The organism is Phormidium sp. FACHB-592, assembly GCF_014695795.1.
Lineage (GTDB): Bacteria > Cyanobacteriota > Cyanobacteriia > Leptolyngbyales > Leptolyngbyaceae > Stenomitos.
The window spans coordinates 114,428-168,306 of record NZ_JACJOZ010000023.1 but is presented as its reverse complement, the minus strand read 5'-3'; the positions used below and the strand labels follow the sequence as shown (position 1 = coordinate 168,306).

At 50.3% G+C, this 53,879-nt stretch carries 49 protein-coding genes, 2 pseudogenes and 1 riboswitch (1 of these 52 cut by a window edge); of the genes and pseudogenes, 20 read left to right on the top strand and 31 right to left on the bottom strand.

Features of this window, described 5'->3' with window-relative positions; translation table 11 throughout:
• The 4 genes and pseudogenes from H6F86_RS05310 to thrB all read left to right on the top strand — a co-directional run.
• Window positions 1–113: pseudogene (locus H6F86_RS05310) on the top strand (photosystem II protein D2); the annotation flags it as partial.
• 883 nt (window positions 114–996) lie between these two features.
• The gene (locus tag H6F86_RS05305; RefSeq protein ID WP_190447055.1) at window positions 997–2,628 is read left to right on the top strand and encodes an HD family phosphohydrolase; all 1,632 of its coding nucleotides are present in this window, start codon (window positions 997–999) and stop codon (window positions 2,626–2,628) included.
• Between the two features lie 235 nt (window positions 2,629–2,863).
• A complete protein-coding gene (locus H6F86_RS05300; protein ID WP_190447054.1) occupies window positions 2,864–3,793 on the top strand; it encodes a formylglycine-generating enzyme family protein in 930 nt (309 codons plus the stop codon).
• Window positions 3,794–3,922: 129 nt separating this feature from the next.
• Entirely contained in the window at window positions 3,923–4,849 is a 927-nt protein-coding gene (thrB, locus tag H6F86_RS05295; RefSeq protein ID WP_190447053.1) for a homoserine kinase, read from the top strand.
• Here thrB and argJ read toward each other — a convergent pair whose 3' ends face one another.
• The 3 genes from argJ to gatB form a co-directional block, all read right to left on the bottom strand.
• Window positions 4,850–6,091, bottom strand: a complete 1,242-nt coding sequence (argJ, locus tag H6F86_RS05290) for a bifunctional ornithine acetyltransferase/N-acetylglutamate synthase (RefSeq protein WP_190447052.1) — start codon at window positions 6,089–6,091, stop codon at window positions 4,850–4,852.
• A gap of 122 nt (window positions 6,092–6,213) precedes the next feature.
• A complete protein-coding gene (locus H6F86_RS05285; RefSeq protein WP_190447051.1) occupies window positions 6,214–8,727 on the bottom strand; it encodes a HEAT repeat domain-containing protein in 2,514 nt (837 codons plus the stop codon).
• A 300-nt stretch (window positions 8,728–9,027) separates the two neighbouring features.
• The gene (gatB, locus tag H6F86_RS05280; RefSeq protein WP_190447050.1) at window positions 9,028–10,518 is read right to left on the bottom strand and encodes an Asp-tRNA(Asn)/Glu-tRNA(Gln) amidotransferase subunit GatB; all 1,491 of its coding nucleotides are present in this window, start codon (window positions 10,516–10,518) and stop codon (window positions 9,028–9,030) included.
• 217 nt (window positions 10,519–10,735) lie between these two features.
• Here gatB and recQ point away from each other — a divergent pair, with 217 nt between their 5' ends.
• Both recQ and H6F86_RS05270 read left to right on the top strand, forming a co-directional pair.
• Window positions 10,736–12,985 (top strand): DNA helicase RecQ, encoded by a 2,250-nt coding sequence (gene recQ, locus H6F86_RS05275; RefSeq protein ID WP_190447049.1) that lies wholly within the window; start codon window positions 10,736–10,738, stop codon window positions 12,983–12,985.
• A gap of 708 nt (window positions 12,986–13,693) precedes the next feature.
• Window positions 13,694–15,100, top strand: coding sequence for a hypothetical protein (locus H6F86_RS05270; protein WP_190447048.1), 1,407 nt, complete (start codon window positions 13,694–13,696; stop codon window positions 15,098–15,100).
• A 41-nt stretch (window positions 15,101–15,141) separates the two neighbouring features.
• Here the strand turns inward: H6F86_RS05270 and H6F86_RS05265 are convergent, their stop codons facing one another.
• On the bottom strand, window positions 15,142–15,729 hold the full coding sequence (locus H6F86_RS05265; RefSeq protein ID WP_199305076.1) for a hypothetical protein: 588 nt from the start codon (window positions 15,727–15,729) through the stop codon (window positions 15,142–15,144).
• A gap of 546 nt (window positions 15,730–16,275) precedes the next feature.
• On the opposite strand from H6F86_RS05265, the gene H6F86_RS05260 reads away from it, so the two are divergent.
• The 5 genes from H6F86_RS05260 (at window position 16,276) to H6F86_RS05240 (ending at window position 21,098) form a co-directional block, all read left to right on the top strand.
• Window positions 16,276–17,286 (top strand): PstS family phosphate ABC transporter substrate-binding protein, encoded by a 1,011-nt coding sequence (locus tag H6F86_RS05260; RefSeq protein WP_190447047.1) that lies wholly within the window; start codon window positions 16,276–16,278, stop codon window positions 17,284–17,286.
• 122 nt (window positions 17,287–17,408) lie between these two features.
• Window positions 17,409–18,341 (top strand): phosphate ABC transporter permease subunit PstC, encoded by a 933-nt coding sequence (gene pstC, locus H6F86_RS05255; protein WP_190447046.1) that lies wholly within the window; start codon window positions 17,409–17,411, stop codon window positions 18,339–18,341.
• A 1-nt stretch (window position 18,342) separates the two neighbouring features.
• Window positions 18,343–19,311 (top strand): phosphate ABC transporter permease PstA, encoded by a 969-nt coding sequence (gene pstA / locus H6F86_RS05250; RefSeq protein ID WP_347240088.1) that lies wholly within the window; start codon window positions 18,343–18,345, stop codon window positions 19,309–19,311.
• Window positions 19,305–20,105 (top strand): phosphate ABC transporter ATP-binding protein PstB, encoded by an 801-nt coding sequence (gene pstB / locus H6F86_RS05245; RefSeq protein ID WP_190447045.1) that lies wholly within the window; start codon window positions 19,305–19,307, stop codon window positions 20,103–20,105. The genes pstA and pstB overlap by 7 nt, the downstream gene beginning before the upstream one ends.
• A 150-nt stretch (window positions 20,106–20,255) precedes the next feature.
• Window positions 20,256–21,098, top strand: coding sequence for a hypothetical protein (locus H6F86_RS05240; RefSeq protein WP_190447044.1), 843 nt, complete (start codon window positions 20,256–20,258; stop codon window positions 21,096–21,098).
• A gap of 243 nt (window positions 21,099–21,341) precedes the next feature.
• On the opposite strand, the gene H6F86_RS05235 is transcribed toward H6F86_RS05240, so the two are convergent.
• From H6F86_RS05235 to H6F86_RS05200, 9 genes are all read right to left on the bottom strand, one after another.
• The gene (locus H6F86_RS05235; protein WP_190447043.1) at window positions 21,342–22,451 is read right to left on the bottom strand and encodes a nuclease A inhibitor family protein; all 1,110 of its coding nucleotides are present in this window, start codon (window positions 22,449–22,451) and stop codon (window positions 21,342–21,344) included.
• A 281-nt stretch (window positions 22,452–22,732) separates the two neighbouring features.
• Window positions 22,733–23,152, bottom strand: a complete 420-nt coding sequence (locus H6F86_RS05230; protein WP_190447042.1) for a biopolymer transporter ExbD — start codon at window positions 23,150–23,152, stop codon at window positions 22,733–22,735.
• Window positions 23,153–23,245: 93 nt separating this feature from the next.
• Window positions 23,246–23,950, bottom strand: a complete 705-nt coding sequence (locus H6F86_RS05225; RefSeq protein WP_199305074.1) for a MotA/TolQ/ExbB proton channel family protein — start codon at window positions 23,948–23,950, stop codon at window positions 23,246–23,248.
• Window positions 23,951–24,211: 261 nt separating this feature from the next.
• The gene (locus H6F86_RS05220) at window positions 24,212–25,021 is read right to left on the bottom strand and encodes a DUF4333 domain-containing protein (RefSeq protein WP_206756007.1); all 810 of its coding nucleotides are present in this window, start codon (window positions 25,019–25,021) and stop codon (window positions 24,212–24,214) included.
• Between the two features lie 203 nt (window positions 25,022–25,224).
• Window positions 25,225–26,262 carry a hypothetical protein gene (locus H6F86_RS05215; protein WP_190447040.1) on the bottom strand — a complete coding sequence of 346 codons (1,038 nt, stop codon included), beginning with the start codon at window positions 26,260–26,262 and terminating at the stop codon, window positions 25,225–25,227.
• A gap of 112 nt (window positions 26,263–26,374) precedes the next feature.
• A complete protein-coding gene (locus H6F86_RS05210) occupies window positions 26,375–26,836 on the bottom strand; it encodes a hypothetical protein (protein ID WP_190447039.1) in 462 nt (153 codons plus the stop codon).
• 11 nt (window positions 26,837–26,847) lie between these two features.
• Window positions 26,848–27,300: a hypothetical protein gene (locus H6F86_RS05205; RefSeq protein WP_206756006.1), complete on the bottom strand. Its 453-nt coding sequence runs from the start codon at window positions 27,298–27,300 to the stop codon at window positions 26,848–26,850.
• 32 nt (window positions 27,301–27,332) lie between these two features.
• Window positions 27,333–27,455, bottom strand: coding sequence for a hypothetical protein (locus H6F86_RS32720; protein ID WP_277881641.1), 123 nt, complete (start codon window positions 27,453–27,455; stop codon window positions 27,333–27,335).
• 151 nt (window positions 27,456–27,606) lie between these two features.
• Window positions 27,607–28,530, bottom strand: a complete 924-nt coding sequence (locus H6F86_RS05200; protein ID WP_347240087.1) for a phosphodiester glycosidase family protein — start codon at window positions 28,528–28,530, stop codon at window positions 27,607–27,609.
• Between the two features lie 76 nt (window positions 28,531–28,606).
• On the opposite strand from H6F86_RS05200, the gene ybaK reads away from it, so the two are divergent.
• Entirely contained in the window at window positions 28,607–29,083 is a 477-nt protein-coding gene (ybaK, locus tag H6F86_RS05195) for a Cys-tRNA(Pro) deacylase (protein WP_190447038.1), read from the top strand.
• A gap of 295 nt (window positions 29,084–29,378) precedes the next feature.
• Window positions 29,379–29,885, top strand: coding sequence for a hypothetical protein (locus tag H6F86_RS05190; RefSeq protein WP_190447037.1), 507 nt, complete (start codon window positions 29,379–29,381; stop codon window positions 29,883–29,885).
• Between the two features lie 65 nt (window positions 29,886–29,950).
• Here H6F86_RS05190 and H6F86_RS05185 read toward each other — a convergent pair whose 3' ends face one another.
• The 3 genes from H6F86_RS05185 to H6F86_RS05175 all read right to left on the bottom strand — a co-directional run bounded on the left by H6F86_RS05185 (window position 29,951) and on the right by H6F86_RS05175 (window position 31,808).
• Window positions 29,951–30,373 (bottom strand): DoxX family protein, encoded by a 423-nt coding sequence (locus tag H6F86_RS05185; RefSeq protein WP_190447036.1) that lies wholly within the window; start codon window positions 30,371–30,373, stop codon window positions 29,951–29,953.
• 101 nt (window positions 30,374–30,474) lie between these two features.
• The gene (locus H6F86_RS05180) at window positions 30,475–30,735 is read right to left on the bottom strand and encodes a hypothetical protein (RefSeq protein WP_190447035.1); all 261 of its coding nucleotides are present in this window, start codon (window positions 30,733–30,735) and stop codon (window positions 30,475–30,477) included.
• A gap of 647 nt (window positions 30,736–31,382) precedes the next feature.
• Entirely contained in the window at window positions 31,383–31,808 is a 426-nt protein-coding gene (locus H6F86_RS05175; RefSeq protein WP_190447034.1) for a DUF4278 domain-containing protein, read from the bottom strand.
• A 26-nt stretch (window positions 31,809–31,834) separates the two neighbouring features.
• Window positions 31,835–31,955: riboswitch (Glutamine riboswitch) on the bottom strand.
• 285 nt (window positions 31,956–32,240) lie between these two features.
• Here H6F86_RS05175 and H6F86_RS05170 point away from each other — a divergent pair.
• Both H6F86_RS05170 and H6F86_RS05165 read left to right on the top strand, forming a co-directional pair.
• A complete protein-coding gene (locus tag H6F86_RS05170; RefSeq protein ID WP_190447033.1) occupies window positions 32,241–33,266 on the top strand; it encodes an alpha/beta fold hydrolase in 1,026 nt (341 codons plus the stop codon).
• 263 nt (window positions 33,267–33,529) lie between these two features.
• Window positions 33,530–33,904, top strand: a complete 375-nt coding sequence (locus tag H6F86_RS05165; protein WP_190447032.1) for a Lin0512 family protein — start codon at window positions 33,530–33,532, stop codon at window positions 33,902–33,904.
• 53 nt (window positions 33,905–33,957) lie between these two features.
• Here the strand turns inward: H6F86_RS05165 and H6F86_RS05160 are convergent, their stop codons facing one another.
• The 3 genes from H6F86_RS05160 to H6F86_RS32060 form a co-directional block, all read right to left on the bottom strand.
• Entirely contained in the window at window positions 33,958–34,383 is a 426-nt protein-coding gene (locus H6F86_RS05160; RefSeq protein ID WP_190447031.1) for a response regulator, read from the bottom strand.
• Window positions 34,384–34,618: 235 nt separating this feature from the next.
• Window positions 34,619–36,751 (bottom strand): ATP-binding protein, encoded by a 2,133-nt coding sequence (locus H6F86_RS05155; RefSeq protein WP_190447030.1) that lies wholly within the window; start codon window positions 36,749–36,751, stop codon window positions 34,619–34,621.
• A gap of 263 nt (window positions 36,752–37,014) precedes the next feature.
• The gene (locus tag H6F86_RS32060; RefSeq protein ID WP_242033363.1) at window positions 37,015–37,911 is read right to left on the bottom strand and encodes a peptidoglycan-binding domain-containing protein; all 897 of its coding nucleotides are present in this window, start codon (window positions 37,909–37,911) and stop codon (window positions 37,015–37,017) included.
• A 301-nt stretch (window positions 37,912–38,212) separates the two neighbouring features.
• Here H6F86_RS32060 and H6F86_RS05140 point away from each other — a divergent pair, with 301 nt between their 5' ends.
• Complete coding sequence (locus H6F86_RS05140) at window positions 38,213–39,241, top strand: ADP-ribosylglycohydrolase family protein (protein WP_190447029.1); 1,029 nt, start codon at window positions 38,213–38,215, stop codon at window positions 39,239–39,241.
• Window positions 39,242–39,460: 219 nt separating this feature from the next.
• The gene (locus H6F86_RS05135) at window positions 39,461–42,001 is read left to right on the top strand and encodes an HDIG domain-containing metalloprotein (RefSeq protein ID WP_190447028.1); all 2,541 of its coding nucleotides are present in this window, start codon (window positions 39,461–39,463) and stop codon (window positions 41,999–42,001) included.
• 2 nt (window positions 42,002–42,003) lie between these two features.
• Here H6F86_RS05135 and H6F86_RS05130 read toward each other — a convergent pair whose 3' ends face one another.
• The 12 genes and pseudogenes from H6F86_RS05130 to H6F86_RS05075 form a co-directional block, all read right to left on the bottom strand.
• Window positions 42,004–42,837, bottom strand: coding sequence for a carbohydrate ABC transporter permease (locus H6F86_RS05130; protein WP_190447027.1), 834 nt, complete (start codon window positions 42,835–42,837; stop codon window positions 42,004–42,006).
• Window positions 42,838–42,845: 8 nt separating this feature from the next.
• Window positions 42,846–43,649, bottom strand: coding sequence for a class I SAM-dependent methyltransferase (locus H6F86_RS05125; RefSeq protein WP_190447026.1), 804 nt, complete (start codon window positions 43,647–43,649; stop codon window positions 42,846–42,848).
• A gap of 158 nt (window positions 43,650–43,807) precedes the next feature.
• Window positions 43,808–44,272 carry an SH3 domain-containing protein gene (locus H6F86_RS05120; protein WP_190447025.1) on the bottom strand — a complete coding sequence of 155 codons (465 nt, stop codon included), beginning with the start codon at window positions 44,270–44,272 and terminating at the stop codon, window positions 43,808–43,810.
• Window positions 44,273–44,314: 42 nt separating this feature from the next.
• Window positions 44,315–45,838, bottom strand: coding sequence for an AAA family ATPase (locus tag H6F86_RS05115; protein ID WP_190447024.1), 1,524 nt, complete (start codon window positions 45,836–45,838; stop codon window positions 44,315–44,317).
• 80 nt (window positions 45,839–45,918) lie between these two features.
• Window positions 45,919–46,425 carry a YceD family protein gene (locus H6F86_RS05110; protein ID WP_190447023.1) on the bottom strand — a complete coding sequence of 169 codons (507 nt, stop codon included), beginning with the start codon at window positions 46,423–46,425 and terminating at the stop codon, window positions 45,919–45,921.
• A 119-nt stretch (window positions 46,426–46,544) separates the two neighbouring features.
• Window positions 46,545–47,036, bottom strand: a complete 492-nt coding sequence (locus H6F86_RS05105; RefSeq protein WP_347240086.1) for a R3H domain-containing nucleic acid-binding protein — start codon at window positions 47,034–47,036, stop codon at window positions 46,545–46,547.
• Between the two features lie 271 nt (window positions 47,037–47,307).
• Window positions 47,308–48,444 (bottom strand): annotated as a pseudogene (yidC, locus tag H6F86_RS05100) (membrane protein insertase YidC); the annotation flags it as partial.
• A gap of 138 nt (window positions 48,445–48,582) precedes the next feature.
• Window positions 48,583–48,981 (bottom strand): PH domain-containing protein, encoded by a 399-nt coding sequence (locus H6F86_RS05095; protein ID WP_190447021.1) that lies wholly within the window; start codon window positions 48,979–48,981, stop codon window positions 48,583–48,585.
• Window positions 48,971–49,381, bottom strand: coding sequence for a ribonuclease P protein component (gene rnpA / locus H6F86_RS05090; protein WP_190447020.1), 411 nt, complete (start codon window positions 49,379–49,381; stop codon window positions 48,971–48,973). Before rnpA ends, H6F86_RS05095 begins: the two co-directional genes overlap by 11 nt.
• Window positions 49,382–49,405: 24 nt before the next feature.
• The gene (rpmH, locus tag H6F86_RS05085; RefSeq protein ID WP_190447019.1) at window positions 49,406–49,546 is read right to left on the bottom strand and encodes a 50S ribosomal protein L34; all 141 of its coding nucleotides are present in this window, start codon (window positions 49,544–49,546) and stop codon (window positions 49,406–49,408) included.
• Window positions 49,547–49,702: 156 nt separating this feature from the next.
• Complete coding sequence (locus H6F86_RS05080; RefSeq protein ID WP_190447018.1) at window positions 49,703–50,239, bottom strand: DUF2808 domain-containing protein; 537 nt, start codon at window positions 50,237–50,239, stop codon at window positions 49,703–49,705.
• Window positions 50,240–50,774: 535 nt separating this feature from the next.
• Window positions 50,775–50,963: a hypothetical protein gene (locus H6F86_RS05075; protein WP_190447017.1), complete on the bottom strand. Its 189-nt coding sequence runs from the start codon at window positions 50,961–50,963 to the stop codon at window positions 50,775–50,777.
• 46 nt (window positions 50,964–51,009) lie between these two features.
• Here H6F86_RS05075 and H6F86_RS05070 point away from each other — a divergent pair, with 46 nt between their 5' ends.
• From H6F86_RS05070 to H6F86_RS05060, 3 genes are all read left to right on the top strand, one after another.
• On the top strand, window positions 51,010–52,170 hold the full coding sequence (locus H6F86_RS05070) for a Re/Si-specific NAD(P)(+) transhydrogenase subunit alpha (RefSeq protein ID WP_190447016.1): 1,161 nt from the start codon (window positions 51,010–51,012) through the stop codon (window positions 52,168–52,170).
• A 152-nt stretch (window positions 52,171–52,322) separates the two neighbouring features.
• Window positions 52,323–52,616: an NAD(P) transhydrogenase subunit alpha gene (locus tag H6F86_RS05065; RefSeq protein WP_190447015.1), complete on the top strand. Its 294-nt coding sequence runs from the start codon at window positions 52,323–52,325 to the stop codon at window positions 52,614–52,616.
• Window positions 52,613–53,879: the 5' portion of an NAD(P)(+) transhydrogenase (Re/Si-specific) subunit beta gene (locus H6F86_RS05060; protein WP_190447014.1), read on the top strand. The gene runs 137 nt beyond the window's last position; the window shows 1,267 of its 1,404 coding nt (coding positions 1–1,267); it begins with the start codon at window positions 52,613–52,615; its stop codon lies off the right edge, out of view. Before H6F86_RS05065 ends, H6F86_RS05060 begins: the two co-directional genes overlap by 4 nt.

The following is a 53,879-nucleotide window of genomic DNA, read 5'->3' as shown; positions in this document are numbered from 1 at the left end:
CCAAGAACATTCTGCTGAATGAGGGCATCCGTGCGTGGATGGCACCTCAAGACCAGCCTCATGAAAACTTTAGCTTCCCCGAAGAGGTACTCCCACGTGGTAACGCTCTCTAAGGTCTAGAGTTCAACTTGTTTTCAAGTTGTTTTAGTCAGGCATTAACCCTCGCGCTTGCGAGGGTTTTTTCTTGCTTGTAGGGCTTAACTACACTTCACTCTTTACTCTTCTACCCATCTAAAATTGCCAACTAAATTTGCTAACGGAGGTGCTCCCCAATCTCTGATTACGTGTGTTATCTTAAATGAAGTGGTAAGCCACTTGGAGCGAGAGTGTTCCAACCTTTTGAAATTACAACCGTTTAGGATTAAGGAGGTGATGCCCATGTCAGATAGTAGTAAATGCTTGGGTCATCAAGCTGAAGTTAGCCGGCTGAGTGCCGGGGCTGTTCTCTAACAGTCAACCTTGATGCTGAGTTATATTAAATCTCCTAGTGAGGGGTTTTAGTGAACGAGGATAAAATGGCTGACTCGGAGTTCCTTCCGGCAGTCTGGTTTCAGTTTGAAGACCCGCTACACCGCTCCCATGTAAGTTGTTCTCTAAATGGAACGCTTAGTGGGAGCGGATAGTTTTTTAAAGGGTATTTTATTAGTTGTTGCTATATTTGTTTGCAGAGTATAAGTTTAATATAGATTTGATTAAGTGGTACGGTTGTTTTCCAAAAATATTTTGGCTTGGACTATCCTAGTGAGTAAGGCGTTTAAATTAATGCGCTTTAGAGACAGTACGCCATAAAGACAAGGCTCGGCGCGGTCGCTCGGTGATGCCAACCTGGCAAGTCTAGTTGATGTCTGCTAAGTATGGGGAAGTTAAGTGTCTTATTGCTTCTTGTGTCTTTAAGCGTTGCTTTTTCGTTTGAAGCATCCTTACTTGAAAGCCAGTGACTCTGTTTACCCAATACTCAAGATGACAACCGCTTGCCCTTCCGAGGTTGGATTGGATATGACTGAGAGCCAGGATCGCTTCTTAGAATCGACTGAGCGCTCTGGCTTGATTGAACAGCTTCTAGCGATCGGCACAGCGCTCTCCAGTACTCATGACCTGAGTGCGTTACTAACACTCATTCTGACGAAGTGCCGTGAAATTACCTGTAGCGATGCAGGCAGTGTTTACCTTGTCGATCGCAGCGGTAATGAGCCATGCCTATGGTTTAAAGTGGCACAAAATTTTTCGCAGCCAGTGTCATCGTTTCGAGAGTTTGCGATGCCGATGACTCCTAAGAGTCTGGCTGGCTACGTCGCGCTGACAGGCAAAAGCTTAAATATCCCGGATGCGTATGACCTGCCGCAAGGTGTACCGTATCAGCTCGACCGCAGTTTTGACCGTAGCATTGCGTACCGGACGCGATCAGTGCTGGTCTTGCCTATGCAGAACCAGGATCGAGAGATGATCGGTGTACTCCAACTCATTAACCGTAAGGTACGACCGGAGTTGGTCATTACGCCTGAAAATGCGCTGGACATAACACAGCCCTATTTAGACTGGGAAAAGTGGGTTGTTCAATCGCTGGCGAGTCAGGCAGCCATTTGCATTGAGCGCAACCAGCTTCAAGAAAGCATCGAAAATCTCTTTGAGGGGTTTGTCAAAGCGTCGGTGCAGATTATTGAAGCACGCGACCCCTGTACGTCTGGGCACTCAGAGCGTGTGGCAGATTTGACGGTGCGGTTAAGCCAGGAAGCAAGTGCTGTGACGATCGGTCATCTTCGACCGATTTACTTTAACGATCGTCAAATACAGGAGATTCGTTACGCTGCACTGCTACACGACTTCGGTAAGGTAGGTGTGCCAGAGGCAATCCTGGGCAAGCAGAAAAAACTGTTTCCGATGCAGCTTGAGGTAGTGCGAAACCGCTTTGCGCTAGCGCAACGAACGCTGGAAGTGGAGTGCGCCCAGGCAAAGTTTAGACATTTGGTGGAGCATCCCAGTTATCAGGCTACGCACCATAGCGAAGACGCTTGCTCTCATTGCCAACAACTAAGCACACTGGATGAAAAACTGGCGCAGGCGATTGCTCAGCTCGATCGCTACTGGACGTTACTGGTGGAAACAAACGAGCCGCGTATTTTGGCTGAAGAACCACTGGATCAGTTACGTGAACTGGCGCAGTATACGTATCAGGATATTGACGGTACGCTAAAACCTTTGCTTTCTGCGGAGGAAATAGCTCAGCTTATGGTACCGCGTGGCACGTTAACGTTAGCAGAGCGCGATGCTATTCAGTCGCACGTTACCCATACCTATGAGTTTTTGAAACGGATACCGTGGACAAAACAGCTTCAGAACGTACCTGCGATCGCCTACGCGCACCATGAGAAGATGGATGGTAGCGGCTACCCATTAGGATTAAAGCAAGTAGATATTCCCATTCAATCGCAAATGATGGCGATTGCGGATATTTACGATGCGCTGACGGCGGGCGATCGCCCTTACAAACGTAGCCTTTCTGTACCAACAGCGCTCAAGATTTTGCGGCAAGAAGCCGCGCAGTCTAAATTAAATAGTGATTTGGTCGAACTGTTTGAGCAGCGCCAGATCTTTGCGGTCTTAGGTCACTCAGCGATCGAGCCGAAGTAAATGTCACAAGTGAGTGCGAATAGAAGGCGGAAGATCACTTCTACAAGTGAAGACTAGTACCACAGCCTTGCTTGTGCGCTCTAGCAGTATAGATAGCCGTAACCACGCTAGCTTAGAGCGTCTAGTTTATGCTAGGCAACGATCGATGCTTTTACCTGGCTGTATCTGGTAATGTTCTTTTGGGCACACTTGCTTAAGTGCCAATACTCAATAGATTCTAGTCATCTTACTCTTTATGACTGCTGCGTCCGTTTTTGAGTTTGACACTCTTACGGTTGATGTTTATGGACAGACTCAAGAGCAACGTCGTCTGTCGGCTCCGCATCGGATTGATGACTTGGGGCAGGGCATTATGCTGGAGCTGGTGGCAGTTCCAGGTGGCAGCTTTAGGATGGGCGCACCCAATACTGAGGAAGGTTGGCATCCTAGTCAAACGCCACAACATACTGTCACGATCGCTCCTTTCTGGATGGGTAAGTATCCCGTCACGCAGGCTCAGTGGAGTGTAGTTGCCGCATTACCAAAAGTTAATCATCCCCTGCCGCCAAAGCCATCTTGCTTTACAGGTGCAACCCGTCCAGTTGAACAAGTCTCTTGGCAAGACGCAATTGAGTTCTGCGATCGCGTCTCTGCTCAAACGGGACGCCGCTATCGACTGCCCACCGAAGCCGAGTGGGAATATGCCTGCCGCGCGTCCCCGATGCCGACAGGTGATATACCCGTCAGTGAGGACGTGCGGAGCACCACCAGCACGACTCCCTTCTGGTTTGGTGAAACCATCACAACTGAGTTAGCCAACTATTCGGGCATTGATTGGGAGTACGAGGGTAAAGTGTGCAGCAAAGGCTCGTATGGCAAAGGTACCACTGGGAGCGATCGCCGAGAAACGACCGCAGTTGGCAGTTTTGCGATCGCTAATGCCTTTGGTCTTTACGACATGCATGGGCTGGTGCGCGAATGGTGCGTTGATTGCTGGCATGATAGCTACAACGGTGCTCCTGGCGACGGTACCGCCTGGATTAAAAACAGTACTACTGACCAACGTGTGCTGCGCGGCGGTTCCTGGAATAGCGGACCCAAAGCCTGCCGCTCTGCCTTTCGCAGTAAGCTTAATCCCGACACGCATTTGTATGATGTTGGGTTTCGGGTGGTGGCAGAAGGATAAGGGATGAAGGCTAAAGGATAAATTGATTCAAAAGTTAAAATGCTTTCGACGCTTCCCTTGCTTCCCCCTCTTCCCTCACTCCTTGCCCGATCGTGGGAAAATGGAACGGTTCCGTTTTAACGCGCTTTTGTGATTTCTACCGTTACTGTTACTGTTCCAGCGACTACCGCCAATTTGGGGCCAGGGTTTGATTGTTTGGGAGCAGCGTTAACGCTTTCCAATCAGTTCAGGTTTTCGTTATTGCCGCCACAGGCGAAGCTCAGCATTACGGCGATCGGTGCTGAGGCAGAACGAGTCACGACAAACAGTAGCAATCTGGTTTATCAAGCGTTTGTCAAGGTGTATGAGCACCTCAAGCAAGTGCCGCCACCGATAGCGATTGAGATTCAGTTAGGTGTACCGCTAGCACGTGGGTTAGGTAGTTCGGCAACAGCGATCGTGGGTGGCTTGGTGGGTGCGAACGCTCTGGCAGGTGCGCCGCTCACACAGGCTGAGGTTATTGAACTGGCGATTGCTATCGAAGGGCATCCTGATAATGTGGTGCCATCACTCTTAGGTGGATGTTGTCTTGCTGCTACAGGTGTAAAGCATGGCTGGGAGATCTGCGAGATTCCCTGGCATCGAAGCATTGTACCGATCGTGGCGATTCCTGGCTTTGAACTTTCGACAAAAAAAGCGCGACAGGTGCTGCCACCTACGTACAGTCGTGCTGATGCGATTTTCAACGTAGCGCATCTGGGTTTGCTGTTGCGTGGTCTAGAGACGGGGCAGGGCGATTGGTTACAGGCTGCTCTGCAAGACCGCCTTCATCAACCCTATCGGCAGACGTTGATTCCAGGCTATGACAAGGTGGAGACGGCAGCGCTGAAGGCAGGTGCGTATGGCATGATCATTAGCGGTGCAGGTCCAACACTTTTGGCGTTAGCGCACCAGGACGCAGCACAGGCGGTGAGTGATGCGATCGCTCATGCCTGGGCTGAGCAAGACTTTGCGGTGACAGTACATTTGCTTCAGCTTGACCTGCATGGGGCGATCGCCCAAACGACGAGCGTTTAATTAAGTTGTGTATTCTGCGTTGATTTTGACGTAATCGTAGCTGAGGTCGCAGCCCCAGGCTTGACCAGACCCTGTACCATTGCCGATCCGAAGAGCGATCGTCACCGTATCCTCTTTTAGATAAGCCCCTAATGCTGCTTGGCGCATGTAGTTACTGGCAGCATCGCGATCGAACGACTGTGGTTGACCATTCTGCATCATGAGAAAGTCGCCGAGCTGGATTTGCAGGTCGTCTTGATTGAACAGCACGCCTGCACGTCCTGCTGCGCCTGCAATTCTGCCCCAGTTCGGGTCACGCCCAAAAATGGCGGCTTTAACCAGGGATGAGCCGGCGATCGTGCGGGCAATTTGGCGTGCTTCTGCATCATCATTCGTGCCGGTCACCTGCACCTCGACGAGACACGTTGCACCTTCGCCATCCCGCGCGATCGCCTTTGCCAGATAGATGCAGACCTCGGTTAGCATTGCCTCTAGCTTCTCGGCTTCGGCTCCGGCTTCAGTGATGGCAGGTGTACGCGACTGTCCATTTGCTAATGCAATCAGCGAATCGTTGGTGCTGGTATCGCCATCTACCGTAATTTGGTTAAAGCTGCGGTCTGCTGCTCGGCTCAGCATTTGTTGCCAAAGTGGTGGTGATACAGCGGCATCACAAGTGACAAACGCCAGCATCGTTGCCATATTAGGGTGAATCATCCCAGACCCTTTAGCAATGCCCCCAATGCGAACAAGGCGACCGCCGATCGTCGTTTCTAGTGCGATCGACTTTGTGACTAAATCTGTTGTTGTAATTGCCTTCGCCGCACTTTCTGCACCCGTATCTGAAATAGTGGCAACCAACTGTGGCAGAGCTGCTTTCAGTGCATCTAGCTTGATGCGTTGACCAATGACACCCGTTGAGGCAAGCAAAATTGACTCTGACGGCACCCCTAACGCCTGACTAAGGGCATTTGCACACTCCAGTGCGTCATCCCAACCGAACGCACCCGTTGCCGCATTTGCCTGCCCAGCATTGCACAAAATGGCATGGGCACCCGCTTTTGCCTGAAGCCGCTCTCGACAGTAGTCTACACATGCCGCTCGCACTTGACTGGTTGTGAAGACTCCAGCCGCGATCGCCTCTACATCAGAAACGATCAGCGCCAAGTCAGGCAACCCCGATGGTTTGAGTCCTGCTTTAATGCCTGCTGCGCGATAGCCTTTAGGAGCCGTAATGCTTCCAGGAATTTCCTGCCAGTCCGCCATGCTTGCCTCCACTGTAATCACTGCTTGACAGGCGATTATATCAGGGGCAGGGATAGTTCTGGCGTTAGTGATGAGACAGGAAGGGGCACGATCGCGGCTGCAACACAACAAGCATTAACCACTCACAGGCTCTTCTGAGCCTTGAGGGCACTGATCGCTCGCCGAATGCGCTCTAATGTTGCATCCGAGACTTTCGGTTCCTTCGGCGTTGCTAACACTTGCAACACTTGTTCCAGGCTGGCAACGGTTGCTGCCATTTCTGCTGTGGATAAGCGATCGGGATTTTTCTGAAGCCGCTCTACCATCACTGCCATCTCATAGGCAAGGCGGCGGCGATCGCTCCCATTCCACTCGGCTTTAGCATCACCTGAAGTAATCGATGATTTCTCAGTTCTGTTGGCGACGGCAACGAGCGCCGTTGTCGCTGGCTCAGTTTCTGCACCCAACTCTAAAAGTGTGAGCGCGATGTCCGTCTGGTAGTAGGGGGTAGCCTTGCTTAACAATTTACCGAGAGTTGAGCTTGCCAATGTAGTGTCACTGCCCGCTTGCCTCAAAGCCCTAGCGGCGCTGGTGCAATATCCCACAGAGTCAGCGCAAGTATTATTTTGAAATGTCATTGCCAGAAAGGGAACTGCAATGTCTTGAGCTGCCCCAATTTTGATCAGTGCAACTGCGGCAAAGAAAGAACTTTCAGAAAGAGCGTTCAAAGCTGTAACTAAAGCAGGGACAGCGGCTTTCGCGGTGGGTCCAATCTCTCCCAAGGCATACGCCGCCGCAACCGGGACGTACTCATCTCCCTCCTTCAAAGCCTCAATCAAGGCGGTAATCACTGTTTCATCATTAGGGCTGATGGCAGCCAAAGCCGGAGGCACACGTCGGCGAATCCGGTTATCGGGGTCTTGCTTTAGGATTTTTAGTAGCATCGGCACGGCTGGTTTTGCCTTTTCCCCCAGCCTTGCCAGATCATAAATCGTCTGCTCGCGTGAATCCTCTCCGTATGCACTTGAATATTTCAGGTTGATCAGCAACAACGAAACATCTCCGTCTTGCGCTCCTTTTATCTTTGCCAGTGACTGAGTAGCCACCCATTGCATCTGTTCATCTTTATCCTTTAAGACAACCGTTAATGCCGGAATTGCAGCTTTTGCCACAACGCCCATCTTGCCTAAAGTAAAAACTGCACTAAAGCGAGTCCTTGCGCTTGCATCTGCATTGGTCTCGTTGGGGGGATAGCGACGAGTGTTAACCCCAGTTATTAAGATTGGCAATACGACTTCTGGTTTCGCTCCAACGTCCCACAGGGCAGCAGCAGCCTCTACGCGCACACTTTCGTAGGGGTCTTTGAGCAACCGAGTCAGGGCGGGGATTGCCGCTTTCGCTGGCTTACCAATTCCCCTCAGGGCTATGGCAGCGTTAAAACGCACCGTTGGGTCAGGATCTTGCAAAGCTACAGTCAACTCTGGCGTTGCTACACTAGCGAGTGCCCCCAACGTACCTAAGACAATAGTGCCACCTAGCCGAGTCCGGGCATCGCGCTGGCTTAAAGTTGCAATCAACTCGGGGGGTACAGCCTTTAACGCTAAACAAAGATCAGTCAACACAGCCGCCGCTTCATTGTGGGCATATATATAGATACCATCGGCTTCTGCATCGCCTAAAGCTTTAACTAGGTCAGGAATCGCGACTTTGGCGGCTGTCCCCATAGCTTGCAACGCCTCAGCAGCATTAGCGCGAACCTGATAATCGGGGTCTTTCAAGGCAGTTAGCAGCGCCGGAATTGCAGCTTCTGCCTTTGGTCCCAACGCCTTAATCGCGTCAGCAACTTCCGCCCTAACGCTAGGATTGGGGTCTTTAAGTGCAGTGATCAAAGCCGGAATGAAGCCTTCTACCCGCTGAGCTTCTACCTGATGAGCTACGCTCCATTCTAATCGTCTCGCAACTGCTTCCCGCACTTGTGGATTGGGATCTTTGAGGGCTGCAATCAAGACAGGAATTGCACCGTTTATTTGGGCTGCTTCGTACCAGATCGATGATTCAGCCGCTTGTATCCGCACTTGTGGATTGGGATCTTTGAGGGCAGCAATGATCAGAGCAGTCGCTGCATCTTTCTGAATATCCGTTCGGTAAAGCGTCCCAGCCGCCTGAATTCGCACCTGTGGATTGGGATCTTTGAGGGCAGCAATCAAGGTGGGAATTGCATCGTTTATTGGGGTTTCTCTAGACCAGATCGACGATCCTGCCGTTTGTAACCGCACTTGTGGATTGGGATTTTTGAGGGCAGCAATGATCACAGCAGTCGCCGCATCTTTCTGAGCACCCGTTTGGTAAAGCGTCTGAGCCGCTCGAAGCCTTACCTCTGGATTAGGATCTTTGAGGGTAGCAACGATCACCGCGAGCGCCGCATCTTTCTGAATACCCCTTTGGTAAAGCGTTTCAGCCGCCTGAATTCGCACCTGTGGATGGGGATCCTTGAGGTCTGCAATGGCCTTTGCAATGATCTTTGAGTCCCAAACATTAGTCTGGTTTGAATTAGGGGTCTGGCTCATACCACGATCGCTTGGCAGTAGCAACAGCGAAAGACACACAGCAGACAGCCCAAGCACGGTGACAAATTTATGGCGGCGGCGTATTACCATTTATGACCTCAATCCAGCTATTTGGGTTGTTGCGTTCCGCTACAGGCAAGGAATCAGGATGCAGTCAAAGAGAACATCACGACTCTATCCTCTGCTCCAAACTTATGCTTGGACTTGGCTTCAAAATTCATGTCAGCTTTTTACACAAAAAAAAGGGAGAGTCGCCAAAGCGTCTCCCCCTATCATCAGGGTGCATCTACTGAACACATTATGGCACCTAAGGGGTGAGGGGTGTCACCCCCTATTTATGTTTTTTTGACGAAGAAACAGCTATTTGCTGCCTTAAACCTTGTGTCAGCTTCAGCTATTAAGCTGTTTTGCAAGGAGTTGGTTAGTAAGTTTGGGGTCGGCGCGACCACCTGTTTGCTTCATCACTTGCCCAACAAAGAAGCCCAACATCTTGGTTTTGCCGTTGCGGTACATCTCTAGCTCTTTGGGGTGAGCAGCAATGACTGCGGCGATCGCTTCCTCAATAGCGCCTGTATCCGAAATCTGAATTAACCCTTTCTGTTCGATCAAGGCTTTCGGTGAGCCACCTTGAGCCAGCAATTCTGGCAGTACATCTTTGGCAATCTTGTTGCTGATGGTGTTGCTGTCGATTAAGCCAATGAGTTCAGCTAGATCAGTAGGCTTCAGCGAAAGATCCGTGATGCTCAGGCTATTGTTGTTGTTTAGGTGGGCGCTGATGTCGCCCATGATCCAATTTGCTGCCTGTTTAGGATCGGCATTTGCTGCAACCGTTGCCTCAAAGTAGGCGGCGATCGTCTGGTCATCCGTCAAGATGCGTGCATCGTAAACCGACAAACCAAGTTCGCTTTCATAGCGCTGACGTTTTTGGTAGGGCAATTCTGGCAATTCCGATCGCCATGACTCCAGCTGCTGCGCTGGAACTTCGATCGGACCCAAATCGGGTTCAGGAAAGTAGCGGTAGTCGCTAGAGCCTTCCTTCAGCCGCATACTGATGGTGCGCTGAGCGCCTTCTTCCCAGAGCCGCGTTTCTTGCAGGATGCGTTCGCCTGCCTCGATCGCCTCAATTTGCCGTTCAATCTCAAACTCGATCGCCTTTTGGATGGCGCTAAACGAGTTCATGTTTTTGATTTCGACCTTCGTACCAAACTCCTCACGCCCAACTGGACGCACGGAGATATTCACATCGCAACGGAGCGAACCTTCCTGCATATTGCCGTCGCTCACGCCCAGATAGCGCACAATGCGCCGTATTTCCTGAGCATATTCAGCGGCTTCGCGACCCGTGCGTAGATCTGGCTCGGAGACGATTTCAATAAGGGGTACGCCAGCGCGGTTGTAGTCTACCAGCGAATACGTGGAACCAGAGAGGCGATCGCTGCCGCCATGCACTAGCTTGCCTGCGTCTTCTTCCATATGTAGACGGGTCACGCCGATGCGTTTTTTAGTAGCAGTGCCTGTTTCCTTGTCGTAGAGGGAAATTTCGACCCAGCCATGTTCGGCGATCGGCAAGTCAAATTGCGAAATCTGGTAGTTTTTGGGCAAATCAGGATAGAAGTACTGTTTGCGATCGAATTTGCTGTACGGCGCGATCTGGCAGTTTAGCGCCAAGCCTGCTTTCACTGCGTACTCCAGCACCTTTTGATTAAGGACTGGCAGCACTCCTGGTAAACCCAGGCAAATGGGGTCGATATGCGTATTGGGCGTGGCACCAAAGGCTGTAGAGCTATTAGAGAAAATTTTTGTTTGTGTGCTGAGTTGGCAGTGCGTTTCCAACCCAATCACAGCTTCATATTGAGTTTTCACCGGAGTGGCAGTAGTCATACGTCCCAGATTGCGCCGACACAACAGGCTCCATTTTAGCGGTTACAGGTAGTTGTCTCGCTATATACATCTTGTTCCAGGATTACAAGGATGTCTGAGTCTACAAAGCGCGATCGCCGTTGATGCTAAAAATCGCGGCTCATTTTCTCCACAAAGCCCTGGATAGTGGTTTAAACTGCGTGGACACCCTGGTTCCAAGTGCATCCAGCAACCCTTCATGACAGCCAGCATTCCCTACGCTACAACTCAGTTTGCCTCACTCGAACAGGCGCTCAAGCATTACTTTGGCTACGACAGCTTTCGTCCGGGGCAACGGCAGATGGTGGAATACGCCCTCCACGATCGCGATTTACTGGTCATCATGCCTACGGGCGGCGGCAAATCACTTTGCTTCCAACTGCCCGCACTGCTGAAAGAAGGCGTGATGATCGTTGTGTCGCCTCTCATTGCGCTGATGCAAGATCAGGTGCAGGCGCTGCAAAATAACGGCATTCCCGCTACGTTGCTAAACAGCAGCATCAGCCAAGCAGAGTCACAATCGCGTCAGGCTGCCATTCTTGATCGCAAAATCAAGCTGGTCTACGTGGCTCCCGAACGTCTGCTGAGTGAATCGTTTTTGGGCTTTTTGGATCAGGTGAAAGTGCGGGTGGGCATTTCGGCGTTTGCGATCGATGAGGCACACTGCGTTTCAGAGTGGGGACATGACTTTCGCCCAGAGTATCGTCAATTACGGCGGTTACGGCATCGCTATCAAAACGACGATCGCATCATTCCTATCCTGGCGCTGACGGCTACTGCCACTGAGCGCGTACGGCACGATATTTTGGGTCAGCTAGAGCTACACGAGCCGCACATTCATGTTGCCAGCTTCAACCGCCCTAACCTGTATTACGAGGTACGTCCCAAAAGCAGTGTGCGGCAGGCATATACCGACCTCTTTCAGCAAGTACAGCGCACCGAAGGTTCAGGCATTATCTACTGCCTGAGCCGGAAACGGGTGGATGAAATCACTGCCAAGCTGCAACAGGATGGCATTTCAGCCCTGCCTTATCATGCAGGCTTGAGCGATGCCGTGCGGAAAGAAAACCAGGACAAATTTATTCGGGACGACGCGCGGGTGATGGTCGCCACAGTTGCCTTTGGGATGGGCATCAACAAACCGGACGTGCGTTTTGTCATCCACTACGACTTGCCCCGTAACATTGAAGGCTACTACCAGGAGTCGGGCAGAGCCGGGCGTGATGGTGAGCCGTCTCGTTGTACTCTTTTCTACGGTGTGGGTGATATCAGAACGGTGGAGTTCCTGATTGCTCAGAAAGTCGATCCGCTGACGGGGGAGCCGTTAGAAGCTGAACAACGGATTGCAACACAGCAGCTCCGGCGGGTCATCAACTATGCCGAAGCAACGGAATGCCGCCGCACCATTCAGCTTGGCTATTTTGGCGAAGGCTTTCCTGGCAATTGCGATACCTGCGATAACTGCTGCCACCCCAAGCCAATCGAAGACTGGACGCTAGAAGCACAGATGTTCCTGTCCTGCGTGGCTCGCTTTGCCCAAAAAGGGCAGCATTTTGGTATCAATCACACGATCGACGTACTTCGCGGCTCCAAAAATGAACGGGTGCTGAAGTTGGGTCACGACAAACTGTCCACCTACGGCATTGGCAAAGATCGCAGTGTAGAAGAGTGGCGCTTGCTGGGGCGATCGCTCCTGCATCAACGCCTGGTCGATGAAACGACAGACGGCTATTCAGTACTGCAACTGAATAATCTGAGTTGGGAAGTGCTGAAAAAGCAGCGTAGTGTCATGCTCGCCGTTGACCAGGCAAAACCAGAGCGCAGCGTTACTGAAACGGCAGTCGATACCGCTGAAACAGAAGCGTTGTTCGATCGTCTTCAAAAGCTCCGCAAGCGGCTGGCAGACGCGCAATCGGTGCCGCCTTACGTAGTGTTTCCCAACTCCAGCCTGCGGTCAATGGCAAACCTCCAGCCTCAAACTCTTGCCCAATTCGCCAAAATTTCGGGTGTCGGCAGCCGCAAATTGGCGCAGTACGGTGATGACTTTATCGCTGAAGTGCGAGCGTTTCGACAAGAACGAGGGCTAGCGTTGCAGACAGACGCTGAGCCTGCGCCGTTATTGGAACCAACGCCACAGCCTGGTCTTGCCTCCACAACCCAATTGGAAACGCTCGCACTGCATCAACAAGGGCTAAAACCTGTCCTCATTGCCGAACAGCGTAACTTTCGCCTCAGCACGATTATGAGCCATTTGGCAGAATTGCTGGATATGGGCTATCCAGTCGTGTTGGACCAATTAGTACCCAGCGATCGCCAGGACAAAATTTGGCAAGCTATTAATGCCGTTGGTCCCGACTCGCTGACTGGCATTCGTGACCATTTAGGCGAGATGTACGGCTACGATGAAATTCGTTTGGTGCGATCGCACTGGCGACGCGAAACTGAATAACGCCTTTCACCCTTTACAAACTAATAGAGCTTCCCAGTGCTACAGAGGCTTGCAGTTGTTTTCTCTCTACTGTGTCCGTATTATCCCAACTCAGAGTTGTAGTGACTTAACGGCTACTTTTGTGCAAATTCTGTATTTTTGAGCATTAGCCAGTCTCTTAAGATACATTGAAAGGCTATGGGTGTATCGCTATGGTGAGTCAGTCCAGTGTGGTAGTAGCGCAATCACGTTAAGCCGCACGTAGTCTAGACGGGTGAGGCGATGAGTTCTGTAATCGCGTTATGATGGCTGCTAATTCGACGTAAAAGGAAAAATCGACCACTTAAAGAGCCTTCTACAGGCTTCTTTCTGTTTTTAGGCAGTATTTTAGGGCTGTGTTCTCTATAAGCTACTGTGTCAGCGCAGATGTGTGATCGTACGCATATGTCCTGAGTCGAGCTAAGTACTACGATTTATGCACCACTCATACAATGTGACGAGGATCAGCAGTTCGCGCAGAGATTATCACCTTTCCTGGACGCTTCCTATCACTCCATACTGTAGACAAAGACCGCATGATTACTGAGACTCTCGCTTTCTTCGTTTATCAAGCTTTAAAGCTCATTATTTTGAGAGCGAATTTGTAAAGCGACGGCTATCAAGATGCTGATTTCTTTTTGTCTGCTCTCTTGCTCCATGTATCGAAGCCATTGTTAATCCTGCATATGTATGATGATCAGGGAAGCTCTAGATGATGCTCATCAAAATGAGCCACCGATTAGATTAAAAAAGCTGAGTCGGAACATTCAGCAGGCTCAGGATGCAATTTACAGTTTTCTTCTAGAAATTGTAAAGAAGTGGCCACCTGAAGAGGTTTTGCTGGAGTTTAAACGCCTGTTTATTCATCATGTTGATTCTGTCAATAGTGATGCAATGCAGGCGCTTTACGAAGTTGTTTTCTCTAACAATGAGGAAGAGTTTAGAAACACCCTCAAGCGTTGTTGCTACATTCTAGTGAACAACTGGGATGCAAGTCGTAATTACAAACCAATCCAAGACTTAATTCGTGTCTTTACAGACCCATCTATTCACCGCAACACAGCGTCACCAACCTTAAAGCGGTTACGTCAATGGCTGGATGGGTTTGTCAAAAGTAGTGATTACGAGGAATTAAAGTTATTTGTATCGCGTTACGACGATAAAGAGCGGGGACCATGGGTTTCACGTTATACGTCGTATCTGCTTGTTCCTCAATATATTGATCTGTCTAATCCGATCGAACAACGAGAGGCAGCAAGAGCTTTGTCAAAACAGCTCAAAGATCGCTTCAAGTTTGATCTGGCGATGTACATTGCACGATCGCAGAGCAATACTTCCAGCAAGCGTACTCCTAAAAACCCGACTGTACTAGGCGAAGAAGTGCTGCGTTTGATTAAAGCGATCGTGGCAAAGCGAGGACCGTTCAGCTATGCCAATCTAGCCAATATTTTCGTTAATCAAACGCAAAATCTATCTTACAAAGAGTTCAAGCAGAGCCTTCAGCAGTACCTCATTTTCTCAGTCGAAAATCAGGAGTTTGTTGAAACCCTACGTTCACGGCTGACTGATAAACTAGACCACCTTTACGAAAGCCATAACGATGAGCTGGTGACGGATGCTTTGATATTGCGAACGTGTAACCGAGTGATTGAGTATCTGACAACCGAGAATCAATCTGACCCTTCTCAGCTTTTTGTGCTGCTACTATCGCAGGGAAATCCTATCACTCTAGTAGTAGCGCTCCTTAAAATCATTCTTATTTGTAAGCATTCGCGCACTCACTTAGAAGCGCGGATTGCTCGGCTGATCAAGTACTACCAAAACTATCCTGAGGATGAATGCGCCTGGATCGTGAACTTCCTAGAAGTGTTCAACGTGACCTTCGCAATTCATGCCGAAAATGTGCAGTACAACTTAATCAAGATGGATGTTGAGGAAGCACAGCTTGCATCGCATATTTTTGATCCAGATAAGTACCGCATCTTTTCTCAACTTAAACGTGAAGCAAAGACAGACGTTCTTACAGCACCGCCTTATGCTGCTTTAGACGGTACCGACTCTGAACAGAATGGTTTTGGGGATACTTTACTTGACTAAGTAACGTCGGCTTATCATGTCATCACCAATATTTAGGATATCTAGCTGGATCGCTTGCGAAGTTCGGCTTCCAGTTTCGAGAGGTCGTCTTTCAAAAAAACAGTGATTTTACCGACGTAGGGAAAGCCATTTGGCTGTTGAGCAATTTCGAGCCAGTAGGCGTATTGATCGCCCTCCCGGACTTCTCCCTGCAATGCAGACGTTAGCGATCCTCGGCGATTTATAGCATCGTTAGTTTGAGCTGCTGGATAGGTATAAATCCGTTTTGCCTGAGTATAGTCCTGATAAATGGTCGGACCGTAGATGACGCGCAAAGATTCTTGCAAGCGATCGCGGCTCACACCATTCTGCATATCGAAAAACGAAATTTCCTCAGTGCGAATAACGCCACCTGTCGCTCCTGGAGAGGCTCTACCAACTTGCAACGGCGATGCCCAAAACGTAAACCGTTGAGCAGGCGTATCGCTTTTGCGTACCAGAAGCCTTTCGCTACGCACGGGTCGCAGCGTCGAATTTGCCCGAATCCAAACCACTGCTTCATCCAGGGTTTGACCAGGAATCGCCTCTACCCGCCCTGCTGCACTGAAGCTGCATAGAAGGCTCAACCCTACCGTGACAAAGTACTGCATGTAGCGTCTCTGACAAGCTGAACGCACGGAAAGAAGCCTACTGTTCAACGTTTGTCCTCTGCTGCAGCTTGCGTTCCCGCTTTGATCGACCATCCCTACCCGTCTGTCATCCATTGTCCGTTGTCCATTGTCTGGAGCTAGACCATCTTGCCATTACTTTTAATCTCTGGCACCACTATATTACAAGCCAGTAATGGTTTAGGGGCAGCAGCTAGCTCCTGACGATCACTGTTAGACGGTTTGCGCGGCAACAAGCGTTCTAAAATTTGCGCCTGATGCTCTATCCATTTACTATCGCCCTCAATAAGAAGGTGATTGACCTGCTGGAAACTTGCTGAAAGAACTAAGTATTTTAAGGTGACAATACTGGATGAAAAGTGCGATTGATTTCAAAAAATTGGTTAACCAAAGATTAACCTCTTCCTGATTTATTCACTGACATTTTTAATCTGTTCATAATCTTTTATTCTAGGCTCTTAACCCTGAGATTGTATTGTATTGCTGATACTAATTTCATCTGAAATTCAGCTACATGGAGCAGTCAATATGATGACGAAGGCAGTTAAGTTCAAACCCAACCGCTTCACAGTTATGGGTGCGATCGCTCTGGTAGCCGCTACCGTTGGTCTTTCAGCACCGATCGTTCAGTCCCAAAGTCCAGCCGTAGTTAAGGTCGATGGTTCTAGCACTGTTTTTCCAATTACTGAAAAGGTTGCCGAAGCCTTTCAAAAACAAGGTGGCGCTAAAGTAACTGTCGGTATTTCTGGTACGGGTGGTGGCTTCAAAAAGTTCTGCGCTGGCGAGACTGATATCTCCAATGCTTCGCGTCCCATCTTGCAAAAAGAAGTTGATGCATGCGCGAAGACAGGGGTCAAATACATTGAGTTACCTGTTGCTTATGATGCGTTGACGGTTGTTGTTAACCCCTCTAACACCTGGGCAACTGATCTGACTACTGCCGAGTTGAAGACTATGTGGTCTCCCGATGCACAAGGCAAGGTCAAGAAATGGAATCAGGTACGCTCTAGCTTCCCGGATGCACCGTTGAAGCTCTATGGTCCAGGCGCGGATTCGGGTACATTCGACTACTTTACTGAAGCAGTAAACGGCAAGTCCAAGGCAAGCCGCTCTGACTTTACAGGTAGTGAAGATGACAACGTGCTGGTGCAGGGTGTTTCTCGCGATAAGAATGCTCTCGGTTATTTTGGCTTCGCCTACTACGAAGCAAACCGTAGCCGTCTAAAAGCTGTGAAAATCAACGGGGTTGAGCCTTCGATCGCCAATGTTGACAACGGCACCTATACCCCCCTGTCTCGTCCAATCTTCATCTACGTCAATGCGGATGCGGCTAAAAAGCCTGAAGTCAAGGCGTTTGTTGAATACTACATGAAGAACGCTCGCAACAGCGTTAGCGCTGTTAAGTATATTCCCTTCAAGCCGACTGACTACACCAGAGCCATGACGCGGTTCCAAAAGAACCAAGTCGGCAGCGTTTTCGGAGGCAAAGACCAGGTTGGCATTAAAGTAGCCGATATCCTTAGCCGCCAGCCTAAATAGGTGCATTGATGACTTCTATCCAGGGGCGTAACCACTGCTACGCCCCTAGCTTTTGACTATCCTCTACACTCATGCAGAAGCTAGCCTTATCCCGCTGGCTTCTGATTTTTACGTTAAAGCCTATGACTGATCGCTCTTTGCCACTATCTCAAACCGCCAAGCCACTGGAGAAGAAGATCACCCGTGATTTGCGGGAGCGTGCGATCGAATGCCTTCTCTTTCTCGCTGCCTTTTCGTCGGTGGCAACCACGATCGCCATTATGGTGATTTTGGTTACGGAGTCGTTAGCGCTGTTCAAGGAGGTGTCGATCGTCGAATTCTTGACCAGTCAAGAATGGGCACCGCTCTTTGATCCACCGCGCTACGGCATTTTGCCGTTGGTTACAGGTACGTTAGTGACCTCTGCGGTTGCACTCACAGTTGCCATTCCAGCGGGGACGATCGCGGCAGTGTTTTTAAGCGAATTTGCTGCGCCCAAACTACGCGAGGTTGTGAAGCCGATCCTAGAGCTGCTGGCGGGCATTCCGACTGTGGTGTATGGCTATTTTGCGCTCTTGTTTGTGACACCACTGTTGCAGATGGTGCTGCCTGACCTGCCTGGTTTTAATATGCTCAGTCCCGGTTTAGTCATGGGCATCATGATTACTCCGCTGATTAGTTCGATCAGCGAAGATGCCATGCGGGCAGTGCCAGTCGAACTGCGAGAAGGCTCCTACGCAATGGGTGCAACGCGGTTTCAAACAGCCTGGAAAGTGGTGTTTCCCACTGCGGTCTCAGGCGTTTCAGCCGCTTACATCCTGGGTATTTCGCGGGCTGTTGGTGAAACTATGATTGTGGCGATCGCGGCAGGGCTGCAACCCATCATTACCTGGAATCCACTCGAATCGGCAGCAACCATTACTGCCTACATTGTGCAGGTGAGTTTAGGTGATGTGCCCCACGGCAGCGTCGGCTACCAGACCATTTTTGCGGCGGGTTTGACGCTGGTACTCATGACCCTGGTGTTTAACATCGTGGGACACTTTTTGAGTAAGCGCTACCGGGAGACTTACTAGGATGTCAAGTCCAGAGCTACATAAAGTAGAGCGGTTGGATTCAACGTTGCCGAGTCTAGACTTGGTGGCTGTTCGTGCTGGCATTGCTCGCCGTAAAGTCTTTGATGGTTTGTTTGCGATCGTTGGCTTACTGGTTCTCTTGATCGCCCTGCTAACCTTGCTCACGCTCATCACGCAGCTAGCTGTACAGGGGTATCCGCGCCTTACCCAACAGTTCTTTTCCTCCTTTCCCAGCAGCACACCCGAAGAAGCAGGCATTCTGGCGGCATGGGTAGGAACGTGCCTCGTCATGCTGGTTACAGCGGCAGCGGCTGTGCCTGTGGGTGTAGCAGCTGGCATTTATCTGGAAGAGTACGCCCGCAAAGGCTGGTTGGCAGATCTGATTGAAATCAACGTGACGAATCTGGCAGGCGTGCCGTCGATCGTCTACGGGCTTCTAGCGCTGGGTCTGTTTAACTACTACTTTAAGCTGGGCGAAAGTGTCCTTACGGCAGGTTTAACGTTGGCATTGCTGGTCTTGCCGATCGTCATTGTTACCACCCGCGAAGCCCTACGCGCCATTCCTCGAAGCTTGCGTGAGGCAGCATACGCTCTGGGAGCCAGCAAGTGGCGGATGATCTGGGATCACATTTTGCCGTACTCGGCAGGCAGCATTATGACGGGTGTGATTATTGGCTTATCACGGGCGATCGGTGAAACGGCTCCGCTTGTGACGATCGGGGCGCTCACCTTTATCGCGTTTTTGCCCGAACCACCCCTCAAAGGCACCTTTCCCTACCTTTCGTTTGAGTGGCTCAAGGCTCCGTTCACCGTCATGCCCATTCAGATGTTTAACTGGGTGTCGCGCCCCCAGCCTGAGTTTCAGACTAATGCTGCTGCCGCAGGGGTTGTGCTCATCGCCATGACTCTGGCAATGAATGGGTTGGCAATTTATCTCCGCTATCGTTTCCGCAAAGGCATCAAATGGTAAACGACCAATCAACTCAAACAACTCATGCCATCGGGCTAAAAGCAAAAGCTGCGGTGAAAGATCTCAGTTTTTACTACGGTACGACAAAGGTACTGAAAAGCGTTAACCTGCCTGTGCCAGAGCATCAGGTAACGGCACTTATTGGACCGTCGGGCTGCGGTAAGACGACGCTACTACGCTGCTTCAATCGTCTCCACGACCTGTATCCCGGCAACCGCTACGAAGGCGAGATTTTGCTGGATGGGGCGGTGAATATCTTGGGACGAAACATTGATCCGATCGAAGTCCGTATGCGGATCAGCATGGTCTTTCAGCGTCCCAATCCCTTTCCTAAGTCGATTTACGAAAATGTTGCCTACGGGTTGCGGGTGCGGGGGGAAGCCAAACGAAGCGTTGTGGATGCCAAAGTAGAGCACGCCCTTCGCAGTGCTGCCCTCTGGGATGAAGTGAAAGATCGCCTCAACGAACTGGCATACAACCTTTCTGGCGGTCAACAGCAGCGCCTCTGCATTGCCCGTGCTCTGGCGACCGATCCCGAACTTATTTTGTTTGATGAGCCAACTTCTGCCCTAGACCCGATCGCCACCAAAAATATCGAAGATCTGATGGCATCACTCAAAGAGCAAGTCACAATTCTCATCGTTACCCACAGTATGCAGCAGGCAGCCCGCCTCTCAGACTACACCGCGTTTATGTATCTGGGCGAAATGGTGGAGTTTAACCAGACTCAGACGCTCTTTAACCAGCCACAGCACAAGCAAACAGAAGACTACGTTCAAGGACGCTTTGGCTAACGGTTACAACTGTTTAACTCGAGCCCCTCGTTTGAACGCCCCTCTCAGTGGTTAGAAGTTGTCGCTTTACCATCGATCGCCTTCAAAACCAATCAAGCTAATAGCTCTTCACACCCTCCAACCCATCACATTCTTCAAGAAGCTCCTGCCATGACGACCCTAATAGATAAGCCAACGCCCTCGGTGGCAAAAAATACACCGCCTGCACTCAAGGCACTGTTTCGACCAATGTTGGCTTTGGCGTTAGGCATCCACGGCTTGTTGTTGTTTGTGCCGCTCTCCCCTGAGAAGAAAGAATTGCCGGAGCCGACCGAAAAACCCGTCAAAATTTCCCGTCTCTCTAACCAAAAAGTAGCGGTTAAACCAACGCCAAAACCGAGAGTAGCGACATCAAAGCCCGTTGTGAAGCGTAATGTGTCGTCAACCCCAAGGCTTGTAGTTAAAGCAACACCAACACCATTGCCAGCAACGTCTTCAGCCAGTGCTGCACCAGCTTCAACCAGTGCTGCACTAGCTTCTAACTCATCGGCTACGCCTCTCGCTGTGCCCCCTGCTGCGCCGGTTGATAACACTCCTTCCAGCGATCCTGAAGCAGCAGCCTTTGCAGGACCACTGGATACTATTACGCGCTCTCGTACTGATACAGATAGCGTTGAGAGGGATCTACCTGTACGCGATACGTCCGTGCCGATCGGCTCTATTCTCTTCAAAGATCCAGCGCCCTTTTTCACTAACCCCGATCAGGATTTGGTAAAGCCAGGAGTATCAGCAGTCGAGTATCTCGGCACTCTCAATGATCTAGAGACAGCGCTAAAAGACGATATTGAGCCTGCCTATACAGGCAATGGGTTTACCTTTGAGAAGGTCGGTGACTACGGCGACGGACCCGTTTATGAGGTGAAGAAAGATGCGGTGACGCGCTACCTTAACTTTGTGCTGAACAAGAGCAAGACAGGCATTTTGGTCGTAGTCTGGAAAAAATCACCCGTTTAGAGAAATCCGCTCTTACTGCGATCTCGCCTTACAAAACCAACGATCGCTGTTAGAGCAATGGTGTAAATTGGTGGTGTCAAAGTGGCTTAGAAGGGGAGCGATCGTCCTCATTTCAGGAATGGATTTCCACCACATAACGTTTAAGCTAACCGGACGGTGGTAACTCTCGTAACCTAATAGACAATCTAGGCTCAGTTCCGGTTCAGCGCAGTGTTATGTGGCGAGCACTCAAGCAACTTAGTTCTATGTCCACACAGCAGTTGTTGAAACACCTAACCAATCACCATTTTGTGCTTGACCAACCGCATAAATATCAAAGATAGAGATGCTTCCAACAATGTGAATCCGCAAGCTCTTGAGGTGTGAACGCAACAATTGATCGATCGAGTCAAATTTCCCTTCCTCCTCAGGATATTCAAGAACATAGTGTCCTTCAGCGTCCTCATCTCCTTCCACATAATCATAAACGCCTTCTAGTCCTTCACCACCCAAAGACATTCCTTCAAATTCCCAAGTATTGAGGAAGTGTGATAAGTGGAGGAGCCGATCAATTACTGCATCTTCGGTTGCTGCAAATTCGCAAGCATAGTGATTTTCCTCGTCGAAACCGTCGTAGCATTGCCTGCCAATAAAAGTAATCCCGTCTAGAATCGGTTTCAGCTTTGCTCCGAGTTCTTGTGTTTCAGCCTGATTTAGCTTGATGCGCTGTGCTAAAAACTTTTCAAGGGTTGGGCGAGTTGGAAATTCCACATAACTTCTGATGGGACTAATTCCTATCCAGCAATCGTCGTTAACTCTAGCAACCAGAATTTTGAATGACTCAAAAACGTATTTGGATGAGCGGCGATCGTTGCTGTAGTGGTCGTTGTATTCTCCTTCATCGTATTTAACCACTCTGTAAACTTGCAGATTAGTCGCGTGAGCTTGTAATACTTCCAGCAAGGTCTGATATCGTTGCTCCATAATGGCTGTTTTTGCTTGGGCAACTTCATATTGTTCGGCTCGTTGACGTACTGAGTCTTGACGTTGCTCAATTGGCGTAGTCATCCAGATTGGTATATCAACATCAGCACCATAGTGCATTTCTTGGTGGGTTAGATACTCTGGATTCTGTTCTAAAAACTCCTCCCACCGTTCAAAGTCCTCTAAGTACTCTCTCCAACTCAAAAAATCATTTGGTTCGACCGCAACTAGGTTGACTGTAGCTTGAAGCAAGCGACTGATATTAAACTCTCCCTGCATGCCCACATCCCAAACAAAGGGCTTTAGCGCGTAATCTGCTTCTGTCCTAAACAGCAAGCCTTGAATACTGGAATCAATCAAGGCTATAAGTTGCGCTGTGTCATCTTGCATCTTAAACAATCTCCAAACACAGTCCTCATTAATCGCTTAAGCCACATAACAACTTATTAGACTGAAAATTTCTGCATAAAAGTCCAAAATAGGCAGATAGACCGACGATTTCTGGATATCGCACCAAATTGGGTAGATAGACAGAAGCAGAAACTGACTGTAAAAAAGCGTTAACTGCTTGGGCAGCATACTCTCATTGATCGCCCCTTCGTATTCACCCGATCGCACTTCAAACTAACAATGCGTTGAGCAAATTAGCGTTAGTAGTAATGATTCAGGTGTTAACTTCTGGGTGGGTCGATCGCCAGCGAGACTCGTTCACCACCGATCGCCTGCATGGTGCCTAAAACCTGTACCACTTTTTGATAAGCGAGTTGGTTATCTGCTTTAAGCACGATCGCGCCTTGGGGGTTTTTGTTTAGATACTCCACCATCTGTGTTGCCAATTGGTCTTGGGTTACTGGGCTATTACCGACTGTCATTTGACCTTGCCTAGTCAAACCCACAATCAGCGGATCGGGTAGTTTTAGTTCTTTCGCACCTTTGTCAGCCGTGGGTAGCGTCACATCAACCGATTGCTGAGTCGTTAGCGTCATTGAGATAACGATGAAGAACGTCAACACTGCCATCAGCACGTCCATCATAGGCAGCAGGTTCACTTCGAGCATCTCTGAACCCTGGCGCTGCGATTTAAATTTCATACATCAACTGCCTGAATGCGCTTTGGTCTGAACGGACTGCGGATGCTGATTGCCTTTGTTATGGTCTAAAGGGCTAGCTGCGATCGCTCGCGCTCAACGGACAGGGTAGCCTTCTTCAGGGATCGGATCCACTGGGTATGATGCTTGCCCATTGCCGTTCGGAGCGGGTGCGTACCACACCTGACGGTAAATCAGTTCCAGTTCAGTACCGACTTCCGAGAAGTAATCGACCTCACGTGCCTGAAACGACACTAGAAGGCGGAACAACGCCAGCGCAAAAATCGCAATTAACATACCGGCTGCGGTGGAGATAAGGGCTTCACCGATACCAGCCGCCGCTTTAGTGGCACTAGCCGTCGTGCCACCGCCCCCAATATTCAGGTTCCCAAATGTCTGGATCAAGCCCGTTACTGTGCCTAAAAGTCCTAAAAGAGGTGCTAGACCAACCGTTGATTCCAGCAGCTTGTTGCCTTTGTGCATTTTGACGAATTCTTTGTCACCCGCTGCCTCTAGGGCAAGGCGAAACGTTTCAGGTGTGGGGTGTCGCAGCTTCAGGGGCGCCAGAAGAAAGCGGGCGATCGGCTGGTCATTAGCCCGCTCGGCGATCGCAATAGCCTGATCCAGGTCATAATGAGCCGCCTCTAGCACATCGTGTGCAACTCGTTGTTCATGACGAGACAACCGATACCAAAACAGCCCCCGGTCCAACCCACAGGCAAGCGTGGCTACAGACAGACCCATAAGAGGGTACATGACCATTCCACCCTGCATGACTAGATCAAACAATCTATTTGACATTGCAAAAAAGTCTGATGGCTTAAAAAAGGGTAACGATAAAAATGCTAACAGATCAAAGCATCACCGTTAGAGTACCTGAGTCCTGCGATCACCTGATTAAGAACAGGTCTAAAAAATGATTAAGGTTCGGTAAAAAAATTAAAGCTGTGTACTTCAGCTGAGCCACAAACAAAGCAATTACTTTGAATAATTTTATCTGTACTTTTGCAGATTACATCTAACTCTAAATAGACCCTCTCTCAGCGGCAGAATACTACGGTTTTACTCTACTACAACCTCGCTATCACTAGGTCGCTTAGGGTTGGGAACATTGTTGAGAACGACAGGTGCTTGACGTTTTATCGGTGCTGACCCTGCTGGTGCAGCAGCATCAGCCATGACACTGGCAACCTTAGCGACTTGCGTCGTTGGCAAGACTTCCTGCCAGTTGATCGTACCCTCGGCATCCATTGTTACCACAATCCTTTCTGGTGTTGCGCTTTTGGTGGCTCCGGCTTTAGGCTTTGACGCAGCGGCAGCTTTTGCGATCGTGCCCTTTGTTAACTTTGTAGCAAGCGGTTTTGCAGTTGATTGCACCTTGCAATCAAAGGTTTCACCGGGTCGAACGGCACGGTAAGAGTCACCACATTCAACCCGGAGCGCCGTTCTGATTTCGCTGGTTAGGGTTTCTTGCAGCAGCGTCTCCAGTTTGGCAACATTGACCAGACCGCGCACGCTAGGAATATCCCATTGCACTGTGCCCTGGCTATCTTTCTGCTGCACATTGATGGCAAAGGTGCCGCCTGTGTCAAGTGTGCCTAAGCAGGTGAATGCTTGGTTAGCAGCCGGTTGCACGTCGTTGGGGCAACTCACCGTCTTCAGCGAAACGCCGCCCTGCTGGATGACGCTATCGCGAATATTATTCTCAATCTGGAGGTGATCGAGTGGTTTGGTGCAGCCAACAAGACCGAGCACACAAGCACTGAGGAGAACGAATACGTTGAGCACACGAACGTTTGATAACGGCGGTGCTGCCAGCATTGCCCTAGAGTGGCACTGGTCTGCTTTCGTAGGCATGGTCGGTCTAGACATTTACCAGGTGAGCCTCTACAACTGGACGTAACTACCTTCAGCAGGGCGTTAACCCTCCCGTCAATAACGTAGCGATCGCAGGTAAAGGACGTGTTAAGAGTTACATAATGCTACATCGGTTCCAGTACTCCAAGCTATTTGAGGCGTGTGATTGTCCCTTGCTTCGCCACCAATGCACTTTAAAGAAACTAACAGCAACGCAACTATTGCGGTTCTGCTGCCACTGTCGTCGCTGCCAATTCATCGTTGGTAGAAGGCTGCGGTTTTGCTAAGTTTTGAAAGATGATCTGGTCTGCGATCGCCTCTTGCGGTGGTTTGTTTGCCACTTTAATTTGTGGTTCTTCTTCTTTACGACGCGCCACCGTTTGCTGTTGATAAACATCGAGCGCCCGTGCGATCGCAGTGAGCCGCCGATTTTGGTCATGGCTAATGTTGTCTTCTGTATTGCCTAGCCCAGGCGCTTCCCAGCGGTTGCGTCGCGGGTTCCAGTAGGACTGTGTACGTGCCCACAACACAGCCTCTGATCCCGTTAGCCCGCGATCGCGCGCTTTTTTCAGCCACTCAATGTAGCCAGGCGTATCTAAGGCTGCCAGAGGAGCCTGATTTGCCAGGTCGATCGCGTTCAGTTCTTCTTCTAGCGATAGGTTCAAGCGATGTGCGTCTGCTTTTTGTCGAATCACCTCTGCTTGCCGCTCTAAGCGCCGTAGCTGCTTCTCATCCGCTTCTTCAGGCGAATCAGCTCCATGCTGATACGAAAAGCTGCCCATGTTCCAAACCCCGTTGCCAGGGTCAGAATGCCCATAATAGGCACGAGTCTTGCTGCCGTTGGGTGTGCGGGTGCCTTCAGCGTGTCCGACAGTACGGGCAACTAAGGAGTCAGAACCACCAGTAAATAGGTCTGCCTGAGTGCTGGTTGATGCCACTGGGGCAGCAACAGGCGGTGGAGAAGGTGCTGGCGCAGTAGCAGCCTCAGCCACAACAGGCGGGTCAAAGCTGAGAGCAGGCGATCGGCTTGGAGTGGGATTGCTTGGAGTCGTGGGTTCGGTAGGCGTGACTTGTTTCTCGACTTGCTGCTCGGCTGGAGATGTTGCATTCGCTAAGGTGGCAGGAGTGGATGTGCCCAAGGATAAGTCGATCGCGCCACCGTTATCAGTCGGAGCAGCTAGCGCATCAGCACGAGCAGCAGACGCGCCTGAGAAAAAAGCAACCAGGCTGAGGGCAATCAGAGCAGGGGATTTCATGGACGACTTTGGTGGAGAGCAGAAGGCAGAGGGCAGAAGGAAAAAGGCAAAGGGAAAAAGGCAGGGGGCAGAGGGCACAAGGTAGAAGGGCTAAATCTGCGGGCAAGCCTCTCTATGTTTTTTTTAGGGTGCTTTCTAGGATGGCTTTGGCGGGTTCAACAATCGCCCAGGTGCCGTTGGGCTGTTTGCGTAAGGCTGCAAACTGAAGCAGATCGCCGTTGCCGATCGTGTCACCTTGCTTAAGCGTGCGGGGCTGCGGATCGTTCAAACCACAGAAGCGAAACAGGTAAGCAGGTACATCAGGGCTGGAGAACATGAGGCAGCGGTGTTTATTAAGTTGGGTGCGCCCGTCAAAGGGTGCATAGACATCGTTGCCATCCAGAGCAATAGAAATATCGCCCAGACCACCGAGAACACGACGATCGCTAATGGTGTCGCCTGGTTGCAGTTGCCATGTTTGGTAGAGCTTAATGTCAAGCGTTGCCTCATTGTTAGGCGGACGGGTGCAGCTAGAAAGTAGGACAAGACTGACAACCGTTGCGATCGCTCTCAGACAAACTGCTTTGCTAGACATGCTGGTACGGGCTAACGACGGAAACTAAAGTCATAACCGGCATATTCGTCACCTTCATAAAGCACAACCAGCCATGCCTGTGAATCAAATGCCAGCGGGTAGGCTTCGCGACGCGACGAAACACCTGCCCGCACGTTGAGCGATGGCAGCTTGCAGTAAGGCTCTTTGACGATTCGGCTCACCTGCGTTTTGTGAGAACGCTCCGGCACTGCCAGCAACTGGGAGAGTTGGTCTCGCGACAGAATTGCCTTCGGTTGTACAATTTCCTGACAGACGGCTTGCGTTGGTGCAGGCGTGGGCAACAGGGCGCGTGGGTCTGCTAATAAGCCAAAGGCTGCAACGACAGACCCACCAGCCAGCATATATTTCACGCTATTAGTATGAGATTTGCGACGATGCATCGTTTCATTCCCCGAAAGTGATGAGTCGTGAGTACGATCGAGCAGGCAGTGTGCCCAGTCCATCTAAAGACGTGCTGTTGCCTGGATCTATGTTTTCAGACAAAGATGCTGCCTAGAAGGTAGCCGTAAGCAGAAGGATGGTGAGAGGCTGACAACGATCGCTCATCGCGACCATCAACACTGAGAACAAAACTTTCCTTGCTTGTAACCGCACTCAAACCGCGACTTCCTTCTCAAGACGTATTTCATGTTTAGTACAATAGTACTATAAATGATTTTGGCAAGAACACAACCAAAACTTCATACAGTAGTTACAAGAGCATCCGATGCGTGATGTCTTTAAGTGGTCAGGCATCGAACGTAGAGTTTCTATGGCTTCATTTTTACCAATAAGACTGATTTGACAGGTCTGATTAGTGGCTTGCCTGCTTGGTCTACCTTGCCGTAGGCGCTTTTGCCATCGTAGTAGAGCGATGATGAGCTGCCGCCATCTAGGTTCATGGCTTGTTCTACGCCCAGCGTTTTCATAAAGTCGGCAAGTGCCTGCAACGTCATGCCGCTTGCCGCATCCTTTGGTTTTTGCGCCACCATAACCCAAAGGATGCTGTGATCGCGTGTAATGCCGATCGCGGTTCTAGCGTTGGGTTGGCGGCTTCCCAAGGCATCGCGGCTGATGGTGCCGTTTGCATAAGCAACAAAGCCCTCTTCCTGCGCTGTGATTGCTGGCAGCAGACGTGACCCGCCACCCAAGGCGTTGATTAACTCACAGCCGGTTGGGGGGGCAGCACGATGTAGAGCGATGGCATACTGGCGACGATCGCCACATTGATACTGTCGAAACTCACTACGATTGAGAATTTTGTCCAAATATGGGACCAGGTCAGGATTGCTCATCAAGCGTTCGTTCTGCGTCGGATCGGCAACTTGCTGACCGTTCAACACAATGTAGGCGGTTGATTTTTGGTTTTCTGGATCAAAAAAGCCACCATTAAGCGCTGCGATCGCGCCCTCGCGACGGGCGATCGCAGCAGGCGTTTCCACTGTATCTGAGAGAGCTGGTGTCACCTCATAACGACTATGTAATGGAATTGTGAGCGTATGAACGGTGCTGTCCGGTAGCGCGTAAGACTTGTATTCAAGGCGTGCTAATGAGGCTGCCGCAGGCGTGGGCGTAGGCGCACTATTGATTGGGGAAGGCTGTGACGGTGAAGAGGAACGTGAAGAATGGGCGATCGCAAACCACATCAGTCCCAAACCGATGCCAGCAAGACTCATTAACCAGATAGGTTTCACGTCAGTTCCTCGTAGCGTCAACGCGCAGATTCAGGACACAATCTTAAAACCCCATGTTTGCTTTTGGTCACCTGTCATGAAAACTAATGCAGTACGCCTCTTGGATACGCTGGGTATTGCCTACGAATTGCGTGAGTATACCGTTGATCCTGACGATCTAGCTGCTGAGAGTGTCGCTCACAAGCTAGGGATGCCGCCCGAGCAGGTCTTTAAAACGCTGGTAGCGCGCGGTGCAAAAACGGGTATTTGCCTTGCCGTTATCCCTGGCAACACACAGCTTGACCTCAAGGCATTGGCAAAGTTGGCGGGCGATCGCAATGTCGAAACCGTCCCTCTAAAAGAAGTCCAGCCTCTCACAGGCTACATTCGTGGTGGTGTGACTGCCCTCGCCTGCAAAAAAGATTATCCCGTTTATATCGACGAGTTGATTGAAGTGTTCGATATCATCTCGATTTCTGCGGGTCTGCGAGGACTGCAAATTTTGTTGGCTCCGGCTGACTATCTGCGGGCTGTTAAAGGCACTGTCGGCGCAATCTCGCAGGACAAAGCATGACTCATTTGCCTTGATTTTGCCTTTCTTAAGATGTGAAGACCTAAGTTCTGAGACGACTTCAAGCCATCGCCAAACCAGAATAGAGTTCACCCTTTCAGATTCGCCCAAAACAATACATAATTACTAGAGTCAAAACACTTATGCTTGCTTAAGGTGCCTTCCTCTACATTGGCTCCCAATTTTTTGCCTTACAGCCACTTCTTCTTAACGTAAGTCACACTCCACCCCTTCACCCTCCCACCTTTTCACTTCTTCACTCATTGTCAACAAACTACAAACCACTCTAAAAGCAGCCATGAGTGTCATCACCCGACGATTATCAGTGCCAGAGTTAAGCCAGCAAATTCTTGAGATGGCAACGATCGGCGTGTACCGCGAATCGGTTTTTGAAGCACTGCGTCCAATGGCGACAAAAAAGCAGATTGGTGCCGCGATCGCCCATGCCAAACGCTTTGGGCTACACTCCGTCGCCAGCCTGCGCGATGATGAGCTGGGCACCTACTACCAGGTTGACTTAGTGAAGTACCGTTCGCTGGAACACGCGATCGCCACACCCGCGCATCTGGGAGACGATGACAATCTGCTTGAACAGGTGATGGATGCAACCAGTACCGTGCAGCGAATGCTTGTAGTTGCTAAAGCTCTAACCGCATTGTTAGGAGTCGTTGGTGTGCTGTGCTTACTCGAAGAGCGCCATCAGCTTGGCATGAGCTTGCTCAGTGGTGCCGTTAGCGCCGGAAGCCTGTGGGCAATACAGCGATCGCTAATTAAGAAGATGCCTATGGAGCCTGCCAAGAAATAACTCGCTCTTGTCGCTGCATTACCCCTTTCACTCTTCTACCTTCCACTTTTCACTCCTCCGCCCCTTCACTCTTCTACTCTTGGCTTCCGGGTGTACCACCAAGCCCAGGCAATCAAAACTGCTTGCAACGGTAGCCTTGCCCAATACAGCACTGGACTATGGGGAATGCCCTCTAGCTTAATATTGTTCACTGCCATGTTGATATTGGCAGGAAACACGGCGATAAATAGTGCTATCAAACCCCAGGCTGCTGCCACGCTAACAAGTGGTATCAACAAGCCAATGCCGCCCAAAATCTCAAAGAAACCACTGATGTAGACTAACTCTAACGGATAGGGCAGTTGTGGCGGTACGATTTTGACAAATGGCGCGGGTGTCACAAAATGAAGCACTCCTGCGGTAATGATAAAAAGAGCCAGCACAACACGGAGAATCTCTTTAAGAATGTTGCCTGTGCGTCTGTAAGAGTGGCTTGGAGTTGAAGACATAAGGAGCTAGTTTCAACTAAAATGACAGTTAATGATCGCTATCGATCTACCAAACGCCGACTTGAAGCGTTTGTGCCTTCACCGCCTTAAGGTTACAACATTCAAAGCCGTAACATAGAAAATGCCCAAAGCCTCAGCCGCATCCAGGGATGTTCCGGCGCTTTAGCAACAGCGGGCGAACCCTCAAAAAACTCCACCATCGATCGCGCCGCTTTTTCCAGGCTCTCTGGATCGTTGGGATAGTGGGCGATCGCTGTTTCAGCCAGCGCTTGCATTGTTTCAGCGGTTGGTTCAATCCCACAGGCTTGCAGCAGATTGGCGGCACGCTTGACTTGCTCGGCGTCAAATTGATGCAGTTCCATTTGTCTTTCTGGATAAAGGCTAACGACTTCGTTTATCGGCTGTGATATTTAAGAGAACATCACCGAAACTGCCATCCATTCCTTACGCGATCGCCGCTTTTTTACTTTAAGCCAGGTTTATTAGCGTTTAAATCTTACTGCATAGGGAAGGGTCGAAGCCAGGCCTCTATGCTTTCAAACTGCCATCAAGTAGAAGGGCTAAATTAAGCACTATTTAGAGACCGGGTTTCGGTTGCGCTCAACCCGCCGACACACAAGACTAAGAGCATTGAGAAGTCGGCGCGAGCGCTCAGTCGAACGCATAGTTGAAATGCGTCTTATAAACAATTACGCCCAGCTACTTACTCAAAATTCCATTACTCAAAGTGCCGTTACTCGCTAGATACGTCAACAGTTTCAAACGTAAACCTCTTGCAAAACATCGATCGAACTCTGTTTGTACTGATGGCAAGTCTACCTTCGTCAAGGATCGGCTAACCATCTGCAAAACAAAACCGCCCCCTCACGGAAGCGGCTTTCTGAGACTATAGCGGAAACCAGGTTAACAACGGTTAGAACTCTTCAACCGTTAGCCAGTTTAGCGAAGAGTAGCTAGGAGCGTAGGCTGCCTGAAACGCTAGATTAGACGTTTCTTAAAGGCTCTCCTACTAACTAGCAGCCGCAGCGGGCATACCTACATCAGCAGCAGAACGTAGCAGCATAGCTAGCTGCCGATTTTTTGTTGCCCGATGATGGTTCATCGTCAATGCGCGTGCCTGATCCTCAAGGGAGCGTACCAATACTTTAATTGCAGTTACAGCCTGAGCGGGTGCTGCTTGCAGCGTTGGTTGCACTGTCTCTGGTTGCACCGTGTAACGAATACCACGATAGGTCAGCATTGTACCCGGAGCCACACTAGGGCTAGCGGATTCAGTTTGAGTAGATGGCGCGATCGAGTAAGCTGCACCCCGATAGGTAAGAAGGGCACCTAACGTTCTAGCCTTGGCAACGTTGTTTAAGCGATACTTAGCTCCGCGAGCTTGCAAAGAAGATGGATTAAAGTCGTAATCAACGCCGCGATAAGAGAGTTTCATATTCGCCTCCTAGATGTGTTGCGAGAGGCGCGTTCCTTCGGGATGACTCCCTACTTCCGTCCGGTTTCTGCTACTGAAAGGCTGTTCTCAAACCATGAAGTTTAATTGAGCAGAACTGATTTCAGAGCAAAACGCAAGATGAACGATTTACTTTTCTGTATCTAATCATACCGTTTTGAGCAAGGGTCGTCAATGTTTACAAAACTTCATTTTTAATTTTGCTTTGCTCGCTTTGTGCCTTGTAGCAGTAGTTTTCGGCTGTGCTTCTTGTAGTCCACGTTTCAAAACTGCTTTCAAAAATAATTAGGGTTACCAATTAATCTGTCATTGGCAGGTTTCCTCAACAAAACCACGCTGCTTAACATAGGAAAGACGATGATACTGGCGGTAAGCTACTGGGCGCACCGGCTTGTCGTAGAAGGATCGTGTGCCATGTCAGATTATGCCAATGCTGCCGCCGCATTGATTAAGGCGACAAGAGGACGAGAAGATGCCTTGGGTTTGCGCGACGAAACTAGTCGCTCTCGCTTTCTGCTCCATAAGCATCCGACTGCAAAAGTGATTGTCTTCTTTCATGGGTTTACTGCATCGCCGGAGCAATTTGTACCGATCGGTGAAGCGTTTTTTCAAGCTGGCTACAATGTCCTGATTCCACTGCTACCAGGGCATGGACAGGCAGGCGACTGGAGCGACGACAACCCACCACCGTTACCCATAACCCCACTGCTCTATCAAGACTTTGGGCAAAATTGGCTAGAAAAGGCTCAATCGCTGGGTGATCGTGTGCTTTTGGGCGGCTTATCAGGGGGCAGCACCCTCGCCGCGTGGCTAGCGCTAGAGCATCCCCAACAGGTCGATCGTGGTCTGCTGTTTGCTCCTTATCTAAGTGGTACAAATGCCTTTGTAGACTGGGTTGTGGAGCGCATGAACGTTTACTTTGAATGGAAGTCAGAACCTGGAGTTGTTAGCTTTGGCTATAAAGGCTTTCAGATGCCCGCGCTGCGTACCTTTCTAGCGATGGGGCAGGAGGTACTCGACCGCGCCAAAGTACAGCCCACTGCACCCTTGCTGCTGGTATCAAGTGCTAGCGATCGCGCCGTTGACAGTGCGGAACATCAGGCACTCTTTCAGTCTGCTCTCAAGTTACAGCCCCAATGCTGGTATCACTGCTTTGATCGCACGTTGGCGATTGGACACAATATGATGACCAGGGCAGAAGGTAATGAGCGTGCCGATCTGCCCATCGCGATCGCTAAAGCCTACGCCGAAAGCGACCTGACCTGGAAGGAAGTTACAACTCTAAGCGATCGACTACAGCAAGGAGAAACGCTGGAAGCGATCGCCGCTCAACTTAACCTAAGTCAACGCCTGCCGTCAGACCGTTCTGCACTACTAACGGCCCTTCAACTTATTGCTCAAACCCCTGAGGAACTTAAACCCCATAGGGATGAGGGATGAAGGTTAAAGGATGAGGGATGAGGACTAAAGGAGATAAATTTAGAGCATTTAGTGGTTCGCTTCTACAAGTGCCAGGTTGAGAACAACAGTGAGATTGGCGTAAGTCTTCTGCTCTCTTGTCGCCTTTTGCCTGAACTAGCTCATAGCAGTTGAAGAGAGCGTTAGGACAGACATCAACCTTGAAACTTCCTTTAAGCAAGGGCTTCTCCTCATCCTTTATCCTTTTGCTATATGGTTAAGCAAGCTTTATTGACGCATAAATTATGTCGCGCAAACGCTTTGTGATTGAAATGGGGATGGGAGTCGATCAGCACGGTCAGGAACCAACTGTAGCGGCGGCTCGTGCAGTACGAAATGCGATCGCTCACAATGCTCTCCCTGGTATCTGGGAAGTAGCTGGGCTAAGCGATCCTGACCAGATGATTGTCGACGTGCAGGTGGCAGTGCCGTATCCCGATCAGGTGCGCGAAGCAGAGGTGCTGGCAGTGCTACCCTTTGGACGTAAGACGCTCAAGGTAGAACCAGGCGGTATGGTAGTTCAGGGGCGTGCGATCGCGTCATTGAATGACAAAAACGACGAAATGCTAGTTGCTGTCGCCTCAGTAACGGTCTGGATTGAAACGCCGGAGGAACGGTAAAAGGCAGAGGGCAGAAGGTAGAAGAGCAGGGAAACAAAGCAAAACTCAAACTTTTAGCCTTCATCCTTTAAGCGATCGCTGCCTGTGCAAAGGCGATCAATCAGTTCCAGCAATGACTTGTAATTGGTAATGGGTTTGGCGCAGAGTGCATCGGCTTGCGATCGCTCCAGCAAGGTCTGGCGCTCATCCATCATGGCGTAGGCAGTGACTAAAATAATCGGTAGATGGGCAGTGAGGGGATGGTTTTTCAGGACGTGCGCTAAGTCAGCACCGCTGACAGCCTGCCCTTCCCACTCGGCTCCGGGTAAATTGACATCCATCAGCACAATATCAACGGGCTGCGATTGACAGCGCATAACGATGTCGGCTGGATCATCGCTAATGGTGACTTGATGTCCCCCCAATCGCTGGATCAATTTGGCAGTTCCTTTTGCCAGCAGGATATCATCATCAACCAGAAGCACGTTCCAACTAGACATCGCTTTTCCCATTGTTTGGCTATAGTCAGTAGCCGTACATCATTCAAGACATTCTCTGTAGCCTACCTTGCTAGGGACGACAGCTAGAGGGTGCATAAAATACTTTACGCCCAGCGCCCTGTCCACCTTGTCTGACCGTCAGCCGTCAGCCATGAAAGAGATTTTCATTTAAGCTTTTTGGTGTTCCCTCCTGTCACACCAAGTGACAAATCGCTGTGCCAACGGTTTAGCTTGGTTAAAGCGGGCGATCGGGCAACGTAAAGGTAATCGTTGTACCCTTTCCTTTCCCAGGACTATGGAGCCAAATCTGCCCGTTTAGCAGTTCCACCAAGCGCTTGCAAATTGTTAGACCCAAGCCAGTGCCACCATAGCGCCGTTTAATCGAGCCATCTGCCTGCACAAAGGGTTCAAACAGTGAGTTAGCATCTTCACGATCAATGCCAATGCCCGTATCGGTAACAGCAAACTCAATCACTGACTGCGGTGACTGGTTTATCGTTTGGATGCATCGTTTCACACAAAGACGCACCTCGCCTGCATTGGTAAACTTAAACGCATTTGCCAGCAGATTTGTCAAAACCTGCCTTAATTTGACCAGATCGGCTCGAACATACTCAACCTGACAATCAATTAGCAGCGGAATGCCTTTTTGGCGGCTCTCTGGTTTGAAAAGACGTTCTTGGTGCTGTAAAAGCTCTCGCAGATTGACAGTTTCCCACTGGATATACATTCTCCCTGCTTCAATCTTGGCAATATCAAGAATGTCATTAATGATATCAACTAAATTTTCTGCCGAATGGTAAGCGACATTGATGTATTCTTGCAGTTCTTCTTCGTTGTCATACAAGCCTTCTTTAAGTAGCTCAAGATAGTTCAGCGTGGAGGCAAGGGGAGTGCGTAGCTCGTGACTAGTGGAGGAAAGAAAATCTGACTTGAGGCGGCTAGCTTCTTCTGCTGATGTGCGTGCGACGTTGAGTTCACGGTTTCGCATTTCTACGAGGATGCGCTGCTCTCGCTCACAACGGTAGAGCCGATTTTGCATGATTGCCATGGCTAAATGAGTGCCCAGCGATCGCACCAGTTCGATTTCGCCCGTTGCCCATGGCTGCGCTTGGTGCTGCTTGAGTTCTTGCCAAACTTCAAACGATTCTCGTACTCGTTGGTTGCGTTCATCCGAGTCAAATCTGCCAGCCCAGAGAATATTGGTATCTATTTCATTGCGAAAGAGGGTTAAGCATCCCAGTGGCAACTCGCCATAGCGCAGCGGCATGACTAAGAGACCACGAATCTGTGTCTCACTAAAAGCAGGCAAAACTGTTTCTAATAAAGGCTCCTGGTAGATATCGGTTACTGCCTGCGGCTGATCGTCACCGGAGTTTTTTACAGCCGTCCAATCCTGGTTGTGATTAGTTAAACTTGACTCCGTCAGTTCAGCAGCAAGGCGTTCTGTTTGGTGGTTCGGTTGTGTGTCAGAGACCAAGAGTTGCTGCCAGAAGGGTGTCGTCTCTAACAGTTGTTCGCAATTGGCGCTCTCTGGCTGTGGTCCTGTTATATAAAGCTGGGAGATTGCATCTGCCTCATTGGCTGCTACATAAAGGCGACCCGCTACACACCCATTGACTTTAACAGCCTGCTCCAAAACAAGCTGTAGCACTTCGTAGCTTGGCATGGGCGAGTGCAGCAGGGTAGAAATTTGGTTGATGACGGCTTCGCGGCTGGCTTTAGCACGAGTGTTGGTCAACAGCTGAGATTGCGCGATCGCGATCGAGACATGATCTGCCACCAGTTGCACAGTCTGGAGCCGTTTTTCGGAGAAACGCTTTGGGGTTGCATGATGTGACACTAGCAGCCCCCAAAGATCCTGACGGTGAAAAATTGGGATTACCAGTGATGACTGCACGCCCATTGCTGTCAGGTACTCGACGTGGCAGGGATCAACCGGACGAGACAGAATATCTTCGAGCGGAAAGTTGTGGACATCATCTACTGTAAGGTCGCCCGTTGTACGTGGTTGCTCTAAACGGCTAAGTGTAATGCGCTGCGACGGAATATCAATGATGGAACGCTGCCGTGCCTTGATAAACAGCTCACGTGCGTGGGGCGGAATGTCACCCGCTGGAAAGTGCAAGCCTAGCAGAGAGGGTAAGCGGTCTGGTCGCGTTGCTTCGGCAATGACTTGCCCCGTTCCGTCAGCCTGAAACCGATAGATCTTGACGCGATCGGTGCCCAAGAACGACTGCACTTCCGCCACTGTCGCCGCGAGAATCTCTTGCAACTCCAACGTTTGCCGAATGCGATTCGTCATTCGGTTTAGCAAATTGCCTTGAGTTAAGCCATGAGCCACTACCGCTTGTCTACGCTCAACCATAAACTTTTTTAAGAAAGACTTACTAGAAGCGCGTTGTATACGTACGAAACGAATGCAACTCAAGACAGTCCACACGCGCTTACAGGGGCTGCCTTCATTAGCTGTTGCTTATATAAAGACTGTTGGTCAGAAAAATCCGTGAAATAACGGAATGATTGCGATCGCCACCTTTAGCTTATGGAGAAAACAACGATTTCAGCGACGCGAAATCTACTGAATCTTCAGCTTAATCTCTTTAGCTTAATCCGAATGGTCAGTAGCAATTACCGCAGTAGCGCGCTCCAAGTCCCTGTACCGACAACACCATCAGGGGCAAGTTTAAAGCGACGTTGTGCAGCTTTTACGGCTGCTAACGTTTCGGCACCAAAGACTCCATCAGCAGTGCCTTTGAGAACACCTAACGATCGTAGCCGTTCCTGCAGCGCAACCACTGCTGAACCCTTCATGCCTTGTCTCAAAACTGGCAACGTCACAGTCTCAGGGGTAGATGTACTGGGAGTGGCTGTATTTGCTGGTGCTGGGCGCGTTCGAGCAGGTTTATTGGGCTTGGGGGCTGGGGTGCTAGATGCAGGGTTTACAGCGGGTCGAGGGCTGGCAGCAGGAGTCACACTAGCGGGTGCAGGGCTAACGCCTGAAGGCGTTGGGAAGGAGGCTGCTCCGCTGGTTGCTGGCAATGGCGAGACGTTAGCGGCAGTTGGAGTTGGGGCAATACGGGCAGCACCTGCTGTCTCCACTGCGTCTGGAAAGAGCCGATTCCATGTTGCTGACCCCGTAATACCATCTGCATTTAAGCCAGCGGCTTGTTGAAACTGAGAAACAGCCGAAACAGTACTCTGCCCATAAACTCCATCGACTGTGCCACTGTAATAGCCCAACAGTTTCAGGGCTGCTTGCAGCTCGGTCACTTCAGAGCCACGGCTACCAGGTTTCAAGGTCGAACGCAGCAGTGTGGTTCCAGACACTTCAGGCGTGGTGACACCCGTTGTCTGGCTTACGGTGATTTGACTTGAGGTTAGCTGGCTTAACGCAGTTGCTGACGTAAGGGAAACCAGGGCAACGGTTAGCCAGCTCATGCTAAGCAGGCTTAACGTCGCTCGACGTACCAGCCAAAAATTAATTGTTTGAGTCTTAGCTGCATACGCTCTTACATCACTACCCATTACTGGAGTCCTTTATATAGCAGTTAAGTCGATCGCGGTTTGGTAAGAAGCCACAGAAGCCACGCCTAGTGAAAGACAGCCTCTACCGTCCTTCTAGAAAACAGAGGCAGCGACAGTCAGACGTTACACAAAGTAATTTTTCATATCCAGGTATTTCAAAAGAAGACGCTAATCGTAGCGGTTTCATTCCAGTAAATTAACCCTAGAGCTACTATAGGTGAGACAGGATTAATGCAACGAGAAAATTTCTTAAATCTCTTTACTGATTTGATGAACACGTGACAGGAGCGATCGACGATCGATGCGCTATTCACTATTAAGCCGCTTTCAGGGTACTTTTTGGGCAGCGGCGTTGGGGCATGAGTTGGGAGCGTATAGTCGATCGCGGCAAGCTATCGCCAAAAACAGAACAGAGGGCTCAGAGGTGGTACGGCTGGCTGCTAACCCTACTAACTGGCATCCTGGTCTTGGGCGAGAAAATGCTTCATCCAGTCAGCCATCGTTAGGCGGCAGAATGGCAATTAGTTGTGCCCGTTCCCTGGTTAATCCTGGCGGTTGGCATGAGCATGCGCTGGCAGCGATCAGCAAAGAGTTTGCCATCAGTGCACCTGAAACGAGTGTTGCAACGGGAATTCGATCGGGTGTGCTGCCTGAAACGATCGCGGCAGAATTGGCGATCGCCACACTCCCCGTTGCCCTGTTCTTTCATGACGACCAAAACAGACAGCAACAACGCCTGCTACAAACGGTTAAGCTTTGGCGTTGCTTACCAGACGTAGAGGCTGGGCTGCTGGCAGTTGGGTATGCGATCGCACAAGCGCTGCAAGACTGTCTGGAACCACAAACGCTGCTGCCTCAAATCATTACTTATCTTAAACAGAGTACTGTCAGCCAATCTACTTCCTTACCAGAGTTGATTGGCACACTGGAACAAACTCAAACCCTTGTGAAACAGGGTGCTGGACTCTACACTGCGATCAATCAAATACAGGTGAGGCAGCAGACAGGTAACGAGGCGATCGCACTTGCTTTTTACTGCTTTCTCAGCACGCCTTGCGATTTGCGGTTGGCGCTTCTACGAGCGGCACGTTGCGGCGAAGCTGCTCCAGTGATAGCTGCGTTAACAGGTGCCCTTGGGGGAGCTTATCAGGGTAGCAGCGGACTACCGTTGGCGTGGCTGGCTACCGACTCTCAGTTGTGGGGCATAACAAATACAGCGTTGCACGAATTAGCAGCCCATTTGTTTGCTGCTTGGTCGGGTGTTTACGCTCCAGCAGGGCGAATGGCTGTCGCTGCGATCGCTGCGCCTGGTGTCATTCGTCCTCGTTAGAAGGGCAATCATGGGTAAGTTCTTTGTTGGTGGGTAAAGGGATGAAGGGATAGCTTGCTTTCTGAAGGAGCAGTCGATCGCACCTCTCAGGTCAAGCTCCCAACGCAAATCGAAAGGTGCAACGACTTTCTATAATGAAAGGGCTATGCTAACTGTTCTCGTTCAGTCCCGTGATCCATTCAGGAGTCGCTGCCATCAACGGGGCGATGGTGTGCTGTTATGAAACTGCTTCAGCGACTGACGCAGCCGTTAGAGACTCAGGGGCTTCGTGCAAGGCAGCTGTGGACGAAATGGGAAACGCAGCTACATCAAATCACTGACCAGCATCTAAGGCAGCATTCACTTTTGCCCGTGGCGCGATCGCCCCACCCATCGTCCGGGCAGTCAAAGTCAGGGCAGTCAAACGGTTCGTCTGGGCAACCAAATGGGCATGTGATTAGGAACGTTTCTTCTGGTACTGCATCTCGCTCTTCGTTGCTGGTAGCTGCAACAGTCCTTGTTATTACTAGCGCGATCGGTCATCGGTTCTATAACGCGCCGAAGCTTGATGTTGGTAAAGCGGCACCCCAAACCATTGTTGCTCCTGCCTCAGCCACGGTTGAAGATGCCAAAGCAACAGAGGAAAAGCGCAAGGTCGCTCGTAGAGAAGCAACGTCTGTGTTGATGTTGGATCAAGCCATCAATCAAAAGATTGAGCAAGCAATTCAGCAGCAGCTTAACCAGGCAAATGAACTAAGACAACTAGCAGGGGGCTTTCCCTTTGCTAAAACCGCAACGCTGTCTAACTCTGTGCAAACCTACCTGCGAAAAGCATCGGCGCAGGATTGGTCTGAGGTCGTTATGGCTGTGAACCAGGCAACTCGCCCAAGGAAGCGAGCCTCACAAGAACTAAAGCCGACGGCACTAGACGCAAATCAGCAGAAAGCGTTTGCCGAACTGCGATCGCATCGCCGCGCCGTATCTGCTGCTGACTACATCGCTTTGGTGGACACAATTAATGAGGCGCGATCGCAATATCAGGCTGCGCTTAAATCACTGCCTAAATTAGTGCTTCCAGAAACAACACCTGTTTTTGATGCCTCGCTGCTTGATCTGAGCAACTCAGAATGGCGGCGGCTGCAAACCCGCCTTCTGCAGGCGGTTGATCGTATTTTGGCTCAAGGCATCCCTTCAGGGCTACCGCAGCCTCTTTTGGCTGAAGCAGTAAGACTTCAGGTGACGGACTGGGTGCCAACAGGGACAGAGACGATCGCCACAAACCTTTTGCTAGCATCGCTCCAGCCTAACCTGGTACATGATGAAACCCAAACTCGCCTAAGCGCCGAACGAGCCGCACAGGATGTGAAGCCAGAGATAGTGACAATCAAGCAGGGTGAGGCGATCGTCTATGCGGGTGAAAGTATTACAACGGCTGATTTTGCCTTGCTCGATCACTTCAAGCTCAGTCGTCGCGGTGTCGATTGGGTGGGACTAATTGGTTTTGGTGTTGTAGTCGGCGGTGCTGTTGGCATCTATTGGTTAGTTGAGCGTCGGTTTCATCCAGGGATGCGTCGTCGCGATCGCACCTTGATTGTGCTGCTCACGCTGAGTACGCCGTTGCTGGTGGCACTCAATGTCCCTTCAACGAATCTTTCGGCGATCGGTTTGTTAGTAGGTAGCTTCTATGGCTCACCTCTGGGCATTGCTGTTGCTGCGCTCTTGGCATTTTGTCTGCCGTTGGGCACTGTACTGCCCTGGAGCCACCTACTTTCGAGTGCAGCAGGCGGCATCCTGTGTGGGTATATGGCAGGGCGGCTGCGATCGCGCGAAGAACTGGCTTTGCTAGGTGCGGCTGTTGGTGTCCTTCAAGGTGCTCTTTATCTCGCACTTAATGTTGTCTCAGGTGTAGGCATTTATACTCTCTTGGGTGCCACGGTAATTCATGGGCTGATTGGGCTTGCTTGGAGTATTGTCGCGATCGGGGTGAGTCCTTATCTAGAACAACTGTTTGATCTGGTCACCACCATTCGCTTGGTCGAACTGTCAAACCCCAATCGTCCCCTGCTTAAAAAACTCGCTGCCAAAACTCCTGGCACCTTTCAGCACACGCTGTTTGTCGCAACTCTGGCAGAAGCTGCCGCACGAGCACTGGGCTGCAATGTTGAGCTAGTGCGGACAGGTACGCTGTATCACGACATTGGTAAAATGCACGATCCGCTAGGCTTTATTGAAAACCAGATGGGCGGACCTAACAAACACGATTTAATCGACAATCCCTGGAAAAGTGCCGCAATTATCAAAAAGCACGTTACCGAAGGCATTGTGATGGCGCGGAAGTATCGCTTGCCCAAAGCCGTGCAGTCCTTTATCCCCGAACATCAAGGCACGATGCTGATTGCTTACTTCTACCATCAGGCGCAGCAGCGATCGCAGGAAGCAGTCGCACAAGGCAAACCTGCCCCAACTGTAAACGATGCTGATTTTCAATACGATGGACCTGCCCCTCGATCACGTGAGACAGGCGTTGTCATGCTGGCAGATTCGTGCGAAGCGGCGCTGCGATCGCTCAAAGATGCCACACCTAAAGAAGCGCTTGCCATGATCAACAAAATTCTTCGTGCGCGCTGGCAAGATCAACAACTAGCTAACTCCGGTCTGACCCGCGAGGATATGTCCAAAATTGCCACTGTCTTCGTGGAAGTCTGGCAGCAGTCTAACCATCAACGCATTGCTTATCCATCCAAGCCCATTAACATCCAGCCGTCAGCTAGTAAGGTTTAGGCTCACCCTTTGACACCACTACCGGATTCAGTGGGGACAATGTAGCGCTGCATAACGACAAAGAACAGCAGAATGGGCGCGATCGAAATAACAGAACCGGCTGCAATCAAGCGCCAGTCAAGCGAGAAGGTGCCTGCCAGTGTTGCTACCCCAAGCGGCAGCGTGTAGTATTCCGGTCGATCGAGCACGATCAATGGCCACAAAAAGTCGCTCCACGAGCCAATGAAAACAAAGATTGCCAGCGTCACCAGCGCCGGACGAATGGCGGGAATCATCACATACCACCAGATCCCGAGTTCTGAGCAGCCATCCATGCGACCCGCTTCCTCCAATTCTTTAGGGACACCTTGAAATGCCTGCCGCAGCAGGAAGATACCAAAAGCAGACGCGATCGCAGGAAAAATCACACCCAGATAGGTATTTCGTAACCCCAACTGCACCGCCAACACATACAGCGGAATCATTACAATCTGAAAGGGAATCATGATCGTGGTGACAATCAGCGTGAAGAAAACTTCGCGTCCCCGAAAGTTAAGCCTTGCCAGCGGATAAGCCGCCAGCGCACAGAAGAGCAGGTTTAAGCCGACGGTCAGCACTGCCACGAGCATACTGTTAAACAAGTAGCGCCCAAAAGGATTGGCATTCCAGACGGTGACAAAGTTTTGGAAGGTGGGCTGGCTAGGGAATAACTGCGGCGGAAACTGAAAAATATCTTCAGTGGGGGACTTAAGCGACGTGCTGATGAGCCATACCAGCGGGATGAGCATCACGATCGCGATCGCACCCAACAGCCCATAAAGCCAGACGTGTTGCCACCGTGAGCGCTGTTGCGTCATATCACTTCCTACTTTGTAGCGACTACTGCTAGATTCCAGGCAAACCGCTTTGTGAATGGTAAAGCTTTTAAGGCGCGATCAATGGTTTCGAGACGCTCATAGCTAGACTTCAAGCGATCGTGCTCCAGGATGATTTTTTTCCAGTAGCGTTCCTCGTTTGGGTTCACCTTTTCAATCAGGTAAAAGCGCAGAAAGATCCAGAGGCTTGCCAGCCAGAAGGTATCGTAGTGGGTTTCGGCAAAGCGCGATCGCACAAAATCAACAAGATTAATATCAAGTGGTGTTTCGTCCTCTGTCCGTACTTTTGTAGCAATGCGGCGATAGACGTTGATGACCGGATTGTGCTTCAGCGGGTCCCAAAAACAGGCTTTGCCGCCCGGTTTTAGAATGCGATGCATTTCCTGAATGGCAAGGCGAGGATCGGGAATGTGGTGCAGCAGATTCGAGGCATACACAATATCAAAGGTGTTGTCAGGGAAATCGATCGCCATCGCATTCACCACTCGCCCCTCGACTTCTACTTGATTGGCGGCAGCTAATTTAAGTGCCACATCCACCATTCCCGGTGAGTAGTCAGCCGCAACGCAGCGTGCCCCTTTCGTCGCAAAGTACACGCTGTTCTCGCCTGCGCCACAGCCTAAATCAAGTAGATATTTACCGTGCAAAGCGCCAAGCTGACTAAGAATGAAGCGGTTTTCGGGAGCGGTGCAGGCTTCAAAATAGTCCGCCACACAAATGCCATCTACGTCAATTACAGCCGCCCACTGATCGTGAAACTGCTGCTCTTTTTGGAGGATTTTGTCTTGCGTCATGGTCTATGTACGACAGCGATCGGCTAAGTTAACGATGTGACTACATCACGTTAGCAGGTAATCTATGCCGTCAACTGTGGCGGCTGCGATCCGGATTGCAGCACATCCTACTTGCCCAGCGCAATTTCTCATGTTCTGACATTTCTAAAAACAGACAACTACGGGTTGATGCGTTCGGTGTAGCCTGCTTTCACCCAACCTTCACGACCACTCTCTTCCAATCTCACCCGCTGCCATTCTCCATCAGAGCTATCCTCTAGCACTGTAATGCGTGTATTGACAGCCACACCACCGATACGAGCCGAATCTTGACTGGCGCTTTCCCGCAAGTTTAACCCTTGTGAAAGCGTAATGCGGGCACGGTAGCCCGCCGCTTCAGTAGGTTGGGGTGAGGGTGAAGGGGTGACGCTAGGCTTTGGCGAGGATTTTGTGGCAGGTTTAGCTGCTGCTGTCGGTTGCAGCTTTGCTTTGGCACCAGGATTATCATTTGGAAAGGTCGGTTTAGGCGGTGGTGCTGTGAACTGAGCGATGACGTGCTGGGCAGCAAAAAAGCACCCGCTGACAATTAGGGCGATCGCCAGCAAAACGCCACTCAACAACTTCGTTAAATTCCCCCAACTCATAGCCTTCCTCAGAACTACCATGCTGCAGAATTGTAGCGTTTGTTAGTCGGGTTGATGCATTTGTCGCTGAATACGGTTGCTCAGGCTACTGTGCCGTGATGCAAGGCGTGCTTTTCCTGCTGCTGCCCACTCTTGCAAGAATTGAATTTGTTCTTGAGCGGTACGAGCAAGCGGCACAATCTGGCTGGCAGCTTCTAAAACATCTTCGGTGGTGAAGTCTCGGTTCTGGCTAAAGCCCAGGTGCATTGCCTCAATGAGCGTCTGTTCAATTTCTGCCCCCGAGAAATCAGGGGTTTCATACGCGAGACGCTCCATGTCATAGGCTTTTAAGTTAGGAAGCCGCAGCCGCGACAGATGCACTGCAAAAATCTCCTGCCGTTCTTCCTGGCTGGGCAAGCCGACAAAAAAGATCTCGTCAAACCGTCCTTTTCGCAGCATCTCGGCGGGTAAAGATTGAATGTTGTTTGCAGTAGCAACTACAAAAACAGGCGTAGTCTTTTCGGCAAGCCAGGTGATGAAGGTGCCAAACACACGACTGGTCGTGCCAGCATCACCTCTGCCATCGACCCCAGCAAACGCTTTGTCAATTTCATCAATCCATAGAATGCATGGCGCAAGCGCTTCTGCTAACTGAATCATTTGGCGAGTGCGAGACTCCGATTCACCAACCAAGCCAGCAAACAACCGCCCAACATCTAAACGCAGAAGCGGTAAGTGCCAGTGATGGGCGATCGCCTTCGCGGTTAAGGACTTGCCCGTACCCTGAATGCCAACCAGTAGTAGCCCTCTGGGATGAGGCAAGCCATACTGTCGCGCCCGTTCAGAAAAGGCACCTCCGCGACGTAGCAGCCAATCTTTCAAGTTATCCAAACCACCAATGTCAGAAATGTTGGCAGTAGTGGGATAAAAATCGAGGATTTGGGTTTGGCGAATGGTCTGCCGCTTTTCTTCTAAAATCAGCTCTACATCTTCAGGGCGAAGTTCGCCGTGGGTTGCGATCGCCTTTGCTAGCACGCGCCGAATCCGCTCCATTGACAAGCCCTGGCAGGAACGCACTAACTCATCCAAAACACGATTCTCGAGCGATCGTCCAGTTGCTGCAAGTAGACGCTCAACCTCAACTTGAATTTCAGCAGGGGCAGGTAGTGGAAACTCTAGAACTGTCAGCACTTCGCTGAGTTCATCAGGGATCGTCAGTTGGGACGATAGAATCACAATGTTCTTGGGCTGTGACTTCAGCAACCGTGCCAAGTTACGCAACTTGCGCGAAATTGCCACATCTTCAAGAAAGCGGTGAAAGTCTCGTAGAACAAAAACTGCTGCCGCTGTTGCTGGAAGTTTCTCGACAAATTCTAGTGCTTGCAATGGGTTGCGCTTACCAAAGCCAGCATCGTTAGGATTGCCCTGATAGCCATCCACAAAATCCCAAATGTAGACAGCGCGATTGCCCTGCTGCTTAGCAGAGTGAGCAATCGCAACCTCCAGCCGCTCTTCTTCGCGAGTGGGGATATAAATCAGCGGATACCGTGCCCGCAGCAACAACTCAAATTCATCGCTGAAGCTCATGACAGACCCACTAAACAATGCCAATTAAAATGCCAATTAAACAGGGTACCAACCTGCTTTAACTTAACGCGTTTACTTTGTTAATTGCGAAGTTGATTTTTAAGCGATTCTAGAGGAGCCCAGCGGCGATCGAGCGATGGCGCAGGTGCATTAGTGCCTGACAACTCTATGCCTGTACAGGCTTGGTCACATAGCTGCCGCTGTGGAAGTTCCAGGCACAACTGTTCGTAAAGCCAGGTTGCGGGTTCAAAGTAACCTTTGGGCGGCAAGGTCTCAACCAGATCCTCCGGATCGATATCTTGGTCAAGTGGCAATACTTCAGCTAAGTCAGCGGTTTCATCCAGCCAGATCAGTTCAGAGGGCGCGATCGACAGCCGGTAATTGTATTGTTGCAAGCAGCGATGGCACACAAGAGTCACAATCGTCTCTGCATTTGCAGACACCTCAAGGTAGTTTCCCTGATGCGTCACTCTAAGCTGCCCTTGTACTGGAGTAAGAGTTTCTAACCCCGGAATTGCTTCACTAAAGTCAATCACCTCAGTCTGTTGCGGCGCTTTTGTCAACTGTGGAATGTAAATAGCGTCCATCTGTTTTACTCCCTTCTCTCAACGCGGTTTTCCACGGAGTCAGTTAGCGCTGTCTTTACCAACGCAAAACTGTATGTTTTTCTCAGCTTCTTGGAACCACAGGTAGCGATCGCGCCACACTAGCTTTGCAAGGGGCGAATCACTAGCCTCCGATCAGGTTCCTGTCCACGACTGAAGGTTTCCAGATCTCCGTACTCCTTCAGCATCGTGTGCACCTGACGACGTTCAGCCGATGAAAGTGACTTAAGTTCAAACTCTTCACCGCTTTCCCGCACGTCAACCGCTGCTTGTTCAGCAAGGGCTTTAAGTTCAGCATAGCGACGCAGTCGATAACCTGCCAACTCAACTGTAAAAGCCTGCTGCTGCTCACGCTCCTGACTCAAGTTCAAAATAGCATTCGTCAAATACTGAATCGAATCCAGTACAGAGCCACCGGCTCCCGTAAGAATTTGTATCTGTTCGGGCAGCAGCGTTGCCTCATTAATAGTCAGCCAGCAACTCTCCTCAGCAAAGTTTGCATTCATTTCGGCTGTAACATCTGAGCTAAGACCAGACAGACGCAAGAGGGTTTCTAACCATTGCTGTCCACGCTGCATTTGATCAACATCCACTGGCAGCACCTCAAGCTTCTTTTTCAGACGGTTCTGCTGTTGGCAAAACGTCTTCGCTCTCATCAACTGCGGCACTCTTGAATTCTACCGTTGACTCAGAGTGAGCGGTCTTTGGCTCAGAACGATTGACTTTAGATGCTGTACTTACCTTCTCAGGAATCACTTCAACCTTAACGTCTTTCGACTTCGCCTCTCTAACTTTAGGTTCCTTGGTCTTAGAATCTTTCGCCTTGGCTTTTGGCTCCGAACCCTTCTTAGAAGGCTTAGCTTCAGCGTCTTTCTTCGTTCGACCTGGTTCAAACGGTAGAACAGCTGCTTTACTTTCGATCGCCTTTTCCTCAGCCTCTACTAGCTTTTGGATCTCTTCGGGCAGCGGTTCGCGAGACAGAATGAAGGTCTGAGCTGTTTGAAAAACGTTGGCGATCGTCATGTACATCAGCACCCCAGCAGGCAAGGGGAACCAGAAGAACATACCTGAGAACAGGACAGGCGTAATCTTGTTGATGGTTTCTTGCTGCGGGTTAGCGTTGGCACTCTTGCCCTGACCCGAAAGCAACTGGTTGACATAGAGACTGAGACCGAAGAACACGATCATGCCCACAATGTCCCAATGGATGACACCATCCGGATCGATCGCGCCAACCCGCCCAAGCTTGTCGATAAACAGAAAGCCCTTATTGGCTGCCAAACCTGGAACAAGACTCTTAATCGTCACATCACCTGGCTGTAAAGCTTCGATCGTGCCATCGTCGTTCAGCTTGACTCGTTCAGCACCGCTTGCTACTTCAAAACGAGGCGATAGTTTCGTGTCAGGATATTCTTCCAAAAGCGACTGTAACGACTTGCCTTCAACCGTTTGAAAGTCTACTTTTGTTTTTTCACCAACAGCTAGTTTGTTACCACCTGGGAGTACAGCTGTGATTGGTGCATGAACGCCATCAGAAACATAAATATTTTGTGGCGCAGTTGCAAAAGCCTGAGGCTGAATTTGCTCAACCTGCTCTTTCGGCAAAATCTGGAGGTTGATGGAGTAAGGCACATCTGAGAAGGGTGATCCTCGCAGTGTGGCAAACAGAGCAAACAGAATGGGCATTTGAAACAGGAGTGGCAGGCATCCAGCTAGTGGATTGCCAAACTCCTTCATGACCTTGCCCATTTCCTCTTGCTGTTTCGCAGGATCATCCTTGTAGCGATCGCGGATTTCCTGCTGGCGCTTCTGCATCACAGGCTGAACGACCTTCATGCGGCGCATACTTCGGATTGAGCCAGCACTTAATGGATAGAGTGCAAAGCGAATAACCAGCGTCAGAGAGACAATAGCTAATCCGTAGCTTGGAACGATCCCGTAGAAAAAATCCAGGATCGGCAGCATTATATTGTTGGAAATAAACCCAATACCAAAGTCCATGCGCCGAATGTAGCCTCTCGTACGTTGTGCAGTTTGAATTTCAAGTGTAGCTAATCTTAGCCAGCATACCTATAGGCAGATGCAAGAAACGCTAGCGCCCGCTGGATACCATACCAACTGACACGATCGCCTCCTGCACTAGCTCTTGCTACCTAGCGCCCCACTTGCAGCCTGAGCTCTGGGTGTTAGCTTCTCGTTGATGTAATCGTACGTCGCTCGAAAGTTAGGCATTGAGCGTAGTTCGATACGGCTACCATCTTTCAGCGTCAGCACCATATCGCCCCACAGCCCCAAGCCCCGAGGAACCGTTACTACTTTGGCAATTTCAGAATAGATGATGTCTGCGCGATCGCGTCCCATCCAGCCGCCAATTACAGAAATCCGCCGACTGGTAATGCGATAGCGCAGCCAAAAAGCTCTCACGATGGAACCAACCGTAAGTGGCAAGCAAATCACCGTAAAGCCCAAAAGTAAGTTGAAAATGAGATCTCCTACATGAGGACCGCCCTCGTAGTAGATATCTTCGCTAATCCCCATCGCATACCTCAGCGTTTATCAGCAACTGCTCTAATTCTTGCAGAAATTGTCGATAATCGCACTGTGTTGCTTCTGGCTGGACGAGCACAACGATATCCCACCCAACTGGAAACTTCCACAACAACGAGCGTGCTGCTACCTTTAACCAGCGCTTTAGGCGGTTACGTACTACAGCGCGCTTGCTCACTTTGAGGCTAATCGAGATCCCTACTCGCGTAGGTGTTGCCGAAGCAGTCTCAGGCGTTGGACGCGTAGAAATACTGCCTAATAAGGATTTCTCGCTATGCAGTTGTTGCAATGCAAGTAATGTCAGATGCCTACTCTTCCGCCGAATACCTCTGCGATAAACAGCATTAAAGTCCTGTCTAGACCGGAGACGATTTACTTTGGATAGCGCCACGTCCTAGACCCCAGAATAATGGGATTAGGCAGCAGCTAGACGAATGCGCCCTTTTGTTCTGCGTGCTTTGATAACGCGTCGCCCAGTTGCAGTACGCATACGAGCGCGGAAACCAGAGGTACGTTTGCGTTTGCGACTGGTGCCGCCTAAAGTCCGTTTTGTCATGGTTGATATTTCCCCAAGTTCCCAGCAGAGGCTCTCAAAGCCACAGCTTTCGATTGTACCACCGCTTTAGTAAGCTGAAGCACATTCGTCATGATTCAGGTCTAAGTTAGCGATCGTCAATCAGCCGTGATGCTACGTTGAGCCATGTTGAGAGTCTTACTGATTGCCGATCGAAATCACCCAGGTGCCTAGATAACGCAAAAGAGGAGTATCGCCGGGTGAAAGCACCTGACAGTTGAAGTAGTAAACGCCAGCGTCTGGGTTACGCACGTTGGCAAGCTGAATTTCGACACTACTGCCAGCGGGCACGGGGTCAGTTGGGAAAATCTCAATGAAGTTGTTTTCCTTATTCCAGTTCACCTCTTGTAGCGGCACCGCTTTGTTTTTGACAATCACTTCTACATCTTTTGGATCAAATTCCCCTTCAAAGTAATCGGGATAGGCGATCGAAAATTGAGCCACTGCCAGCTTCATTTTCTTAGCAGGAAGTCTTAAACGGTAGCGCTCACCGGCAACATTGGCTCTGCCACCAAAGTCTAAACGGTAGTTCAGGTTGTCTTCACCTTTGACACCGCCAAAAATAGTGAGACCTGGTAACCCCTGAGCAAAACTAAGCAGTGGAAGCCCTGCCACTAATACGCCTGCGATCGCAAGCCCAGACAGAGAACGTTTAACAAAGGATCTAGAAAACATAAGCGGATTACTCAAGTGGCAGAGATTTGGTTAACAGTTCGCTAATCTTCGCGCTAAGTAGACTCTATCAGGATTGATGAGTGAATGACTCATGCGCGTACTCGCTCAGACGACTCAAGACCAGCATTAAGGTCGTCAGTCCTACGCTAAGAGTATGTATCTATAAGCACAGGTCAAGCAGCTAGACGATGATGACGGCTAAAAGTGCCCTGCCAGGAACGCACCTCGCCTTGCAGTCGTTTGCAACCGTTTATGCTCACAATTAGCTTATGCTTGCAATTTGTTTGGTCAAGCACCTTTAGCGCTCTGCTTCGTCCTGAATGTAGCCTTGCATCACGAATGAAACCATACGGTTGTCAATGAAACTATACGGTTGTCAGCTACTTCTTTGGGATAAATGAGCTTCAAAAGAAATCCTCTAGCAGCAAAAATCTTATCTATTAGTGCTTAATCTATAAGTGACAATCATAAGACAAGTTAAAAAACCAACTGCGCTTTTGAGAATTAACGTAGGATACAGGGTTAGTGCGATCGTTTAGGGTGAGCGCTTGAGTGCTTTGGCGTTGCCGGGTGCATTGGTAAAATCAGGTGCGCTAGCAACATCTGTGCTGCCAAAGGTCTGTGCTGCCAAAACTGGTGTGCAAAAGTGATACTCAACGGCTGAACGCTTTGGGAGTGGATGCACCCCGGTGGCAGTTTCACAGCTTTTCTGCTGCTGAAGCAATGATCAAAACCACTCTTTAACAATCACAGTTTGAAAAGGAGCATTCATGAAGATCGGTGTCGCGAAGGAAGTCGAAATGGGAGAGCGTCGCGTTGCGCTAATCCCAGACACTGTAAGCCGGTTGGTCAAGCAGGGGTTAGAAGTTTGGGTAGAAGCAGGCGCAGGCGAACAGGCATTTTTTGCAGATGCTGCCTACGAAGCCGCAGGAGCAACGATCGTCACCGATACAGCCCACTTGTGGCGTGAAGCAGATGTGCTATTAAAGGTAAGCCCACCTCGAGAGCGGGCAGATGGGCAACACGAGACGGATTTGCTGCACGAAGGCGCAACGCTCATCAGTTTTCTTGATCCACTGGGCAATCCAGGTGGCATCAAGCGATTAGCCGATCGCAAAGTGACAGCCTTTGGCATTGAACTGATTCCGCGTACCAGTCGGGCACAAAGCATGGATGCGCTCTCATCGCAGGCAGGGTTGGCTGGCTACAAGGCGACACTGATTGCAGCAGCAGCATTGCCCAAATTCTTCCCAATGCTGACCACGGCGGCTGGTACAATTGCGCCTGCCAAAGTGTTTGTTATTGGTGCAGGGGTGGCAGGCTTGCAGGCGATCGCTACTGCCCGTCGCCTCGGTGCAGTTGTGGAAGCCTTTGACATTCGCCCCGCTGTGAAAGAAGAAGTGCAAAGTTTGGGCGCTAAGTTTGTTGAAGTAAAGCTGGAAGAAGAAACGGTGGCAGCGGGTGGCTACGCCAAGGAAGTTTCGGACGCTGCGAAACAGAAGACTCAGGAGGCGATCGCCGAACATGTCAAACTGTCTGATATTGTCATTACCACGGCTCAGGTGCCCGGACGCAAGGCTCCCCGGTTAGTCACAGGTGACATGATTGCCCAGATGAAGCCTGGTTCTGTGGTCGTTGATATGGCAGCAGAGCAAGGTGGTAACTGCGAGGGCTCAGAGGCAGGTAAAGATGTGATTCGCAACGGCGTGACGATTATTGGTCCTACTAATTTGCCGTCCACAATGCCTGTCCACGCTAGCCAGATGTATGCCAAAAACCTCCTGACGCTGGTGCAGTATCTCATCAAAGATGGCGTACTCACGCTGAATTTTGAGGACGACATTATCAGCGGCACTTGCGTTACTCATGCTGGCGAAGTAAGAAACCAGCGCGTGCGCGATTTGTTGGGTGAACCTGTAGCAGCCAAATAGAAAGTTGTTAGCTGTTAGCCTTTAGTCATTAGGGGTTTTCTTGCTAATGGCTAAAAAGCGGTAATTAGGAGCAACTAAAACGTTTGTTTTTAGAAAAACTCTTACTAACAACTAACAACCAAAAACTAAAAACTATATTGGAGTTTTGAACAATGGCAGAAGGATTAATTGCCGGACTGGTTGTTTTTGTGCTGGCATCATTTATTGGCTTTGAGGTCATCAATAAAATTCCGCCAACGCTGCATACACCGCTGATGTCGGGTTCAAATGCTATTTCGGGCATTGCGATCGTCGGTGCTTTGCTCGTCTCAGGCGAGCGCAACTGGAGTTTGACGGTCATTCTCGGACTGATTGCGGTAGTACTGGCAACGATTAACGTAGTGGGCGGCTTCTTAGTGACTGACCGGATGCTGCAAATGTTTAAGAAAAAAGAGGTGAAGGCATGACGGATTTTTTGCCAACTGGCATTCAGCTTAGCTATCTCACTGCATCAGCCCTCTTTATTATTGGCTTAAAGCAGCTGGGATCGCCTGCCACCGCACGAAAAGGCAATTTACTCGCCGCGATCGGGATGCTGATTGCGATCGTCGCAACGTTGCTCGACCAAGCTGTGCTGAACTACGAAATGGTGCTACTTGGCATCGCGATCGGGTCAGCGATCGGTGCGCTTATGGCTCAACAGGTGGAAATGACCGCCATGCCACAGATGGTCGGTTTGCTGAACGGTTTTGGTGGTGCAGCTTCAGCACTCGTCGCTGTCGGTGAATTCTGGAAAGTCATCCATGGTTTAACCGCTATTCCAGCCGATGAAACGATTACGATCATCCTTAGCGTCCTAATTGGTGGCATCACATTTACAGGCAGTTTACTTGCGTTTGTGAAACTGCAAGGGCTAATTAGTGGCTCACCCATTACCTTTCCGTTTCAGCAGCCGTTTAATATCACGCTGTTGGCTGGGTTCTTGGCAGGCAGTGCCTATCTCATTTTTAACCCCAAAGAAACGACGGTTTTTCTGGCTCTAGTCGCCGTTTCGCTTGTCTTGGGCGTGCTGTTTGTGCTGCCGATCGGTGGTGCAGATACCCCTGTTGTCATCTCGCTGCTGAACTCCTTCTCAGGCTTGGCAGCCAGTGCAGCAGGCTTTGTGCTGATGAACAATATGCTCATTATTTCGGGCGCGTTAGTCGGCGCATCGGGCATCATCCTGACCCAGATCATGTGTAAGGCAATGAACCGCTCGATCACGAATGTCTTATTTAGCGCATTCGGTTCCGGCAAAAAAGTCGAAGGCAACACTGCTACTGGTACTGAGGACAAGGCGCTGCGATCGATCGACGCAGAAGAAGGCGCAATGATGCTGGGCTATGCTAAATCGGTTGTCATTGTGCCGGGTTACGGGATGGCAGTCGCTCAGGCACAGCACGCCGTTCGTGAGTTAGCCGATCAGCTAGAGCGTTTGGGTGTGGATGTGAAATATGCCATTCATCCCGTTGCTGGACGGATGCCAGGTCACATGAACGTGCTGCTAGCGGAAGCAAACGTGCCGTATCCTCAGCTTTACGATATGGATGATATCAATCCTGAGTTCGATCGCACGGATGTGGCATTAGTCATTGGCGCAAACGATGTGGTCAATCCCGCAGCCCGTAGCGATGCTGGCAGCCCCATTTATGGGATGCCGATTCTGGAAGTTGATCGCGCCCAACATACGA

What these genes read in the sequence shown, in the direction of transcription:
- H6F86_RS05155 (WP_190447030.1), bottom strand. Translation starts at nt 36,751, where the DNA reads ATGGTTGAGCGTAGACAAGCGGTAGTGGCTCATGGCTTAACTCAAGGC.
- H6F86_RS05115 (WP_190447024.1), bottom strand. Translation starts at nt 45,838, where the DNA reads ATGAGCTTCAGCGATGAATTTGAGTTGTTGCTGCGGGCACGGTATCCG.
- rpmH (WP_190447019.1), bottom strand. Translation starts at nt 49,546, where the DNA reads ATGACAAAACGGACTTTAGGCGGCACCAGTCGCAAACGCAAACGTACC.
- recQ (WP_190447049.1), top strand. Translation starts at nt 10,736, where the DNA reads ATGACAGCCAGCATTCCCTACGCTACAACTCAGTTTGCCTCACTCGAA.
- H6F86_RS05225 (WP_199305074.1), bottom strand. Translation starts at nt 23,950, where the DNA reads ATGTCAAATAGATTGTTTGATCTAGTCATGCAGGGTGGAATGGTCATG.
- pstB (WP_190447045.1), top strand. Translation starts at nt 19,305, where the DNA reads ATGGTAAACGACCAATCAACTCAAACAACTCATGCCATCGGGCTAAAA.
- H6F86_RS05165 (WP_190447032.1), top strand. Translation starts at nt 33,530, where the DNA reads ATGTCGCGCAAACGCTTTGTGATTGAAATGGGGATGGGAGTCGATCAG.
- H6F86_RS05135 (WP_190447028.1), top strand. Translation starts at nt 39,461, where the DNA reads ATGAAACTGCTTCAGCGACTGACGCAGCCGTTAGAGACTCAGGGGCTT.
- H6F86_RS05205 (WP_206756006.1), bottom strand. Translation starts at nt 27,300, where the DNA reads ATGGACTGGGCACACTGCCTGCTCGATCGTACTCACGACTCATCACTT.
- H6F86_RS05110 (WP_190447023.1), bottom strand. Translation starts at nt 46,425, where the DNA reads ATGGACGCTATTTACATTCCACAGTTGACAAAAGCGCCGCAACAGACT.
- H6F86_RS05240 (WP_190447044.1), top strand. Translation starts at nt 20,256, where the DNA reads ATGACGACCCTAATAGATAAGCCAACGCCCTCGGTGGCAAAAAATACA.
- pstC (WP_190447046.1), top strand. Translation starts at nt 17,409, where the DNA reads ATGACTGATCGCTCTTTGCCACTATCTCAAACCGCCAAGCCACTGGAG.
- H6F86_RS05260 (WP_190447047.1), top strand. Translation starts at nt 16,276, where the DNA reads ATGATGACGAAGGCAGTTAAGTTCAAACCCAACCGCTTCACAGTTATG.
- H6F86_RS05265 (WP_199305076.1), bottom strand. Translation starts at nt 15,729, where the DNA reads ATGCAGTACTTTGTCACGGTAGGGTTGAGCCTTCTATGCAGCTTCAGT.
- H6F86_RS05180 (WP_190447035.1), bottom strand. Translation starts at nt 30,735, where the DNA reads ATGGAACTGCATCAATTTGACGCCGAGCAAGTCAAGCGTGCCGCCAAT.
- H6F86_RS05215 (WP_190447040.1), bottom strand. Translation starts at nt 26,262, where the DNA reads ATGAAATCCCCTGCTCTGATTGCCCTCAGCCTGGTTGCTTTTTTCTCA.
- H6F86_RS05305 (WP_190447055.1), top strand. Translation starts at nt 997, where the DNA reads ATGACTGAGAGCCAGGATCGCTTCTTAGAATCGACTGAGCGCTCTGGC.
- H6F86_RS05095 (WP_190447021.1), bottom strand. Translation starts at nt 48,981, where the DNA reads ATGGGGATTAGCGAAGATATCTACTACGAGGGCGGTCCTCATGTAGGA.
- H6F86_RS05120 (WP_190447025.1), bottom strand. Translation starts at nt 44,272, where the DNA reads ATGAGTTGGGGGAATTTAACGAAGTTGTTGAGTGGCGTTTTGCTGGCG.
- H6F86_RS05130 (WP_190447027.1), bottom strand. Translation starts at nt 42,837, where the DNA reads ATGACGCAACAGCGCTCACGGTGGCAACACGTCTGGCTTTATGGGCTG.
- H6F86_RS05235 (WP_190447043.1), bottom strand. Translation starts at nt 22,451, where the DNA reads ATGCAAGATGACACAGCGCAACTTATAGCCTTGATTGATTCCAGTATT.
- gatB (WP_190447050.1), bottom strand. Translation starts at nt 10,518, where the DNA reads ATGACTACTGCCACTCCGGTGAAAACTCAATATGAAGCTGTGATTGGG.
- ybaK (WP_190447038.1), top strand. Translation starts at nt 28,607, where the DNA reads ATGAAAACTAATGCAGTACGCCTCTTGGATACGCTGGGTATTGCCTAC.
- H6F86_RS05230 (WP_190447042.1), bottom strand. Translation starts at nt 23,152, where the DNA reads ATGAAATTTAAATCGCAGCGCCAGGGTTCAGAGATGCTCGAAGTGAAC.
- H6F86_RS05220 (WP_206756007.1), bottom strand. Translation starts at nt 25,021, where the DNA reads ATGTCTAGACCGACCATGCCTACGAAAGCAGACCAGTGCCACTCTAGG.
- H6F86_RS05160 (WP_190447031.1), bottom strand. Translation starts at nt 34,383, where the DNA reads ATGTCTAGTTGGAACGTGCTTCTGGTTGATGATGATATCCTGCTGGCA.
- H6F86_RS05190 (WP_190447037.1), top strand. Translation starts at nt 29,379, where the DNA reads ATGAGTGTCATCACCCGACGATTATCAGTGCCAGAGTTAAGCCAGCAA.
- argJ (WP_190447052.1), bottom strand. Translation starts at nt 6,091, where the DNA reads ATGGCGGACTGGCAGGAAATTCCTGGAAGCATTACGGCTCCTAAAGGC.
- H6F86_RS05270 (WP_190447048.1), top strand. Translation starts at nt 13,694, where the DNA reads ATGATGATCAGGGAAGCTCTAGATGATGCTCATCAAAATGAGCCACCG.
- H6F86_RS05285 (WP_190447051.1), bottom strand. Translation starts at nt 8,727, where the DNA reads ATGGTAATACGCCGCCGCCATAAATTTGTCACCGTGCTTGGGCTGTCT.
- H6F86_RS05140 (WP_190447029.1), top strand. Translation starts at nt 38,213, where the DNA reads ATGCGCTATTCACTATTAAGCCGCTTTCAGGGTACTTTTTGGGCAGCG.
- pstA (WP_347240088.1), top strand. Translation starts at nt 18,343, where the DNA reads ATGTCAAGTCCAGAGCTACATAAAGTAGAGCGGTTGGATTCAACGTTG.
- H6F86_RS05175 (WP_190447034.1), bottom strand. Translation starts at nt 31,808, where the DNA reads ATGAAACTCTCTTATCGCGGCGTTGATTACGACTTTAATCCATCTTCT.
- H6F86_RS05185 (WP_190447036.1), bottom strand. Translation starts at nt 30,373, where the DNA reads ATGTCTTCAACTCCAAGCCACTCTTACAGACGCACAGGCAACATTCTT.
- H6F86_RS05125 (WP_190447026.1), bottom strand. Translation starts at nt 43,649, where the DNA reads ATGACGCAAGACAAAATCCTCCAAAAAGAGCAGCAGTTTCACGATCAG.
- H6F86_RS05210 (WP_190447039.1), bottom strand. Translation starts at nt 26,836, where the DNA reads ATGTCTAGCAAAGCAGTTTGTCTGAGAGCGATCGCAACGGTTGTCAGT.
- H6F86_RS05070 (WP_190447016.1), top strand. Translation starts at nt 51,010, where the DNA reads ATGAAGATCGGTGTCGCGAAGGAAGTCGAAATGGGAGAGCGTCGCGTT.
- H6F86_RS05170 (WP_190447033.1), top strand. Translation starts at nt 32,241, where the DNA reads ATGTCAGATTATGCCAATGCTGCCGCCGCATTGATTAAGGCGACAAGA.
- H6F86_RS05300 (WP_190447054.1), top strand. Translation starts at nt 2,864, where the DNA reads ATGACTGCTGCGTCCGTTTTTGAGTTTGACACTCTTACGGTTGATGTT.
- H6F86_RS05065 (WP_190447015.1), top strand. Translation starts at nt 52,323, where the DNA reads ATGGCAGAAGGATTAATTGCCGGACTGGTTGTTTTTGTGCTGGCATCA.
- H6F86_RS05080 (WP_190447018.1), bottom strand. Translation starts at nt 50,239, where the DNA reads ATGTTTTCTAGATCCTTTGTTAAACGTTCTCTGTCTGGGCTTGCGATC.
- H6F86_RS32060 (WP_242033363.1), bottom strand. Translation starts at nt 37,911, where the DNA reads ATGGGTAGTGATGTAAGAGCGTATGCAGCTAAGACTCAAACAATTAAT.